Consider the following 57,671-nt stretch of genomic DNA (forward strand, 5'->3'; position numbering starts at 1 on the left):
GTGTTTTATTAGCAACTTTAAGCTTAGTGACTTTGTCATGTAACAGAGGTTCTGTGGAAGAGGATGATCTTCCTCAGGAAGAACTTTCCAATATTGTTTTGAATGTAACTGATGTTGCGGACAAAACAACTGCTGTTTACGATTATCAGGTGAACGGAACAGCTCTTCCAAATATCAAGTTACAGGATGGACATACTTATGATGTATCTGTTGTTTTCTTAAACGGGAATGAAGATGCTACTCAGGAAATCAAATCAGCTAAAGATGAACACTTCCTTGTTTATAATTTTCCAAAATCTGATATTACATTAACCAGAACAGACGATGCTTCTTCAACACGTAAGGATGGTGCAAAAGTAGGACTTAAAACACGTTGGGTAGTTAACAAAGCTCAGACTGCAGACGGCTCTCAGCTAATCTTAACATTGTATCATGAACCTAAAACAGTTGCAGAATCTAAAAACGGTACTGAATGGGGAAAACAAACCGGAGGAGAAACAGATGCTGTAGGACAATATAATATTGTAAAGTAGTTTAGTAGTAAATATATTTATGGTACAGGGTATGAAACATAGTTTCATGCCCTTACTTTTTACCAGATGTTTCAAATTCGTATCTTTGCAAACTGAAAATTGACAAATGCGGACAAAATCTTCTAACAAAAAGAAAATTAATATTGTAACACTCGGGTGTTCCAAGAATGTATATGACTCCGAAGTATTGATGGGGCAGCTTAAAGCCAATGGCAAAGAGGTGGTTCATGAAGACAAGGGAGATATTGTTGTAATTAATACCTGTGGATTTATTGATAATGCTAAAGAAGAGAGTATTAATACAATTCTGGAATATGTAGAACTTAAAAACCAGGGTGCTGTAGAAAAAGTTTTCGTTACAGGATGTCTTTCCGAAAGATATAAGCCGGATTTAGTAAGAGAAATTCCGGATGTGGATCAGTATTTTGGAACCCGCGATCTGCCAATTTTGCTAAAACATTTAGGAGCAGATTACCGTCATGAACTGGTAGGAGAGCGTCTTACCACAACGCCGAGACATTATGCTTACCTTAAAATTTCTGAAGGCTGCGACAGACCGTGTACTTTCTGTGCAATACCTTTAATGAGAGGTAATCACATTTCTACGCCGATAGAAAACTTGGTGAAAGAAGCTGAGAATTTGGCTAAGAATGGTGTAAAGGAATTAATTCTTATCGCTCAGGATCTTACCTTCTACGGATTAGATATTTATAAAAAACGTGCATTAGGTGATCTTCTGAAAGAGCTTGTAAAAGTAGAAGGAATTGAGTGGATTCGTCTGCACTATGCATTCCCTACAGGTTTCCCGGAGGATGTATTGGAAATTATAAAAGAAGAACCTAAAATCTGTAACTATATAGATATTCCGCTTCAGCATATTAATAATGATGTTCTAAAGCGTATGAAGCGTGGGACTACTTTCGAGAAGACCAATGCTTTATTGGATAAGTTCCGTGAGAAAGTTCCGGGAATGGCTATCAGAACAACTCTTATCGTAGGTTTCCCTGGTGAAACTGAAGAGCATTTTGAAGAATTGAAAAACTGGGTAAGAGATCAGCGTTTTGACAGATTAGGCTGTTTTACCTACTCTCACGAGGAAAATACTGGCGCATTTATTTATGAAGATGATGTTCCTGCAGAAGTTAAAGAACGTCGTGTAGAAGAAATTATGGAAGTTCAGCAGCAAATTTCATATGAGATAAATCAGGAAAAAGTTGGTAAGACCTTCAAATGTCTGTTCGATAGAAAAGAAGGAAACTACTTTATCGGAAGAACAGAATTCGATTCTCCGGATGTAGATAATACCGTTTTGGTACCTGCGGAAAATACGTATATCAGTGTAGGAGAGTTTGTTAATGTAAAAATTACTTCTGCCGACGATTTCGATTTATACGGAGAAGTTGTAGACTAATACATTAATTTGTATTTAAATAATAGAATCAAGGGATAACCCTTTACCATAGCCGGAAGATTAGTCTTCCGGCTTTTTTGTTTGTTGAAAATGGTGTGTTTTTTTTAATTAAAAATCTGATAATCAGTTTGTTTATATGTGGATAAGGTGCGTGAGAACCTGTCAAAATAAAAATGCTTATTTTTGGCTCCTGTATGAAATTGATAAAACGAATGAGTAGAGTTATATTTCTGTTAACCCTGCTGCCGGCAATTGCTTGTGGTACGGTTAGTAATATGAAGTCAGGCGAAGAAAAGTCAACAACAGTTTCTTATTACAGCGATACGTTTAACGGGCGCAAGACTTCCAGTGGTGAGGTTTTCGATAATGCTAAACTAACCGCTGCGCACGCAAATCTTCCTTTCGGTACCAAAGTATTGCTTACCAATGTTGCCACAGGAGACACAGTAACCGTAAAAGTAAACGACAGAGGATATCTTCATAAAGGAAGAGCCTTCGATATTACGAAGTCAGCTTTTAAGAAATTAGGAGATGTACGGAAGGGTGTACTGAAAGTCACTTATAGGGTATTAGAATAAAGAAAAGCCTCGTATACAGAGGTTTTTTATTTAATATATACTAAATCAGAACTACAAGAAAATTAAATTATATTTGCAGGAGAGACAATTTTATGAAAGGACAAAATAAACTTTTTATTTCTATTATCGCTGCCCTTGTATTGGGTGTAATTATAGGAGCCATTGTTCACTTTAACTATCCAAAGGAAACTATCGATACTTTTTCCAAAAACATTAAACTTTTAGGTAGCTTATTTATTCGTCTGGTACAGATGATTATTGCGCCATTAGTATTCTCTACATTGGTAGTAGGTATCGCTAAAATGGGGGACATGAAAATGGTTGGACGTGTTGGTGCTAAAGCAATGACATGGTTCATTACAGCATCTTTAACATCATTATTAATAGGTCTGGTACTGGTTAACATTATGAAACCGGGCGAAGGGACTGATATTGTAATGAATGTAAGCGATGCAGGAGACTTATTAAAAACACAAGGTGAATTTACATTGGAACACTTTGTTAACCATATGGTGCCAAAGAGTATTTTCGAAGCTTTTTCCACAAATGAGATTCTACAGATTGTAGTTTTCTCTGTAATTTTTGGAATTGCATTAGGTGCTTATGGTGAAAAAGGACAAATGGTAACAGACTTCCTGGACAAAATAGCTCACGTTGTATTAATCATGGTAAACTATGTTATGTGGTTTGCGCCTTTAGGAGTATTGGGAGCCGTTGCAGCAGCCGTTGCAAAATACGGTTTCGAAATATTTACCCTTTATGCCCATTACTTACTGGCATTCGTTCTGGGTATTGCAACACTATGGGCTGTACTACTTGGAGTTGGTTATCTGGTATTAGGAAAGAGACTAAAAGACTTATTAAGACATATAAAAACACCTTTATTAATTGCATTTACGACGACTAGTTCTGAAGCGGTTTTCCCAAAACTTGTAGAAGAATTAGAGAAATTCGGGGCACAGAATAAGATTATTTCATTTACACTTCCTTTGGGTTATTCCTTTAACCTGGATGGTAGTATGATGTATATGACTTTTGCATCTTTATTTATTGCTCAGGTATATGATATTCATATGCCTATTGAAAAGCAGTTACTAATGTTATTGGTATTAATGCTTACCAGTAAAGGTGTTGCTGGTGTACCAAGAGCATCGCTGATTGTAGTAGTGGCTACATGTTCAATGTTTGGTATTCCGCCAGAAGGTATTGCCTTAATTCTGCCAATCGATCACTTCTGTGATATGGCGCGTAGTATGACCAATGTATTAGGAAATGCATTAGCTACAACAGCTGTAGACAAGTGGGAAGGACACGTTGCAGTAGAGCAGGAAATTATACATTAATAAATTAAAAATAATCATGTTAACACCGAAGAAGTGGTTGCTGGGAGTTCTTGTAGTATCAGGAATGCTGGGAGCCCAAAAAACTAATGCAGTACCAAGACCTAAACTTGTGGTAGGACTGGTAGTTGATCAGATGAGATGGGATTATCTTTACCGTTATTATAGCAAGTATGGTGAAGGAGGTTTTAAAAGAATGCTGAATACTGGTTTTTCGTTAAATAATGTTCATATAGACTATGTACCTACAGTTACGGCAATCGGACATACCTCAATATTTACAGGTTCTGTTCCTTCTATCCACGGAATTGCAGGAAACGACTGGTATGATAAAGAATTAGGGAAAAGTGTTTACTGTACATCCGATGAGACAGTACAGCCGGTAGGAACTACTTCTAATGCTATGGGACAGCATTCGCCAAGAAATCTTTGGTCTACAACTGTGACAGATCAGTTGGGATTGGCAACAAACTTTACTTCTAAAGTTGTAGGTGTTTCATTGAAAGACAGAGCATCGATTCTGCCTGCAGGGCACAACCCGACAGGAGCATTTTGGTTCGATGATACTACGGGTAAATTTATTACCAGTACATACTATACTAAAGAATTACCTAAATGGGTAAATGATTTTAACAATAAAAATGTTCCGGCTCAGTTGGTAGCCAATGGCTGGAATACACTATTGCCAATTAATCAGTATACAGAAAGTTCAGAAGATAATGTAGAGTGGGAAGGTTTATTAGGAAGTAAGAAAACACCTACATTCCCTTATACAGATCTGGCTAAAGATTATGAAGCTAAAAAAGGATTAATCCGTACTACACCATTTGGAAATACTTTAACTCTTCAGATGGCAGATGCCGCTATTGATGGTAACCAAATGGGAGCTGATGACATTACTGACTTCCTTACAGTGAACCTGGCTTCAACGGATTATGTAGGACATAACTTTGGTCCAAACTCTATAGAAGTTGAGGATACTTATCTGAGATTAGACAGAGATTTGGCTGACTTCTTCAGTAACCTTGATAAAAAGGTTGGAAAAGGAAACTACCTTGTATTCCTTTCTGCCGATCACGGTGCAGCACATTCTGTAGGCTTTATGCAAGCGCATAAAATGCCGACAGGCTTCTTTGTAGAAGACATGAAAAAGGAAATGAATGTTAAGCTGAAACAAAAATTCGGCGCTGATAATCTAATTGCAGCTGCAATGAACTATCAGGTTTATTTCGATAGAAAGGTTTTAGCAGACAGCAAATTAAAGCTGGACGATGTAAGAGATTATGTAATGGAAGAGCTTAAGAAAGAGCCTTCTGTTCTGTATGTTCTTAGCACAGAAGAAATAGCAGAAGCTTCAATACCGGAACCAATAAAGTCCAGAGTAATCAACGGCTATAACTGGAAAAGAAGTGGAGATATTCAGATAATTTCTAAAGACGGATATCTTTCAGCATACTCCAAAAAAGGAACAACACACAGTGTATGGAACTCTTATGATTCACATATTCCTTTACTCTTTATGGGGTGGGGTATCAAACAGGGAGAGTCCAATCAGCCATACCATATGACGGATATTGCACCAACTGTTTCATCATTACTTAAAATTCAGTTCCCTAGTGGTGCTGTAGGTAAACCAATTACCGAAGTTATAGGAAGATAAACGACCAAAAATATTACTAAAATCCTGATGAGATATTTCTTGTCAGGATTTTTTTATATTTAAATAACCAAATAACAGATAACGATGAAATACTGGTATGTTATTACAATATTACTATTGGTCTCTTGGGCGCCGCAAGGCGAAATAAGTAATAATAAAGAGAAAGAGCAGCTGGACTGTTCCTGCTCAGAATATAATAATCGCTCAGTCATCGGAACCAATATACGCTTCGGCAAAAATGGAGTTTTATTTCAGTGTGCTACTGTTATCCGGGCTTATGTGGCAGATGAAAACGGAAAAAATGAACATGAAGAATCTCACATTAGCTGTATCGCTAAAAAAAGCAAAACCTATAAATTGGCAGACAGTATAACTTATTTTGGCAAGAACGATTGGGTGAAGGTACCCAAAGCCGTATTTCTGAAAAGGAAACAAACGATTATTGCTAAACCCGATGACGGTTTTTATCAGTTTGAATTGAATGAAAAACATCAAATAATTTCTTTAAATGAGTTTTATATCAATAAACGTTGATATATTTGGTTCTTAATTATTCCTATTTATTATCTAAAACTACACAAAAAATTATATGCAAATAAAAAGTTTATTAGCTTTTCTTATCATCACTATCATACTGGGATCATGCTCCAGTAAAGGAATTGAAGATATCGAAACAAAAGCTGATTATATCCAATCGCGCTCCGGAATGTCTCAGAGCCAGTTGAAAGAGCAGTTAGATAAAGACGCAAAGTTTATAAAAAGCGTGATAGATACGGCTAACAGTGTTGAACTTTCCGGTAGTTTCTCTATGAGTGGCAAAGTCTCCGGGTCAGGAACTGGAGCTGTCAGAGATACTGCGAAAGCTTTTGGTTTGGGCTCACCCGATTCTATCCGAAAAGATTTTAATGATATTAAAGAAGTTAATGCTATTCAGTCTTTCAGATTACCTGCTTCAGGATTTTCTTTTAATCCTTTGAAGAAAATGCAGAAAATAGATGCTTATGATATCAAATACAAAGTCAACAAAATTTTTGAAGGAAATAAAGAGATTAAACCTGAAAACCTGAAATTAAAACAACCGGACAGTATAGGGGTAACAGCCAGTTATTCTTTTCCTATAGCTTATGATACTTTGGTTATTAGCAAATCTAACCTCAAAGAGGCAACCTACAAAGGCACAAAAATTGAAATCGATAAGTTTGATGGACAGTCAGCTGAAATTAGCATTCCTATAGAAATAGGTTCTAAGATTATTGGGCAGCAAGGTGTAACATCAGATGGTGTATTGGTAGCAACCAGTAATTATTCGAGTTTCCCTTCCACAGGAATAAGCAATCAGGTGCTGGGAGAACTGCAGAAAATGCTGAATACCTTAAAGAAAGCGGGTGGAGAAGCTAACAAAGAAGCAACGGTTAAAGACCTGCAGGAGCTTTCCGAAAAAGCCTTTACTTATAAAAACAAACTTCAGCAACTTACAAAAGATATTGATGAATTTGCCAAAGCAGACGAAAAGAAGCTTTCTTTCGGAAAAATAATGCGTATTATAGAAGAATTTACAAAAAAGTATAAGGATCTGATCGCTCCAAAAACTTCCAAAATAGAATTAGGATTTCCGGCTGAAGTAGAAAAAATCTATTTTTATGTAGCTACAAAAGAAGAGATACTAAGCAAAGATTTAATGGCTTCTTCTTTGATAAAGCCTGAAGGAAATGAAGTGTTCTTTGATGAAAAATCCGATCGTTACGGAATCATAGACAAAAATTCCAATATTATAATTCCGGCAACTTACGAACAGTTAGAGCGAAAAGATAATCTGTATTTTACGAATCGTATAGATACAATAGAAACTTCTTATTTCCTGGATCTGAAAAATAAGAAACTGGAAAAACTGCCAGATGGTATGAGTTATAAAAGAACCCTGAATAATGATTTTTCGTTATTTAATAATAAAGAGGATTATACAGGAGTTCTGAAAAATAATAAAGATGAGATTATTCCTTTTAAATATGATGATATTACAATGGCCGGGAATGTTTTTATAGCAAAAGCTACAAAAAGAGGACGACCATACTACGATTTCTATTCTATAAAAGGAAAGAAACTGGAAACGCCATTTACAAAGGAAGTATCCACAACAGAAGGAAGCCCTAATATTGTAATTAAAGGGAAAGACAATAAGTATGGTGTAATAGATGAGAACGGAAAGCTGACAGTAGAAATGAAACCTAATGAATTGCGGAGTATCGGGCAAAATATGATTGCCTACAGAGAACTTCCTACCAAAGGAATGGAGTATATAGATCTCGAAAAATTAGGAATTATGACAGGTGACGGAAAAATAATTTCACAACCACAGTACTCCTATGTTGGTAACTTTTCTAGCGGGCTGGCTCCGGTAGCAATTTATGACTCAGGTAATTCTCCTTATTTCTACATTAATATCAAAGGACAGCCTGTTTTTAATTATAAATTTGATGAAGCCTATCCATTCTATAAAGGTTATGCGCTTATTTTATCTAGTGGCGAATATTATTTAATAGATACCAAAGGAAACAAGGTTTTAACCTTCCCGGGAGGAGCCGATTACAAAGCAGATATTATAAGTCATCCCACTGCACATTATAATATTAATGGTCAATACTACGATTACAAAGGCAACCCGGTTAAATTATAAAACATACTGAAAAATGAAAAAGATATTTATTATAACAGCAGCTTTATTTCTTCTTGGTTCGTGTAGTAAGGCACCAGAGTATGGGAAAAATGTTTTAGATCTTAATAATTTTGACTTTAAACTAAACCTTGATAAATTTTTCAAAGATGAAAACGTATTTCGAGGTAAAACCGATTACTCAATTTCATCGGAAGAGCAAAGTATTAAAAACAGCACCGTACAACAAGACTATATTCAGTACAGTACAGTATCCATGAGTAAAAAGCGTCCGCTAGCCTCATTTGCAGATGTAAAGTTTGAATCTTTAGGCCTATGTTCAGACGAAAATGATGAAAAGGTATTGTTAGTAAGTGCTCAAACCGATTATGCGACGTCAGCTGATATTATTAAAATTATTGACCAGTTGAACAAGGATTTTGGAGAAGCGGAGATTAAAGATATTGGTGGAAATGGTGATGAGCTGATCCTGAGATGGGCAAAAGGAGATAAAGTAAGTATTTTCTCCGTGCGTATTCCGTTTACTCTGGAAGGTGCTTCTAATGAAAATAGTACTAATGATTATTTCAGTCAGAGTAATGAAGATAAAAAGAAAGAAAAGTTCAATAATTCTTTATATCAGCAGCTAAAAGATAAAATAAAAGAAGAGAAAGAGATAAAATGTACACTTTTCTTTTCCAAGGCGGATTTTGATAAAGCTTTAGATCAGGCTTCAAGTTACTCAGGAGATTTAACTTCATACAGATAAAAAACGCCCCGGAAAACCGGGGCGTTTTTATACTCAAAAATTATGAATTATCTTTTGTTCTGCATTTGTTGCGGAGGATAATTTTTCAATACCTCAGCTACCATATTAGGAATTTGTTTAGCTTTGGTTTTAGGACTGTCTACATTCAATCCACTACCGATTCCCTGCCATACTAATTTGTTGGTACGGGAGTCAACAAAATCCATTACCAATGTACCTCTGTTATAGTAGTCTGTGTAGGTTCTGTTATATCCCCAACCCATTCCCCAGTAAGGACCTCCCCAGCCCATTCCCCAGCCGTAGCCCCAAGGTGAAGTGGTTTGGATATCCTGGATTTCTTTATGTGTAGCTTTCAGATTAATTACAAGGTCTGCAGGAGAAGCTTCTGTCATTCCTTTAGCGTTCATCTGTTGTCTGATGGAGCCAATAACACGCTCCCTGTCAATATCATTCAGTTTAAGATCGTTCTGACGGATTTCATAAGTCCGATATTGGTTGAAACTGGCACTCTGATCATAATCAGATCTTACATTGAAAGGACTACATGATCCTAAAGTAAGTATTGCTGCCAGAGCTATGATTACGTAATTTTTCATAATAGAGTCAATTATTTTTTCTTTTTGTTGAACGTATCTGTTTTTTTATCATACCCATACGGGCAGTGTTTACAACCATTCTTACAGCAATAACCACGCCTTAAATGGAATTTTTCAGTAAAAACTTTATAACCTTGTTCGTTATAATAAAAGTCTTCATTTTCTTTGATTGTATTCTCCTGCATAAGTTAAAATCTTAAATGATTTTTATCTTTGTCAAATGATTTTGGTATGTAAATCTTTACTCAAAAATACAAAAATTACGGCGATAACGTTGTTCCCTTTCATTCTGTTGAAAAAAAAAGAATTAAAGGAAGATTTTGTATTGCTCAACCATGAGAAAATTCATCTGCGGCAACAGTTAGAATTGCTGATATTGCCGTTTTATATTTTGTATATGATAGAATACGGAATCAAGTATTTTAAACTGAAAAATGCACACAAAGCTTATCTCGCTATTTCCTTCGAGCGGGAAGCTTATGCAAAAGAAGATGATTTTGATTATCTGAAAAAAAGAAAATTCTGGAATTTTATAAAATATTGGTAGCATGCTGACTCTCCCAAAAACTGAAATACCCATTCAGAAAATTAAATCCGGGGATGTGGAAATTTTTCTGAAAAGAGAAGATCTTATTCATCCTGATATTTCCGGAAATAAATACTGGAAACTATTTTATAATGTCAATCATTATTTAAATCAAAAAATAGAAAAGCTCTTTATCATTACATTTGGAGGTGCTTTCTCAAATCATATTGCTACAGTTGCAGCGTTTGGCAGGATTTTTAGTATTCCTACTATGGGGATTATCCGGGGGGAAGAACTGGAAGCCAGATTTTTAGAAAATGTTACACTGAGAAAAGCGCATGAAAATGGGATGGACTTTAGGTTTGTAAACCGAACAGACTATCGGGATAAAGATGCAATAACAGAAAAACTTCGGAAAGAGTTCCCGGAAGCACTAATTGTGCCGGAGGGAGGAAGCAATCCGCAAGCTGTTGAGGGTGTGAAGTTTATGCTGACAGAACATACAAAAGATTTTGATTACCTTTGCACGGCTGTTGGGACAGGTGGAAGTATTGCGGGGATTTCTAAGTATGCAAAAGAAAACCAGAAAGTTATCGGATTTACAGTTGTTAGAGATACTACTCTCGAGCAAAAGATCAGAGAACTGAGTACTAAGAATAACTTTAATCTGATTGAAGCAGATTACGGAGGCTATGGTAAAATATCCGACGAAATTGTACGTTTCATAAACGATTTTTGGAAGCAATACAATATCCCACTGGATCCTGTGTATACAGGTAAGATGATGATGAGACTCTTTCAGTTAGTCGAGGAAGGATTTTTTCCTGCCGGCAGCAGAATATTGGCCTTCCATACAGGAGGTTTGCAGGGAATTGAAGGAGCCAACCAATTATTAAGAAATAAAAACAGAAATACGATAGAGATTAGGTTATGAAGAAACTTTTAAGTATATGTCTTGTTGTTTCGGCATTTGCAGTAAAAGCCCAAACGTGGAATACAGAAGAGCAATATATCCAGAGATTTGCTCCTTATGCTGTAGAAGAAATGGAATTGTATAAAGTACCTGCAAGTATTACTCTTGCTCAGGGGCTTATTGAAACAGCTGGAGGGCAAAGCCGCCTGGCTCAGGAAGGGAAAAACCACTTTGGTATCAAATGTAAAGAAACCTGGACAGGAAAAACAATGTCCCATACGGATGATGCTCCAAACGAATGCTTCAGAGTTTATGAATCTCCCAAAGATTCTTACAGAGACCACTCTCTGTTTTTAACAACCAGAAAGCATTACAGTCCACTTTTCCTTTTAGATGTTAAAGATTACAAAGCTTGGGCTTACGGACTTAAAAGATCCGGATATGCAACCAACCCTAGCTATGCTCCGGCACTAATCAGAAAAATTGAACAATACAGACTTTATGAGTTCGACAATATCTCGAGTGATAAAGTTTATGCAACATTACTAAACAGATATCCTGACCTTAAAAACGATGCTGTATTCATGGCTCAGGTATCTCAGAATAAGAAAAATAAAGATATTCCTGTTCAGACAGTGGTTTATCAGGAACCTAAAAAGAAAGCTGAAGAAACAAGACTTGTTACACCTCAGGCTATTTTAGACAATATTCTGGTGAAAAATCACCCTAATGGAGATTTGAAATTCATCGTAATTCCTGAGAAAATAGATCTTTCTTTTATTTCTCAGAAATACGGAGTTTCTGTATCCAGATTAATGAAGTACAACGAATTGGATGGAACTCAGTTACAGAAAAACCAGATCGTATTTTTAGAATCTAAAAACTCTTCCGGAAATCAGAAAACTTACAATGCAAAAACAGGAGAAACGATGTATGATATCTCCCAGAAGTTTGCAATAAAACTGGCAAAACTTTATAAAAAGAACAGAATGTCTTTTGGAGAGCAGCCAGTAGCCGGTCAGTTAGTATATTTAGATTCTAAAAAACCAAGAAATTAATGTTATACCAAAGAAGTAGTGCTCTTTTCGATGAAGCACAACGTTATATTCCGGGAGGAGTTAACTCTCCCGTTAGAGCTTTCAGATCAGTAGGAGGAGTTCCGGTATTTATGAAGTCAGCAAAAGGAGCTTATCTTACGGATGCAGATAACAGACAATATGTGGATTATATCAACTCGTGGGGACCTGCAATTGTAGGACACACTCATCCTGTGGTATTAGAGGCAATTCAGAAACAAGCGGAAAGCGGTTTTTCTTTTGGAGCACCAACTGAGTTGGAAACCGAAATTGCAAAACTTATTACAAGTGTTGTTCCGAATATAGATAAAATCAGAATGGTATCTTCCGGTACAGAAGCATGTATGAGTGCTATTCGTTTAGCACGTGGCTATACCGGAAAAGATAAGTTTATAAAATTTGAAGGATGTTACCATGGTCACTCAGATTCATTCCTGATTAAAGCAGGAAGTGGAGCTGCAACCTTTGGAGATCCAAACAGTCCCGGAGTTACAAAAGGAACAGCTCAGGATACTTTACTGGCAAGATATAATGATATCGAGCAGGTAAAAGAATTATTCAGCCAGAACGAAGGCCAGATTGCTGCAGTTATTGTAGAACCTGTTGCCGGGAATATGGGTTGTGTACTTCCTGAAAATGATTTCCTGCAAAAACTAAGACAGATTTGTGATGAGCATAAGGCCCTACTTATTTTTGATGAAGTAATGACAGGATTCCGTCTAAGTATGGGGGGAGCACAAGAAGCTTTAGGTGTCAATGCAGATATCGTAACTTTTGGTAAAGTTATCGGAGGCGGGATGCCGGTAGGCGCATTTGCAGCCCGTAATGAAATTATGGATAATCTTTCTCCTTTAGGAAGTGTATATCAGGCAGGAACTTTAAGTGGTAATCCATTGGCAATGCGTGCAGGTTTAACAACATTACAATTGATTAAAGAAGACAAAGACTTCTTCAGCAGGATTAACAAAACAACAGAAACTCTGGATCAGGAGATTACCAAAATTCTTACTGAAAAAGGAATCGCACATCATATTAACCGTTTTGGAAGTATGATGTCGGTATTCTTCAATACCGATAAGGTTTCTGATTTTGATGAAGCTGCACAGGCAGATCATACTACATTTAATAAATTCTTCCACCATTTATTAGCGGAAGGTATTTACCTGCCACCAAGTGGATACGAAACATGGTTTATTTCCGATGCAATTAAAGATGTAGAAGTGGATAAAACATTGGAAGCGATCAGAAAGTTTTAAGATTAATACTTTTATAGATAATAAAAATGAGCCTCAAAAGGGCTCGTTTTATTTTTTGTTAGAATATACTCATTGCTTTTTCACATTGGATTTGCAGGGTGTCTATAAGATTCACCGGGCTATCCATTTGCTTATACAAAAGAGGGATTTCTGTACAGCCTAATATAAAGGCATCCAGATGGCTGTATTTTTCATTAAGTTTTTCAAAATAAGCTATATATTCTGGTGTTACAGGTTTTCCGGAAGAAAGCTGAATTTGTATTTTCTGGATTTCCGTTCTCTCTTCTTCGTCCGGAATTACAACATTAATACCGGCCTGAATAAGAGGTTCCTTAAAGAAATCGCTTTCCATTGTATACTTGGTACCAAGAAGTAAAACATTTTTATAGTTATTATTTAGAATATATTCTTTGGTAAGTTCTATAATATGGAATACCGGAACATTGATTTCTAATTCATGTTTTATAAGATCAAAAGCTTTATGCAAGGTATTGTTGGCAATCATTACACAAGATGGATTGCTATCCAGTAGAACATGGAGTTCTTTTTTTAATAGTTGTGGAATTACATCCCAGCCATCATTATAATTGCTTTTGATTTCATTGTAGTCAATGCTGTAGAGTAAAATCGGACACGAATGAAAAGCACCAAACTTTTGGTGGTAAAGCTTGTTGAGGGTTTCATAGTATAATATTGTAGAAGGATAACTGGTACCTCCTAATATTCCTATTTTTTTCATTACTGAAGGGTAATTTAATTTTAGGGTTAAGGTATAAAAACTTTTATAATCCGTTACTTTTCCCGAAATTCGGGCAGCAAATATAAGATTTGGAATTATCAACTCCTATAGAATACCTTAAAGGCATTGGGCCAGAGCGGGCGAAGCTCATTAAAAACGTTTTGGATCTCCATAAGGTAGAGGACTTTCTGACCTTTTATCCCATTCGTTATATCGACAAAAGTAAACTTTACAAAGTTGGTGAATTAAGAGAAATAAACAATGAAATTCCGCTGAAAGGCAGGATTACCGATATTCAGGAAGTAGCATATGCCAAGGGGAGGCGTATGGTAGCCAAATTCAGAGATGAAACCGGAACAATGGAATTGGTATGGTTTAAATATTCTAAATGGCTGAAAGAACAGATTCCACTTAATACAGAAGTTATAATCTTCGGAAGAGTGCAGATTTTTAACAATGTATTCTCTATGCCACATCCGGAAATTGAGAAAAATGAGAATAAAGAAAACTCCCCGACACTTTTGCCTGTTTATTCAAGTAGTGAAAAACTAACAAAACGTGGGATAAATAATCGATTTTTTCAACAGATTTTATTAGACATTGTACTGAATGTTCCTACGTTTATTGATGAAAATCTTCCTTCTGGTTTAATGAAAGGTCTCAAGCTGATTTCCAGAGTAGATGCCTATCAGAATATTCATTTTCCTAAAAATAATCAGTGGCAGAAAGCTGCAGACAGGAGACTAAAATTTGAGGAAGCATTCTTTTTTCAATTGGGTTATGGCTTGAAAAAGAAACATAACAAAACTTCGTCCTTGGGAAATCCTTTTCCGCTAGTTGGAGATTATTTTACCGGATTTTATGAAAATAACCTTCCGTTTGAACTCACAAATGCTCAGAAAAGAGTTCTGAAAGAAATAAGGAATGATATGAAGCTTCCGGTGCAGATGAATAGATTACTGCAGGGAGACGTTGGATCCGGAAAAACAATGGTCGCTCTTTTGTCCATGCTCATAGCATTGGATAATGGATTTCAGAGTTGTTTGATGGCTCCGACTGAGATTTTGGCTCAGCAGCATTTCAATGGTATCTCCGATCTTTTATATGGAACCGGCATCGAAGTAAAACTATTAACGGGATCTACTAAGGCATCAGAGAGAAAAGTTATCCACGAAATGCTGGAAAACGGAACCTTGCCTATTATTGTAGGTACACATGCTTTATTGGAAGATAAGGTAAAATTCAAAAAACTTGGGCTGGCTATTATCGACGAACAACACCGTTTTGGAGTAGCGCAGCGGGCGAAGCTATGGGCTAAAAATGTAATACCACCACATATTCTGGTGATGACGGCAACTCCTATTCCGAGAACCCTGGCGATGAGTTTCTATTCGGATCTTGACGTTTCGGTAATCGATGAAATGCCCGTTGGAAGGAAGCCTATTGTTACAGCACACCGCAAAGAAAAAGACCGTTTGTTTGTTTTCAATTTTGCGAAGGAAGAAATTGCTAAGGGTCGCCAAATCTATTTTGTGTATCCGCTAATTGAAGAAAGTGAAACACTGGATTATAAAAATCTGAATGAAGGGTTCGATACTGTAAAAGAATTTTTCCCTGTACCCGATTACGATGTGGTTATGCTTCATGGTAAAATGAAGCCCGATGAAAAAGATGCTGCGATGCAGTATTTTGCCAGCGGTAAAGCGCAGATTATGGTTGCCACTACTGTAATAGAGGTAGGGGTGAATGTGCCGAATGCCTCGGTAATGATTATAGAAAGTGCTGAAAGATTTGGTTTGTCTCAGTTGCATCAGCTGCGTGGCCGTGTGGGGCGTGGTGCAGAACAAAGTTATTGTATTCTGATGACGTCTGATAAAATGACACAGGAAAGCCGGAAGCGTATCAAAACGATGGTAGAAACTAATGATGGATTCAGAATTTCTGAGGTCGATATGGAACTTCGTGGACCGGGAGATATTCTGGGAACACAGCAGAGTGGGGTTATAGACTTTAAAAAACTGGACCTGATGCAAGATTCCAATATTATTAAAGCAGCAAAAGAATGTGTGGAAAAGTTATTGGAAACAGATCCTTTATTGGCTTTTCAGGAACATCAGGGAATGAAGAGTTATTATGTCCGACAGTATAAAGGAAAAAATAAATGGGCTAAGATTAGCTAATAAAATTTTAATCTATTTTACATTCTGCAGACTTTGTCTTGATTAAATAACTCTTTCAAAAGCCTTAGACAGGTTCAGTATGATATGCGGAACAGTATTTGTTATATTATATTGTCAGGCTAAACCTGTTGAACTAAACTACTAGCAAAGTATTATAAATTGAAATAAGCTCTAAAAATATGACGTTTTTGATCTTTCATCTGAATTATATTTGCTTTACCTGATCAAGATAACGTTCCTCTGGAACGCTCTGAATTTTTATAATTATAATCTATTGAGATTAAGCTCCTAAAGGAGCTCCTCAGTCATTATTTCGAACTACATTTTCTTTACTATCATAATATGAGAAATCAGCAAGATGCTCCGAAGGAGCCTTATCTGTGTAAAAAGGTATGTAAAAGAGTCAAGTACTCCAGGGGAGTACTATCTCATAATAGGAATATTTTATCTATATCTCTCCCAGAATTTGTACCTGATGTGCTTTAACTAAATTGATAAATTCATTTAAAAAAACTCAAAATGACATGCGTAATAATATTTGTTGTATTAAATTGTCAGGCTGAACTTGTCGATGCCCTGTTTATTAAAAGGGCAAAAAATATTTATTCAACTTCAAAAACAGCCTGTATTTCTACGGAAGAGTTAACTGGAAGGGAAGAAGCTCCAAGTGTGCCTCTTGCATGTTTACCTTTCTCGCCGAATACCTCAACAGTAAGATCAGATGCGATGTTCATAAGATCAGCATGTTTGGTATAATCATTTGGCGTATTAAAAATACCGGTTAGCTGTACACATTGTTTAACCTTGTTCAGATCACCGCCTGTAGCTTCTTTCAGAACTGCCAATACATTCAGCATCGTTACTTTTGTTGCCTCTTTTACCTGTTGTTCGTTTACTTCTTTTCCAAGCTTTCCGGGATTAATAATTTTTCCGTCTTTCAGAGCAACCTGATTAATGAATATTAGATTTCCTGACCGTACGTAGGGCTTATAATTTCCTGCAGGTTTTGGAACCAGTGGCAAAACAATTTGTTTTTGCTGTAATACTTTATTAACATCAGCTCTTTCCTGTGTTGGAATTATCTCTTTTTGCACAAATGTTCCTTTAAGTGCTAAAGATACTTTTGCAATTGTTTTTCCTTGTAATTCCGCTAGGTAACGTTCACCTTGACTTGGTCGTTCTGTATTTTTTACTGAATTAAGACTTGTAGTTCCTAATACAGTATTTCCCTGTGGAATGTTTTTGTCAATATTTTCATTTCCTCTTATCCCTGTAGGTACAAGGATCATTCCGTGTACAGCCAGACTATTCCAGAAAGATTGTATAGCCAGCTCCTTACCAGCTCCGCTACCTGCGGACATAAATACTGTAGCAGGGATTCCTTCCAAAGCATGGTTCGTCCAAAGGTTAACTGTTTTTGAAAGAAATTCACTCATTCCGGTGCTGATATTGCCAAAGTAAACAGGAGAGCCAAATGCAATCCCGTCATAAGATTTTAATTCATCTACTGAAGCAACAGGGATGTTTTTTAGTTTAGAGTTTGAAGATGTTTTTACCTGCTTGATTATGGCTTCTGCATTTTTTTCGCTCTCAATTCCCTTAGCAACTTCTTTTGCCAGTTCATAAGTGCCACCGTTATCAGAGTAGAATAACACAAGTATTTTGGCTTTTTTTTCCTGTGCAACAGATATATTTACGGCGAGTATTGTTAAGATACCGGCTAAAATAATATGTAGTTTTTTCATTTTTGTCTATTAAAATTACGTTGCAAAAATACTAACGTTACTTTTATTAAGTTTGACAAAAAATATATTTAAAACGACAATTTTAAAATCTGTGTAGTTTTAGAGTTTGCCTAATAAATTGAATGTTTTTATTAAATGCTCTTCGACAGGCTCAGAGTAATATTATCTGTCCTAAGTATCTTTTTAGAATTGTCAGGCTGAGCTTGTCGAAGCCACATATTTTCTTGAAATAAAACCTAAATTAATTCTATTTTACTATTAAGCATTGATTTTACATGGTTATACCATTCATCTTTAAGGATGCTTAGAACGATTACATCAATCCTTTGGCCTTCGGAGTCAAGACTAAAGTTTCTTAAAATACCCTCTTCAGTACAACCTATACTTTTCATAGCACTAATACTCTTTTTATTCGCATTATTTGCTTTAAAGCCTATACGTTCGAAACCGAGATTTTCGAATGCGAATTCCAATAATAAGTATTTGCAGTTTTTGTTTACGTGGGTTCCCTGATAATTTTTACCATACCAAGTGTAGCCTAGTTCTAGAGTTTTATTAATTGAGTTGATCGCATAGAACCGAGTACTTCCAATTAATTTCCCGAGCTGTTTATCATAAACAACAAAAGGATATTCAGTTTCTTTATATTTGTTTGAAAGGGCGGTAGAGATATATTTTTTGAGATTTTCAGGACTATCAGCACCAAATGCATTAAACTTCCATATTTCGGGTTCATCCAACGAAAATTGAAGTAACTGATCATAGTCTTCCTCTACTAATGGTCTTAATATTAGTTTGCTATTCTCTAAGATATAATCGGTTTTAAAATCCATTTATTAAACAAAAAATTCCATTAGGTAATCGTCCATTACATAACCATTTCCGATGTCGAATACTCCTTCTTCATAAACTTTGAATCCCTGAGATTCGTAAAAGTCTTTAGCGTTGTTGTATTTGTTTACATTTAGGATAATACGCTCATTGCCATTTTCAGAAACATGATTTTTTAGATAATTTAAAGCGAATTTTCCTAAACCCTTGCCTTTGGATTCCGGTACCATATATATGCGGTGAAGTTTGGTAGTTTTGGGTTCATAATTGAATTGGTATCCTATAAACCCTCCAAAGTTTCCCTCATCATCTTTTATCAGAAAGTACCGCCAGTCAGGATTTTCCATTTGGGATGAAATTTCTTTTTCAGAATACATTTCGGCCATCATATAGCTGATTTGCCCTGGGCTGAGAATTTTGGAATAAGCCATTTCCCATGATCTTTTAGCTAAATCCTGAATCAAGGGAATATCCTTTGGTGTAGCTTCTAATATTTTCATTTTGTTGTTGTTTTCTTGCGATGCGTTTTTCCCATAGAATAACAGGAATCGAAGCATAAAGATAAAAAAAAGAAAGCATCCGGTGGATGCTTTCAGATAAATGTTTTTATGACATCAGATGACTAGATTTTAGTCATTTCTGCTTTAATTTTTTGTTCTAAACTTTCAGATGCAGCTACCAGCGGTAATCTTAGGTAGTTTTTAACAATCCCCAGCTCTGCAAGTACATATTTAACTCCGGTAGGATTTCCTTCTGAAAAAATCAAACGTGTAATTTCCACAAGCTTGTTATGGATTTTATATGCTTCCTTAGCATTGCCCTCGATACCCAATTGGATCATCTGTGCAAACTCTTTTGGATAAGCCTGTCCAATTACAGAGATCACACCATCTGCACCAGCTAAAGTTACAGGTAGAGCAAACTCATCGTCTCCGGAAACAAGACTGAAGTTCTCAGGTTTTTGACGAAGGATGTCAAAATACTGGTTGATATTTGGAGCAGCTTCTTTAATCATGACAAGATTAGGGAACTCATTCGCTAAACGAAGAGTAGTTGATGCTTCAATATTTTGTCCGGTTCTTCCCGGTACATTATAAACAATAATATTTTTTCCCGTAGAAGCTAATGCTTTATAATGCTGATAAAGTCCTTCCTGATTAGGCTTGTTATAATATGGAGAAACTGAAAGGATAGCATCAAAAGCAGAAGTATCAGTTTCATTAATTTGTTTCACAACCTCTGCCGTATTGTTTCCTCCGATTCCTAAAACCAATGGTATACGACCATTGTTAACCTTTATAACGTGTTTGACTACCTTATCCTTCTCTTCATCATTAAGTGTAGCAGCTTCAGCTGTTGTTCCTAAAACTACTAAATAACTGGTTCCGTTTTCGATATTGAATTCTACTAATCTCGTTAGTGAGTCAAAATCTACGGACAAATCTTCATTGAAGGGTGTGACTAGTGCAACACCTACTCCGGATAATTTATTCATAGTACGTTAAAAATTAAGTATTCAAATGTAGGGATTTTTTCTGTGTTTTCAGGTTATGCGTGTATAAAAATCTATTATTAACTCCTATATTTGTAATCGATTACTTGATTGTAAAGTAAAGAATAATGGTACAGGAGAAGGGTTTTCTTATTTCATATCTTAAATACGGAGAAAATGATGCTGTCCTTCATATTTATACACATAATGAAGGCTACAAAAGTTATTTTCTGAAAGGAATTTATTCCAAAAGAAATAAAAAGAAAGCACTACTTCAGTTCTTGTTCGAAATACAGTTTACTACAAATCCTAAAGCATCCGGATTACCATTGATTTCGGATTTACAGGCTTACGGACAACTTCCCGAATGGAATATTAAAACGAATACTCTTCAGTTTTTTATTGCCGATATACTGAGCAATATCCTCCGGAACGAAGCTCAGAATGAGAGCATCTATTCCAAAATTTCTGGTTTTATAGATCAGTTGAAAGAGGAGAATATATCCGCACATGTTCATTTTTTAATTATTCTGACAGAAGATTTCGGAATAAAGCCACTGCTAAATGATGCAATCTATCTAAATCCTGAAAAAGGAATCTATGAGCATTTTTCTTCACATCATTGTTTTGACGATAGTACTTCCGGATTGTGGAAAAGTATTTTAGAAGAGGGATACTCTGTAAAGCTTATAAATACAGAACGAAGAAGACTTTTGGAAAGTATTCTGGTATACTATAGCATTCATATACCGGAATTTAAAAATCCGGCCTCACTGGAAGTTCTTCAGCAAATATGGGCATAAAAAAACCTGCTATATGAGCAGGTTGTATTTTAAATTTCTGATATTCATTTATTCTTCAGAAGGAGTTCTTTCTCTGGATCCATATAGCTGGAAGTTGAAGAAGAAGCTGTAATCATTAAGAGATGCTCCTACATAGTTGTAATGAGGGTCTTTTGCAAATGCTGCTCTGGAAGGTACAATAATTAACCCCTGAAGGTTATAATTAGCTGTAACATCATTTGTAAAAGATTTGAATAATTTAATAGCTTCCTGGAAACCTTCAATCTCGAAATAGCTGTTTGTGACTTTTACCGTATTATTAGTAGTGGCAGCGTCCAGTCTCTTTTGTTCAGAAGCGATTAATGCCTTTTTAGCATAGAACCATAATGGATCATCCTTTGCAACCCCGCCCTGATCTACAGTATTGAAAAAAGGAAGAGAACCTGTAAAGACAATTTTATCATCTGTACCTTTAATTGCACGGGTGGCGAAAGCAACCTGCATAATCTGCAATACATTTTTATCTTTTACATCAGTTCCATTTGTAGGTTGTGCATTTGGACGTACTACATAGATTACACCAGATGGTAATGTTTTAGCCAGTGTGGATAACTTTACATTTTTGTCATCCGGCTTATTGGTATCATCAAATGTTTTAATCTTTCCTCTGTCATCGAAGTAGTGAGTATCTAAGTAATCTTTTATCGCAGTATCATCATAGGAATTTTGCGTAGCCTGATCTACATTCGGGATAAGATTTTGATTGTAGTAATCATCTTTTCTACATGAATTTAGTACAGTAGAAGCTACCAACAAACCTAATAATAATTTTTTCATTGTATCTTTATAAAATTATTGACTATTCTTAAACGTATATAACTACGCAAAAGTATAAAAAAATATGAGAATTGATAAATTTTTATGGAGTGTAAGATTCTATAAGACCAGAAGTATTGCAACAGAGGAAATTAAAAAGAACAGAGTTAGTATTGGCGGGCAGGTTGTAAAGTCTTCTAAAGAGGTAACAGAGGGAGACGTAATCACGATCCGTAAAAACCAGATTGACTATAAAATAAAAGTAATACAGGTTCCTAAAAGTAGGATTGGGGCGAAACTAGTAACCCTGCACATCAAAGATATGACGGATTCCGAGCAATATGCACTTCTGGAATCCCGTAGACTGACTCAGGATTATTACCGTCAGAGAGGAGAGGGGAGACCTACCAAAAAAGACCGTCGGGAGATGGACGGCTTTCTTGACGTAGATGATGACGATGAAGAAGAAACAGAACCGTCAGATAAAGATTGGGACGACTTTTTTAATGATGAAGCTGAAGGTGATGAATAATCTCATTTGAGATTTCCTCATCAGTTTTATTATCTGTGTCTATAATAAACTCGGCTTCGTTATAGAAAGTATTCCTTTCAAATAAATGCTTTGCGATAAACTCCGGAAGATCTTCTTCACTTATTCTGGCAATAAGAGGACGTTTATCTTTTTGTTTCGATAGCCTTTCTGCTAGAGTACCCACTTTAGCTCTCAAATAAAAACTTTTAGAATGTCTGGTGATGGTATCCATGTTATTATAATAAACAGGGGTACCTCCGCCAAGACTTAATATGATGTTTTCTTCCGAAGAAAGGAGTTCTTCCAGCATGTGTTTCTCTGCTTTTCTAAAACCCAGTTCCCCCATTTCCTTGAAAATTGTGGGAATGTCCTTTCCCAGGTGCAAAGAAATTTCTTTATCGAGGTCAAATAATTTAAAATTTATTTTCTGGGCGAGGGTTCTGGATATGTGAGACTTACCACTGCCCATGTAGCCTAATAGCGAAATGATCATGATTTTTTTTTAAACAAATGTCCAAAAAAATTTTGAGATATGAAAAAAAGTAGTATCTTTGCACCACTTTAGAAACAGAGATAAACACTGATTAATAAAGTGACCGACCTGGTAGCTCAGCTGGTAGAGCAATACACTTTTAATGTATGGGTCCTGGGTTCGAATCCCAGCCAGGTCACTACTCAAAAAAATGTCTCACTAGAGAAATTTTTTTGCCTGTGTGGTGAAATTGGTAGACACGCCATCTTGAGGGGGTGGTATCCAAAGGATGTGCTGGTTCGAATCCAGTCGCAGGCACACAGAGAAAAATAATTTTGAATATTAAGTCTTTAGACTTTACATTCAAGACCTGGTAGCTCAGCTGGTAGAGCAATACACTTTTAATGTATGGGTCCTGGGTTCGAATCCCAGCCAGGTCACAATTTAATTTGAATTTTTTTCATATTAATATTTTGTGATTTGGTGTTTTAAAAGCCTTTCAGTAACCTGAAGGGCTTTTAATTTTTTTATGAAGTTCTCCTTTTTATCCCTATATTTACGCTAAAGTACTCCCTATGAAAAATGTATTGAAGATTGTATTTGGTATGCTGCTCTTTGTTGCTTTTGTTGCATGCAGAGGAAATGAAGATAGTTTGCCGCCAAGTAATAAAATACAGGGAGAATGGATATTGCAGAATACAGTAGCCGGTAGGACGGTTACCTATAACTTCAGAGCGAGTGATGTAGTTATTACGGAATCGGGCATTGTAACAAGTTCAAATACCTATTCGTATTCTGTAGTCTATGAAAACTATAAAGACCCTAAAAGCCAGGATCAGAAACAAGATGTTGTCTATATTGGAGGAAACAAATTTGTATTAACCTTTGAAGGGTCCGGCCGGATGGTATTAACTAATCCTAATTCAACGCCGGCAGTGAAGCTGGAGTTTGAAAGACGAAGATAACCTGATTATAACAATAGAAAATAAAAAAAGACAAATTACACAGTAATTTGTCTTTTTGCTTTTAGAGATCTAATTCTACCATTACAGGGCAGTGATCGGAATGCATAGCCTCTGGTAGTATAATAGCTCTTTGGATTTTATCTTTCAGGGTATTGCTTACCATGTTGTAATCTAATCGCCAGCCTTTGTTATTGGCTCTTGCATTAGCACGATAGCTCCACCAGCTGTATTGTCGTGTTTCCGGATTTTTATAGCGGAAAGCATCGGTAAATTCTCCTTCGTCTAAGAACTTAGACAGATACTCTCTTTCCATAGGTAAAAAGCCAGATACACTAGCTAAACGAATCGGATCGTGAATATCGATAGCTTCGTGACATATATTGAAGTCTCCACAAACAATAAGATTAGGGATAGTTTTGCGGAGCTCCTTTAGATAGTTTAAGAAGTCATAGCAAAACTGCATTTTAAGATCCAGTCGCGAAATGTTAGTTGCCGAAGGCACGTAAACAGAGATTACTGAGAAATTATCGAAATCCAGTCTTATGACGCGGCCTTCAAAATCTATATAATCTATTCCTGTTCCGTATTCTATATGATTAGGTTTGTGCTTTGTAGCGATACCTACGCCGCTGTAACCTTTTTTCTGTGCGGAATACCAGTAACTTTCATATTGAAGATCACTGAATGCTCCTATATTGATTTGTTCCGGTTGTGCCTTGCTTTCCTGGAAGCAAATAATATCAGGATTTGCAAAAGATAACCATGTAGTAAAGTCCTTTGCAAAAGCCGCACGGATCCCGTTAACGTTATAGCTGATAATTTTCATAAATTTAATTGGAGATTTGAGGTCAGAAACAAATGTCTAACACATTTACCCTTCACAGATAAATGAATTGTTATGTCTCTGAATTAATATTTTGTGCTTTGTATCAGATTTCAATATTTTCAAACTGATTCTTAGCCTCATTAATAAGTTCATTTAGTTCAATCAGTGTCAAAGCCTGAAGGAATTTGGATTTTAATTCTTTGAAATGAGGTATTCCTTTGAAGTAGTTATTATAATGCTGGCGCATCTCTACTAATCCGGGTCTTTCCCCTTTCCATTCTACAGACCATTCTGCATGTTGCTGTACTGCAAGAAGCCTGTCTTTTACAGTTGGTTTAGGTAAGTTCTCCCCGGTTTGGAAGAAATGTTTAATCTCATTAAAGATCCAAGGATACCCGATAGCACCACGGCCTATCATAATACCGTCGCAATCGTATTTCTGCTTATATTCTAAAGCTTTTTCCGGTGAATCGATATCTCCGTTCCCGAAAATTGGAATCTCAATATTTGGATTGTTTTTTATACGGGAAATATGATTCCAGTCAGCTTCACCTTTATACATCTGTGCACGTGTTCTTGCATGGATGGTCAGTGCTTTAATTCCGGTTTCCTGTAGCCTTTCAGCTACCTCATCAATATTAATAGATTCCGTGTCCCAGCCTAGTCTTGTTTTTACGGTTACAGGTAGGTGAGTAGAATTTACAACAGCCTTGGTAAGACGTACCATCAGATCAATATCTTTCAATACTCCTGCGCCAGCACCTTTACACACCACTTTTTTTACCGGACAACCAAAGTTAATGTCTACAAGATCCGGTTCTACAGTTTCTACAATTCTGGCAGACATTGCCATTGCCTCTTCATCTCCTCCAAATATCTGGATACCTACAGGCCTTTCGTAATCGAAAATATCTAATTTTTTTCGACTCTTTATTGCATCTCTGATCAATCCTTCGGAGGAAATAAATTCAGAATACATAAGATCCGCACCATGCATTTTGCAAAGTCTGCGGAAAGGAGGATCCGAAACATCTTCCATCGGAGCTAAAAGCAGCGGGAAGTCAGGAAGCTCTATGTTACCAATTTTTACCATAAGTTGTGCAAAATTACGATTTTTAGATGAAATCAATAAATGAAACAGGTATAGTCGAAGACATAAATTTTTGAGATGTAGAGAGTAATTTCTATATTTGTTGACAGTAATTTTTACGCTACCCGACATGCAAAACTACCTTCATTTACTTCAGGATATTTTAGATAACGGATCAGATAAAACAGACAGAACAGGCACAGGAACCAGAAGTTTATTCGGGTATCAGCTGCGTTATGACCTGTCTAAAGGTTTTCCATTAGTAACTACTAAAAAGGTTCACCTTAAATCTATTGTCTATGAACTGCTTTGGTTTCTGAAGGGAGATACAAACATTAAATACCTTAAGGATAATGGTGTTTCCATATGGGATGAATGGGCAGATGAGAATGGTGATCTGGGACCTGTATACGGTGCTCAGTGGAGAAGTTGGAGAGGAGCGGATAATAAAGTTGTAGATCAGATCTCTGAAGTAATCGATCAGATTAAAAAGAATCCTGATTCCAGAAGACTTATTGTTTCTGCATGGAACGTTGCTGAAATCCCAAATATGGCATTGGCACCTTGTCATGCAATGTTTCAGTTTTATGTAGCGGATGGAAAGCTGTCTTTGCAGCTATACCAGAGAAGTGCCGATGTTTTCCTGGGAGTTCCTTTTAATATTGCAAGTTATGCTTTGCTATTAATGATGGTAGCACAAGTTACAGGACTTCAGGTTGGCGATTATGTACATAGCTTCGGAGATGTACACATTTATAATAACCACTTCGAACAGGTAAACAGACAACTGGCACGTGATCCGAAACCTTTACCGGTAATGAAGATAAATCCTGATGTAAAAGATATCTTCGATTTTAAATTTGAGGATTTCGAATTACTGAATTATGATCCGCTCCCAGGTATTAAAGCACCTGTTGCTATTTAAAATAAATAAAAAAAGTGAGACTTGTTCTCACTTTTTTTGTAACTTTTCCCTTTGTTTAAAGACAAATCCGCTAAAGTATACCCTTTGTAAATTCAATGTAAAATGAAAAAGATCTTTATTGCAGCCCTGTTTTTAGGAACGCTTTTAAATGCAAATATGGCATTTGGCCAGACAGAAACATCCGGAAGAGATGGTGTTTATAGAGCTGCCCATACAAAAATGACAGAGCTGAAACACACTAAACTAAAAGTAAATTTCGACTATCAGAAAGAGCAAATGAATGGTGAAGAATGGCTTACAGCCTCACCTTATTTTTATGCAACAGACTCTTTGGTTCTGAATGCTAAAGCTATGCTTATTCATGAAGTGGCTTTGGATAAAGGTGGTAGTAAGACTCCTCTGAAATTTGATTATAAAAATGATATCCTGAAAATTAATCTGGATAAAACTTATAACAAAAATCAGGATTATACAGTATACATTAAATATACAGCCCGTCCTGGTGAAGTAAAGCAAAAAGGAAGTTCAGCGATTAGTGACGCTAAAGGCTTGTACTTTATCAACGCTCAGGGAAAAGAAGCGGATAAACCAACGCAAATATGGACACAGGGAGAAACGGAATCTTCTTCCGCTTGGTTCCCAACAATAGATAAGACCAACCAGAAAACAACTCAGGAGATCTATATGACAGTTCCGGATAAGTATGTTACATTATCCAATGGAATCCTGAAAGAATCCAAAAAAGAAGGAAACAACCTACGTACCGATCATTGGGTGATGGAGAAAAGACATTCACCTTATTTATTCTTTATGGGGGTCGGCGATTATGCGGTTGTAAAAGATAAGTGGAGAAATATTCCGGTAGACTATTATATCGAGAAAGAATATGAGCCATATGCTAAGCAAATTTATGGTAATACTCCGGAGATGATAGAGTTTTATTCTAAATATCTTAATTATGATTATCCATGGGCTAAATATGCTCAGATATCCGGACGCGACTATGTAAGTGGTGCTATGGAAAATACAACGGCTACTTTACATGGAGATGCTGTACAGCAAAAACCGGGTCAATTAGCTGATGAAAATAGCTGGGAATCTACAATTGCTCACGAATTATTCCACCACTGGTTTGGGGATTTGGTAACCGCTGAAAGCTGGAGTAATCTTACTGTAAACGAATCTTTTGCCAACTATTCTGAGTATCTGTGGTTCGAACATAAGTATGGTAAAGATTTGGCAGACTATCATCTGATGAAGGATGTGGGTAATTACCTGCATAATCCAAATGATTATTCGAAGGATTTGGTACGCTTTAATTACGCTGATAAAGAAGATGTTTTCGATCTGGTAACTTATCAGAAAGGTGGCGGAATTCTTCATATGCTTCGCAATTATCTTGGTGAAGATGCTTTCAGACAGGGTCTTACGGATTATCTGAAAACAAATGAGTACGGAAATGGTGAAGCTCACCAATTGCGTCTTTCATTGGAAAAAGTGAGTGGAAAAGACCTTAACTGGTTCTTTAATCAGTGGTATTTCTCAAACGGTCATCCAAAATTATCTTACAACTACAATTATGAGCCTGTTAAAAAGCAGGTAACCGTTACGATTAATCAGTCACAGTCTCCTTTATTCCAATTCCCATTGGCTATAGATGTGTATGATAATGGTAAGCCAGTACGTCAGAATGTATGGGTAGATGCCAAAGCAAATAACTCATTTACATTCCCTTCATCCAAAAGTCCTGATTTAGTAAATATAAACGCAGATGGTATTTTGTTATCTGCAATTACAGAAACTAAAACACCAGAACAATATTTATTACAGTACCAGGGTTCTAAAGAATTTTATAGCCGTTACAAAGCTGTTCAGGAAGCTGCTAAAAGTGCAGATAAGAATGACGCTGCTCTGAAAACATTATTGGCTGCACTAAAAGATCCTTTCTTCAGAGTAAGAATGAAAGCCTTAAACGGATTAGACTTGTCTAAACCTAATCAGGCAAAATTGGCACTGGCTGAAGTAGAGAAATTAGCTTCGAATGATCCTAAAACATTGGTACAAGGAGAAGCAATTGCTGCATTGGCTAAAACAAAGGATAAAAAATATCAGTCCTTATATGAAAAAGGAATTACTGTAGTTTCTAATGCCGTTAGCGGAAATTCATTAGCAGCATTGGCAACTGTAGCGCCAGAGAAAATAGTCACTTATGCAGATAAAATTGACCTGAATAATGCGAGTGAAGGTTTAATCTCTACACTGTTACCAATTATTGTTAAAAATAAAATAACAAAACAAATGCCTGCAATAGCAGAAACAGCAGCATTTTATCCTTTTATAAAAATGCAGGATCCTGAAGAAGGTAAGGCTGCGGAAGATGCTTATAACTGGATTATGGGATCGGATAATTCAGAAGCGACAAAACGCCTTACAAAAGTTTTAGGTTTAGCGAAAAGTCAGGTAGGAGAAAATCCACAGGCAAAAATGATGATTGTGAATATGCTGAAAGCAGGACTTAATACAAAAATGGGAGTATTGAAAGCGGATCCGAAAAATGCGGAACTGCATAAGCAAATCGAAATGATTAATAATGCTATAGAAGTTTACAGCAAATAATTGCTGTTTGCTTATCATAAAGAAGCTGCATCAGATTTTGATGCAGCTTTTTTTATTTCTTCTATCCAGATATTAACCTCGACCAGATTTGTTATTCTTTTTTGGTATTGATTATGTTCCAAAAGGTTTTTGATTGCTACAGGTAATATTTTCGCCAGGTTTTACACCAAAATATTTACAGAAATATTGGTAATATTCATACCTGTATTGGGTTTTGGGCAATGTTTTTCCCTGTCCGCATTCGATTCCACCGTTAATGATATTAACTGTTGTTCCAAATCCGGAAACTCTTCCACTTTCAATATCTTTTTCTGTAGGTTTCCATTTGCCGGTCATTACATCGTGACAAGATGGCTTCGGGGCCTGAGCTGTCATCCAAAACCAGATTGCAGAAGCAAAAGACAGTACATTATCCTGTGCTAAAAGTCCCGGATTTTTTAAGAGTACGTTTTTATCGCCAAACCATGCTTCACTAAATTGTCCGTAATTATAATTCCAGCTAAGCTGTTTCGGACCACGGCCATAATAGGCTTGTCCGTCAGTTGGCGGATAAGCTGTTTTGGAAGGATCAGTATAATTATTTCCGTTTCCCTTATTGTTTTCTTCTATAAAATAAAGTCCCCATGCGAAATATCCGCCGGGAGCATCATTCCACCCACCACTGGTTTCCTGCGCAATGTTAGCCAGAAAAGCAGCTAATTCTCTTTTTTGGTTTTCAGCAGAACCTTCATTTAGGAAAGTAGGGAAATGTGTTGCGGCTTTTATAAAAGCCTGATAGGAATAAAAATCCTGATGTTTGCTGTCTTTTCCCTGAATGTTATTCCTGTTGGGAAATAATTTATTCCATGTTTTGGCATCTATAAGCAGGGCAATACGCTGAGAAGAATTGTTATCCACAATATGTTGTATGTTTTTACTTTGGGTTTTCTGGGCACAAGACTGTCCGGATAATAAAAAAACTAAAGAAATGCTTGTAATAAATGAGAGTTTCATATTAATTGTATTCTGTACTTTCCTTTACAAACTGGTTGAAAGGCAAAGCGATTTGGAACAGTTTACCAATTTCCTGTACAAATTTTGGCGAAGTAATTTCGGTATCTTCAAAAGAGTGAATAAGGATCATTTCTTTGTGCTTAAGATATTCAGCCATAGGATCGTCCTTTTCAAATCCCTGTGGAATTTTTTTTAGTTTTTCACCTTCAATTTTAAAACTTTTTTTGAATATTGGTTTTTCTATAATACTCAGAAATTCTTCTTTGTTATAACTGATTTCTTTTCGGAATTTTTTCAAAACATCAGAATTGGGCTGGTAGAGTCCGGCAGCAATAAAAGATTTACCAGGCTCAAAATGCATATAGTATCCCGCTTCACCAATTCCTTTGCTCTGCCCCATAAAAAATGAAGCTCCGAAATTTGTTTTATAAGGCGTTTTATCTTTTGAAAACCGGGTATCTCTGTAGATGCGGAAAACACATTTTTTTGGATCCAGTCTTTCCATTTCCGGCTCTGTTTTTGCCAGTTCAGAGATTACCTGTTCAACAAGATGTACAAAATATTCGTGTGCTTGCTGATACTGTGGTTTGTTTTCTGTAAACCATTCGCGGTTATTATTCTGAGAAAGCTGGTTTAGGAAATTTAATATGTAAGCTGTGTTTTCCATATTTGAGTGATTGTTTGTATCAAAATTAACTAAAAGTTAGTTGTAAATAGTCTTTGATCTGTACTAATTTTGTGTTAAATCTGATAGATAAAGATTATAAATATTAGCTATAGATGAAATGATCTCTATCATCTGAGATTCTGTAAATAAATGCGTAAATTTGTAATTTATTTAGAATAATTATGATTAAAAAGGAAGCTGTTCAGGATTTCTTAAAAGAAGTTGAGGTAGACGATCTTGTGAAGAATATCCAGATAATGGGTGACAGTGTTTTTATAGATATGGTAGCTCATTCTCCGGCAATGCATGAAAAGAAAAAACTGGAGGTTGCAATGAAGCAGGCTTTTACAAGCCACTTTGGAGAGAATATAGTTTTAAAACTGAAAATTGAATCTCCGGAGGCTAGTGAAGTACAACAAAATCAGATAAAAGGAAAACAAATTCCGGGAATTAAAAATATTATTGCTATTGCATCTGGTAAAGGTGGAGTAGGAAAATCTACAGTAGCTGCAAATATGGCAGTAACTTTAGCCAAAATGGGATTTTCGGTAGGTTTATTAGATGCTGATATTTACGGACCATCTGTACCAACCATGTTTGATACTGTAGGTGCAAAACCTGTTTCTGTTGAGGAAAATGGTAGAAATCTGATGAAGCCAATTGAAAGCTATGGTGTAAAACTTTTATCAATAGGATATTTCTCAGGCGCTAATCAGGCTGTAGTTTGGAGAGGTCCAATGGCTTCAAAAGCTCTAAACCAAATGTTGCGTGATGCTGCATGGGGAGAGTTGGACTTCTTGTTGTTAGACCTTCCTCCGGGAACAGGAGATATCCACCTTTCAATTATTCAGGAAGTGCCGGTAACAGGAGCTGTAATAGTAAGTACACCTCAGCATGTTGCACTTGCAGATGTTAGAAAAGGAATCGGAATGTTCCAAATGGACAGTATTAATATTCCGGTGCTTGGATTAATAGAAAATATGGCGTATTTTACACCCGAAGAATTACCTGAGAATAAATACTATATTTTCGGAAAAGAAGGTGCTAAAAACTTAGCCGAAGATCTTGGAATTCCAGTATTAGGAGAAATTCCATTGATCCAGAGTATCCGTGAAGCTGGTGATGTAGGCCGCCCGGTGGCATTACAGGAAAATACCGGAATAGCTGATATTTATACAAAAACGGCTCAGAATATGATTGAGAGCCTTGTAGAAAGAAATGAAAATCTTCCACCAACGGAAGCAGTAAAAATAACAACAATGGCGGGTTGTTCGCCAAAAAAATAAGTTGAAATATGAGTGAGACTAAACACATCGAGACGGTAACAAAAGTAATGGAAGCCTTAGAAGAAATTCGCCCGTTTTTAAATAAAGATGGTGGTGATATTGAATTGATTGATGTAAAGGAGACTACTGTAATAGTGCGTCTGCTAGGTAATTGCTCATCATGTCATATCAATACTTCAACACTGAAACTGGGTGTAGAGAATACAATTAAACAGCACGTTCCTGAAATTGTTGAAGTTATTAATATAGATTAATATATTATCAGAATAAAATTTTTTAGAACCTCCCAAGCGGGAGGTTTTTTTTATGAGTCTTATCATGTTGTTAATTAGAATAATTAAAAATAACTTTGCAGCAAATTAACACTATATGAATAAATACATTACTACTTCATTTTTTGTTCTTGGCGGATTGATGGTTAATGCGCAGACTAAAAAGACAGATACGCTGTCTTCTAACAAGCATAAGGAGATTGAGCAGGTGGAACTTTTCGGTGAAAGAAAGAAGCAGCCTGAAGGTCTGGAAGTAATTACAAGATTACCTCTAAAGACCAGAGATCAGATTCAGAGTATTTCAGTAATTTCATATAAAGCTATTGAAACTTTAGGAGGTTTATCTTTAATCGATGTTGCCAAAAATGTCCCGGGAGTTACTTTATTCTCAAGCTATGGAGGTGGAAATGAAAGCATGTCTATTCGTGGATACAGAGGTGTACCGGTACTAAAGAATGGTGTTTTATTAGACTCTGATTTCCGTACTGCTGGTATGATGACTGATATGCAGGGTGTAGAAAGTATTCAGGTAATTAAAGGTTCTGCAGCTGTAACACAAGGTATCGGAGACGGACTTGGAGCAGCAGGTGGTGTTATTAATGTAGTGACAAAAAGACCTCAGTTTGTTAACAGAACCAATGTAGGTTTCCGTTATGGCAGCTGGGATTTCTACCGTCCTACTCTAGATTTTCAGAGAGTTTTAGACAGCGAAGGTAAAGTTGCAATAAGGTTTAACGGAGCATATCAGAATAATAATTCTTTCAGATCTCATGTAAAAGGTGAAAGAATATATGTAAATCCATCTATTACTTTCCGTCCGGATAAGATGACCAATATTACGGTTGAGATGGATTATATGAATGACAGAAGAACTCCGGACAGAGGTACTATTAATCTGGCAGATGGAAGCACTGAAGCTTTATATACTATGCCAAAGGGCAAATTCTTAGGATATGATGCTGATCGTGCAAAAACTGAGTCTTACAACTTTATGACAAGCGTTGACAGAAAGATCAATGATAAATTTAAAGTAAGAGCAGCTTTCATTAATTCAGTTAGTAATACTGATAGTCAGGCAATGTCTATTGCACCAAATGGTACGAAATGGAATGAAAGAAAGCGTTACTATGGTAAGAGTATGGGGGAAGATGTGAATAAAGTATTTCAGTTTGACTTCATCGGACAAGATGTACGGACTGGCTTTATTAAGCATACCTTCCAGGTAGGTTTTGACTGGAAAGAAACAACAGTTACAACTAAGTCTTTTGAAGCATACAAAAATTCTATTGCATCGGACAATTTTATAGGTACACGTCGTGATCCAAAAACAAATAAAGTTATCTATGATAATCCATTAGATGTCATTAATGTACTAGGAGATATTTCTAATGAACTTCCTGTAAATGTTGTTTACAAACACCTCAGAACTGCTGAAGTCAAAACGCCTACAATGGGATTGATGGCTCAGGATGTAATGTCGTTTGGTAAATATGTGAAAGCACATTTAGGAATCAGATATAGTAGATTAAACGGTTCTACAAAGAATGATGTTGCTACATGGAATCCATCTTTCGGATTAATTGTTTCTCCATTGGAAAATGTTAATGTTTTCGGGTCGTATACCACAACAACTTCATTAAGATCTGCTAACAATGTATTACAAACTGGTGGTACTGTAGGCCCGTCTAAAACAGCACAATGGGAAGCAGGAATTAAATCGGACTGGTTTAATGAGAAGCTAAGGTTCAATGTTACTTTGTTTGATATTAAAACAGATAATTTAGCTTATCAGATTCTTGACCAGAATTATAACCCGGTTATTGATGCTAATAAAAATACATTATATGGTCTTGCCGGAAACCTTAGAAGAAAAGGACTTGAAGTAGAATTAATTGGTAGAATCTTACCAAACTTACAGATTATGTCTGGTTGGGCTTACTTAGATGCTCAGTATGAAGATAGCCCTGCTTATGTAAACGGCTCTGCTCCGATGAACTCTCCAAAACATACAGCAAATGCATGGTTAAATTATAAGTTTAATCAAGGGATCTTAGATGGGCTTGATGTTGGTGCTGGTATCTATTATGTAGGAAAAAGACCAGTTGATGAATGGACTCAGAAAACCTTTACTGCTGGGCATGTAAATAGTGTTCAGCCTGGCGCTAGACCATTCGATATGCCAGAATATACTACTGTAGATGCTCAGGTAGGTTATGCATTGAAAAATGGTGTAGGAGTAAGAGTATTCTTTAATAATATCTTCGATTCTGTTGGATACAGCTCTTATTTCAGAGGTGGTTACATCGATCAGATTCAGCCAAGAAACTTTGGAGTACAATTAAATTATAAGTTTTAATAACCCCAACAATATTGATATTTTACAAAAAAGAAGCGCTGATATTATCAGCGCTTCTTTTTTATTTTATTGTAAAGAGAATGGATTAAACCATCTGCAACCGAAATCTTCGGTACATAGATCTGTTTAATTTCTCCCCAGAGCATAATTTTGTTGAATATTTCCAATGCCGGAACCATTACATCGGCACGGTCTTCACGGACGTTGTATTTAATCATCCTTTCCTGTACACTAAGCGGTGCAGCTTCTTTATAATAAGTCTTCAGTAGGTTTGCAGACATCGGTTTGCCATCCTTGGTTTTACTCATCGAAAATATTTTGTTGATATTTCCTCCGGAGCCAATAGCTACAATAGGTTTTTTACCAAAAATTTCATTTTTGATCTCGGATCTCATTTCTTCCCAGCTTTCCTCTTTTACAAGGTTGTTCAGGATACGGATAGTTCCGATATTAAAAGATTTTTTATACTTAAGCTTTTTGTTCTCGTAATAGGTAAGCTCGGTACTACCACCACCGACATCGATATACAGATAACCAAAATTATGATCCATATTTTCAGCAACATGGTTTTCATAGATCAGTGTAGCTTCCTCATCTCCGGAAATTATTTCGATATTAATATTGGCTTCTTTTTTTACCGTATCTATAATATGCTTGCCATTTTTAGCATCACGCATAGCACTTGTAGCACAAGCTCTGTAGTGTTCTACACTATAAATTTCCATCAGGTCATGAAATACTTTCATAGAGCGGATGACCATTTTTTCTCTTTCAGGGCCAATTTCTCCTATCTTAAAAACATCCATACCAAGCCTCAACGGAACCCTTAGGAGGTTTAGTTTTGTAAATTCTGCCTGGCCATTTTCATTTTCTACCACTTCATTAATCAGAAGTCTTGCTGCATTACTTCCGATATCAATTGCTGCTAGCCTCATTTTCTGCTTTATGTTTTAAATAGTTATAAATTTCTATTTGGGAGCGGAAAGGTTTTCTATCGTTTTCATAATACTGGTTTTTCAGATTTTTACCAATATCACGGGCTTTTACATTATCATGCAACTGTATGTTCAGAATTTCTTTAAGTTCTTTTTTTAGATCTTTATTGTTAATTCTTACCGCGGCTTCAATTCTGTAATCCAGGTTACGCGTCATCCAGTCGGCAGAAGAAATGTACATAAGTTCTTTTCCGCCGTGGTAAAAATACATAATTCTGGAATGTTCGAGGTACTCATCGACAATACTTATAGCATGAATTTTCTTTTTGAAGGTTTTCTGATTCACGGCACAGTATATTCCACGGACAATTAATTTAATTATAACACCCGCCTCTGCAGCTTCATATAGTTTTTTAATAAGCTCTTTATCACTTAGTGAATTTACTTTAACAATGATTTCGGCTTTCCTTCCTGCAATAGCTTCTTCTATCTCTTTATCGATATAAAAAACTATTTTATTCCGCATATGTTGCGGACATACCATTAGTGTTTTGCACTTCTCTAATGCAAGAACAGGGTCTTGTTTTGGTTTCTTCAGTAAGCTGAAAACTCTGTTGATATCCGCCATTATAGTGCTATTGCTGGTCATCAGCATATTGTCACCATATACTCTGGCAGTTTTCTCATTAAAGTTTCCGGTACTTATAAAGCCATATTGTGTCATTTTGTTATGAACACGCTTTTTTATAATGCACAATTTGGCATGAACTTTCTTATTCGGGATTCCTACCAATACTTTTACGCCTTCCTCTTCCAGCCTTTCTTTCCAGAAGATATTAGCTTCCTCGTCGAAACGCGCGCGCAACTCCAGCATCACAGTTACTTCTTTTCCGTTTCTTACAGCATTGATAAGCGCATTGGCAATTTTAGAATTAGATGCCAGGCGATAGGCTGTGATATGAATTGTAGTAACATCCGGATCCATGGCGGCTTCCCGTAAAAGATCGATAACGGAGACAAAAGAGTGATAAGGGAAGTTAAGTAAAACATCTTTCTTTAAAATAACATCCGTTACCCTGCTTTTGTTATCAAAGTCAGGATGAATAAAGGATGTCCTTTCTATGGGTTTTACATAATTTTTAAAAACATCCGGAAAATCCATAAAATGTTTAAAATTGTGGATTTTCTCACCCGGAATCATACTGTCCTTCTTAGTTAAATTTAATTTTTTAGTTAAAAATTCCAGTAATTGCGGGTCTATATTTTTATCGTACACAAAACGCGTAGGTTTTCCTTTTCTTCTGTTTTTTAGCCCCTTTTCTATTTTTTCTACAAAGCTGGTTCTTACATCGTTGTCCAAATCAAATTCTGCATCTTTGGTTACTTTGAAGCAATGAGCGCTGAATTCATCATAACCAAAATAGGAGAAGATATAGGGAAGGTTTTCTATAATAACATCTTCCAGCAGGATAACATTTGTTTCACCATTAGTAGAAGGCAAAATAGTGAATCTACCAATTGTACGTGAAGGAACCTCAATAATGGCAAAATGCTTTTGCTTTTTGTCATTTTTATTCCACATGGCAATACCTATGTATAAACTTTTGTCACGTAGGAAAGGCATAGGTTTCTTCTCATCCAGCAGGATCGGGATGACATTAGATTCAACATCCTCGTCAAAGTAATTTCGAACAAAAGCCCTTTGCTGGAAGTTAAGATCAGAATTGGTACGGATAAAGACATTTTGTTCTGCCATTTCCTTCTGGATCTTTTCCCAGATAATATTAAAATCGTCCTGTTGCTGTATAACCAGTTTGTTAATCTTGTCCAGAATCTTTTGTGGTTCTTCAAAAAAAGACTCTGCAGTGATTTTGGATTTCATTTCCATAGCCCGTTTTAGTCCGGCAACACGAACCCGGAAAAATTCGTCCAGATTGTTAGAGAAAATTCCCAGAAATTTAATTCTTAATGGTAAAGGAACCTGTGGATCTGCGGCTTCCTGTAGTACTCTGGCATTAAAGGATAACCATGATATGTCTCTGGCATTAAACTGTGGCATATTTAATATTTGTGCTTCAAAAGTAGTTAAAGATAAGCCTTTTTAATGTCACTTTAATGAAAATTAATATAAAAATTTCTGTGTGTTTAAGGTTGTTTGAAGAAGTATTGTGTCAATTTGTCATAAAAATTTCATTGGTACAGATATTGAGAAATAGCACTCAAATATCAATATTAAATTTCAAGAAATAAAAAATACTAATTATGAGCAAAATAATCGGAATTGACTTAGGAACAACCAACTCTTGTGTTGCCGTAATGGAGGGGAAAGACCCTGTTGTTATTCCTAATGCAGAAGGTAAAAGAACGACTCCTTCGATCGTAGCTTTCACTGAAGATGGTGAAAGAAAAGTAGGTGATCCTGCAAAAAGACAAGCTGTAACCAACCCGGTAAATACAGTTTATTCTATCAAAAGATTCATCGGAACTCACTTTAAAGATGATAGTTCTGAAATATCAAGAGTTCCTTACAAAGTAGTAAGCGGACCAAACGATACTGTAAAAGTAAAAATTGACGACAGAGAATATACACCACAGGAGATTTCAGCAATGATCCTTCAGAAAATGAAGAAAACGGCTGAAGATTACCTTGGTCAGGAAGTAACAAGAGCTGTAATTACTGTTCCTGCTTACTTTAACGATGCACAAAGACAGGCTACTAAAGAAGCTGGAGAAATCGCAGGTCTTAAAGTGGAAAGAATTATCAACGAGCCTACAGCTGCTGCTTTGGCTTATGGATTAGATAAGAGCCACAAAGATCAGAAGATTGCTGTATATGACCTTGGTGGTGGTACTTTCGATATCTCTATTCTTGATTTAGGTGATGGTGTATTCGAAGTATTATCTACAAATGGTGATACTCACCTTGGTGGTGATGACTTCGATGATGTAATCATCAACTGGATGGCAGACGAATTCAAAGCTGAAGAAGGTGTAGATCTTAAAGCAGATGCTATCGCTCTTCAACGTTTAAAAGAAGCTGCTGAAAAAGCTAAAATCGAGTTGTCTTCTTCTTCTCAGACAGAGATCAACTTACCATATATTACTGCAACGGCTACAGGTCCTAAGCACTTGGTTAAAACTTTAACTAAAGCTAAATTCGAGCAATTATCTGCTGACCTTGTAAGACGTTCTATGGAGCCTTGTAAAAAAGCTCTTCAGGATGCAGGACTTTCAACTTCTGATATCGACGAAGTAATCTTAGTAGGTGGTTCTACACGTATCCCTATTATCCAGGAAGAAGTAGAAAAATTCTTCGGTAAAAAACCTTCTAAAGGTGTAAACCCAGATGAAGTAGTAGCTATTGGTGCTGCAATCCAGGGTGGTGTATTGACAGGTGATGTAAAAGATGTATTGCTTCTTGATGTAACTCCACTTTCTTTAGGTATCGAGACTATGGGTTCTGTATTCACTAAATTAATTGAAGCGAATACAACTATCCCGACTAAGAAATCTGAAGTATTCTCTACGGCATCTGATAATCAGCCGGCAGTAACCATCAGAGTAGGACAGGGAGAAAGACCAATGTTTAATGATAACAAAGAAATCGGTAGATTCGAATTAACAGATATTCCACCGGCTCCAAGAGGTGTTCCTCAGATCGAAGTAACTTTCGATATCGATGCTAATGGTATCTTAAGTGTATCTGCAAAAGACAAAGGAACTGGTAAAGAGCAGTCTATCAAAATTCAGGCGTCTTCTGGTCTTTCTGATGAAGAAATCGAAAGAATGAAGAAAGAAGCTCAGGAAAACGCTTCTGCTGATGCTAAGAAAAAAGAAGAAGTTGAAGTATTCAACAAAGCTGACGGATTAATCTTCCAGACTGAAAAACAATTGAAAGAGTTTGGGGATAAGCTTTCTGCTGACAAAAAATCTGCAATTGAAGCTGCAGCAGCTGAACTTAAAACTGCTTTTGATGCTAAAGACACCGAAGCTGTTAAAGCTAAAACTGAAGCACTAGACGCAGCATGGATGGCAGCATCTGAAGAAATGTATGCACAACAACAAGCTAACCCGCAAGCTGGTGCTCAGCAAAACGCAGGTGGTGGTGCAGAAGATGTACAGGACGCTGACTTCGAAGAAGTAAAGTAATTAGATATCAATAACGATTACTAAATATTAATAAATCGCGGTAAACTAGATGTTTATCGCGATTTCTCTTTTTATACGAAAAAATTATTTTATCCTTTTTTAATCATTTTATATCATATATTTGTACCATATTTGTAACGCGTCTTAAATGGTGACAATGTGCGCCTTATTATACCTTATTTTGTCTTAAATTTGTTCAAGTGATTGATTATAAGTATTTTATTTATTATGGGATTTAGTAAACTGAAAATACCTAGAATTTGTGAGCATTGTGGTAATGCTTTTGAAGCAAAAACAGTAACTACTAGTTTTTGTAGTAAGGCATGTGCAAATAAATCTGGGAAAGAACGCAGAAAGCGTGCAAAGGAAGAAGAATATAGGCTAACTATATTGCAAGAGTCCGTTGCAAAAATAGCAGATATTCAAACACGACCATATATAACAGTTAGTGAGGCGGTGGTTCTTTATGGAATATCAAGAGATACCATTCATCGTCTTATAAAAGATAAAAAGCTTCCCGCAACTAATATGGGGCAAAGGCTTACTCGAGTAAGTCGAGTTCATATAGAAGCAATGTTTTCACTTGTTCCTCTACCAGAAAAAGAGTCCATAGAACCTGTGAAAATGAATTATGAACTTAATGAATGTTATACATTAAATGAAGTTAGTGAAAAATATAATGCAAATGCATCAACTGTAAGTAAAGTAATTCGCCGATATAGTATTCCTAAACGTCAAGTTGGAAATTTTGTATATGTCCCTAAAGAACTAATTGATAAAGTATTTGCAAAAATATGAAACAGCTATCAAAAACTAAGGTTACGGTAAGGCTTCGTAAGGCGGAGAATAGGAAAGAGTGGTATGTATATTTGGAAAGTTACCCAGTATTAATTCCCGGTAGACCAATACGTGATAGAGAACCCTTAAATCGCATTGTTACAACAGTAGAATGGGATAAGAAACGTTCTGCTCGCACCGACATTAAAAGTGGGAAGCAAACTTATAAACCTAAAAGGGATGACAATGGAATTATCATTTGTAAGGGTGAAATTGATATAGAAACGATGCTATATGCTGATGGGATTCGCAAGCTTCGTCAGAGAGAATTTGATAATGCTGATTTGTATAATGATATTGAAAGTAAAGAAGTTGCAAAGAGGGAAAAGGAAGCAACAAATTTCATTAAATATTTTAGGGATCTTCAAAAAGCACGTCATTCTAATAGTTCAAAATCAATTAATACAACGTGGAATTCAACATTAGCATTTTTGCTTGAATTTGCTGGTAATGACTTAATATTTAGAGATGTGAATGTTTCCTTTGCAGAGCGTTTTCAAAGTTTCCTATTAACAGCAAAATGTAGAGGTTCTAAGTCAGGAATTATTAGCGTTAATACTGCTGGAACTTATTTTTCAGTTTTTAAAGCTGTACTTGCTCAAGCATTTATTGATGACTTTTATCAAAGTGATATATCAGATAAAATAAAAGGTATTGGTGTGGTAGAAACCCATCGTGAGCATTTGAGTATTGAGGAACTAAATAAGTTAGCTGTAACACCATGCCATGATGAAGAGCTTAAACGTGCCGCTCTTTTTTCAGCTCTTACAGGTTTAAGACATTGTGATATAAAAAAGCTGCGTTGGAAGGAGTTAGACGTACAAACTAACAGAATAAAAATACAGTTTCGACAAAGCAAGACTAAAGGAGCAGAGTATACTCCTATTTCTAAGCAGGCAATGGAATTGTGTGGAACGCCTCGACTTCCTGAACAGTTGGTTTTCGAGGATTTGATTGATACTTCCTGGATAACCCGTCCTCTTAAAAAATGGATTACTGATGCGGGTATTCAGAAACATATTACTTTTCACTGCTTCCGACATACATTTGCAACGTTGCAATTATCAAGTGGAACAGATCTTTATACCGTAAGTAAAATGTTAGGACATAAGAAAGTGACAACCACACAGATCTATGCCAAAGTAGTTGATGAATTAAAGGACAAGGCAGCTAATGCAATTCAGTTGAAATCGGTAGATTTGGAGCCACAAGATTAGTAAGTTTTATATATCGAAATTAGATGAAAGAAAAAAGCTACTTAAAGTATTTTAACAATATTGCAATGTATTTGCCCATCGTTATTTTTTCTATGATACTCGGAGTATTTGGTAGACTTGTAGTTATAAAAAAAGGAATTGACGAATATACTGGTAATGTTGTATTTTGGGTGATTTTTGGTTTATGCATAGCTGTTTACGCTAGTATTATTATTTTTTTTCATAGCATTGTTGAAATTTTCTGTAGAATTTTTAAAAAGAATAGTGGCAAAAAACTAGACAAAATCCTTGTTCCGGCTATAAGTATTGAGGAAATAAGAGAGGTAGAGAAAATCTCAACATTGGAAAAAGAACAAAATAAAAGGAATATAGCAATAAACTATACACGATTGCAGTTTGCTCCCTACACCACAGATGAAGATTTGCATTTACTTTGTAGATATATTGAACTTTACTCTGAGAGAAAATCTTTAAAGGATATTAGACCTATAAAGATAGAGAGGTTAACCTCTCTTGATCTCTATCATTTTGGATGGAATATATGGAAACATTTTGGAGTTGGAGATCAAATAGAAATTTCTTGTTTTCTTAAGAATGTGTTTGCAGATTGTTTGAGAGATGTTGAACCGGATAGTATTAAAAGTCATTTAAAAGATAATGAGACTAAGGGCTTAATAGTAATAAAAAAGGACTTAGCTATCTAATAATTACTAAATATTATTATTAATCTGTGATTTCAAAGTGTTTTCGTAGTGTACTGGTACACAGTGAAAACACTTGTTTTATTTGCAACATAACAACAATAATTGATAGTTATGGATGTAACAGAACTTTCGTTTGAAAATTTACCAAAGGCTATAGCATTTCTAATAAGTGAAGTAGCTGAGATCAAATCTTTGGTTCAATATGAACAGCCAATCTCAATTCCTGTCAAGCGTATTCCGATTGGAGTTGATGCGGTATGTGCAATCATTAATAAAGCAAAACCAACAGTTTATGCTTTGGTTCGAAAAAGAATGATCCCTTGTTATAAAAGTGGAAGGACACTCTATTTTTTTGAAGATGAAATAGTTGATTGGATTTCCAAAGGTAAACAGAAAACTTTGCAAGAGATAGCATCCGATGCAGAAACTCATTTTAAAAGAATTCCTCTGAAAAAGTAGTAATGAATCTTATCAAGACCTCACTTAGTGTTACATGTAGACATCTGATTGATGAGGAGTATATAGAATTTACTTATAGTTTTCTATAAATCCAGGATATGGATGAAGGCAAAAATTAAAGATCCGAATAATAATTCATATTATCCGGATCTTTAATTTTTTATAGTTGTTAATTAAACAAATTTATTAAATAGTGGTTTTGTTTACTACATATTGAATAAACCAGTTCGGAATTTGTTCTTGCTCAACATTAATGGTAAGTTCTCCACTATCTATTTCTGCAACCATCAACATTTCGTCGGAATTGTCAAATAAATATGCCCTATCAACAATTTTTAGAGCAGGATATAGGTTTTCGAGAGTATTGACATATCTTTTTTTTATTCTTTCAGGATCTACATTATGCCCACCTTTTTTTACCCGGTCATTAACTCTGGATATGTTAAGACTTGCTTCATCCAAACAAATAAAATATAAATAAACTCTGTATCCTTTTTTTTGGGCTTCTATAATTTCATCAAGTTTTGAGGGGTGGCTCATTACTGTTTCAAAAGCATAAGAAATTCCTTTATTTAGAAGATTCTCTCTTATAAAAGTAGTAATTAATGCAGCTTCATAGCTATGCGTATCACGAGATTTATCTACAATGATATTTTCTCTTATTTCTATATCTATTTTATGCCCTTCCTCCTCGGATTTTCGCAAAAGTGTTTTTGCATTAGGAGTTTCATAAAAGTTTAGAAGATCATCCTGCGTGAGTTCAAGACCGTACGGTAATAAATCAAGAAATCCTTTTTCAAGGATTTCTTTTTCTACAACATCGGAATTGATAAAGATTCCGGGTTTATAATTTTTTTGTTGAAAGGTCTCAAATAGAGTAGATTTGCCGGAACCATTTGGTCCCGCGAAAATTCTCAGTCTTTTTACTTCAGACATATTTTGCTTCCTTTAGTAAGACCACTTCTGTCAGATTCTATTTTTTTTAAAGAAGCTGTTTTGATCATTTCTCCGTGTTGGAATCGATAAATTGCGCCATTCTTAATGATTTCGAATGGAATATCTAAAGCAATGGATGATCTTTTAGCATTTCGTGATGCAGTAAGAGCAAAGTTTGCAAGTTGTTCCCTTCTTGCACCATTTTTGCGAGCTGTTCTCATCCTGCCTCTTAAGTTACTTCTACTTCTGCTCATTTTTATAAATTTACTTCGCTAAAATACAAAATTTATTCCTCCTTCTATTAATTTGACGAATTAAAAATCTTATCAATAAAATATAGTATTTCAATAAACATTTTATTAATTAACATTTGGTAAGTTATATTTATTTTTGTTTGATTAGCTCCTTTTATCTCCAGTAAAGATATGTATAGAAATAGTTACATGTAATTGATAATTTATTTTTATATAAAATTCAAACAGCCTATAAACTTTTTTCTTACATTGAATTACGGAAAACCGTAATGAACATAAATTGTCGTAGTTCTACGACAATTTTTCAAAAAAATACTATTTCATTTGTGGGTGAATTTTAATGATCTTATATTGGTAAAATAAAACCACAAATCATTAATGAAAAATAGTTATCCATTAAAACTCAAGACTTACTAGTTATTCAGTACTAATAGATTGAGACACGCCAATCCAAGGTAGAATAAATGAATCCTGAATCAATATTCTACACTGTTTAGATATAGAGAAGTGGCCTTCCCATTTCAAAAATATTGCAACTGTAATAAAACTCAAATTTTAGGAATTACCTGGCAATTGAGTATTTATAATAATTAATCAAGGAGGCTTATCAACATAAAGTCTCTTTAAATAAGCCAAATAAAAGCCTTTTTGTTTGGTTAAAAAATAGAAAACTTATTGAATATGAAACTGACGTATGATCGTTGGGGTAGAAATACCTACAATACGAGAGCCATTATGATCAAAAAATTTCATGAGATCGAGAGTTATATCATACGCCTGGATCAAATGGAATTCGCAGAAGTGCTTTTAGAAGATGATAAAACATCCCTGTATATTAATGGTAATGGTGAAGAATACATAATATCATTCAATACCGGTGAGGATAAATTTGACTTGGAAAATGATGAAGTTCTACATAGCTCTACCGAGAAGATTGAATTAACGATTAAAAGAGAGCTTAAAACATATCTTGCCAGAAAGGTCTTAACCATGGATCATGCCTTGAAAGCAGCACGATATTATTTTGAATTTAAGGATAAAGATGACTCTCTAAATTGGAAAGAGATTAAAAATGAAAATTAGGATGAAAATTTAATTAATATTTTTCTATACCGTATCAATAATGAAAACACTGAAAATACACAATCAATATGAAAAAGAAAAATACTCCAGAATCAGCCTTCTTTAAACCTGATGGGTACAAGGCTCCAGATAATTCCAATGCAATTAAGGAAAATAATATCATTGGAATAAACCGCATTGTTAAATTGGAAGTCGTTATAGATGGTAAAATAATTTCACATTTTAAGCATTTTAAGCTTAAACAGAGTACTAAAAGACATCATAAATTTGAACTTACACTGGCGCATGACAGCCTTGAAAACAGGCAGAGTCATACGTTGGAAAATGCCAATAAATTTCTAGGTAATCGGTTGACTGTTAAAATTTTGTATAAAGATGTTGAACAAAGCCCGGAAAGGGTTTTTGTTGGAGTGATTACCAAAGTAGGATTCAGCCAGGAACACCACAGCCTTGGAAATATTATTCTGAAAGGATTTAGCCCGACAATATTACTGGATGCCGCTCCTCATACCCAAAGCTTTGGAGGAGATCAGCCTGTGAATATGGGAATTATTGCCAATGAGGTTATCAAGCAGGGGATTGATAAAGGGAAGTTTGATTATCGTATAGATGCCAAGGCTTCTTCACAAATTCTTTATAGTACACAATATGATGAGACTCATTATAATTATCTGTGTAGAATGGCAGAAGCTTATGGTGAACAGTTCTTTTATGATGGTGAAGTACTGCATTTTGGAAATTTGCCGCCACAGAATAAAACGGTGGAACTTGTATATGGCAGTAATATCACCGGAATTAATGTGGAATTAAAAGCCGTTCATATCAATCCCAGCTATTACGGATATAATAGCAGTAGTAATGCAAAGCTTACTTCAGGAGAAACTCCGGTTGCTCATAAAGGGGACCTAGCTCAAACAGCATATAGAAATAATAAAGGAATTTTTAAAACACCATCACTTCGTATTGCCCCTCTCAAAGCGAGAACGGATATGGATGTCACCAATTCGCAAACGAGTACAGCAGGAAGTCAGGCGGTAGAGGTATTTACGGTTTCGGGAGAAACTACAGTTCCATTCCTGTATCCCGGATGTGTAGCGGATCTTAAAATGAGAAAAGAAGATAGTAATGAGACCAGCTATTTTACCAAAGTAATGGTTACTGAAGCAATCCATGAAATAGATACTTTAGGACACTATAAAGGAAGTTTTGAAGCTATTGCAGCAGATACTGGCTTTTTGCCCAAGCCTGAATTTACAGTGCCAGTAGCACAGCCACAGATTGCCACAGTGCTTTCCAATGCAGATCCTGAAGGGCAGGGTAGAGTTCAGGTAAGATTTGACTGGCAGATGAATGATACTACGAATTTTATCAGAGTGATGAGTCCGGATGCAGGTGGTACCGATCAGATCACTCAAAACCGCGGATATGTTGCCATTCCGGAAATAGGAGATCAGGTGATGGTTAATTTTGTTCACAGCCATCCTGACAGACCTTTTGTAATGGGCGGGATGTTTCATGGTGGAGTTGGTTTAGGAGGTGGGGCGAGTAACCGTGTTAAGTCTATCCAGACAAGAAGTGGCCATAGAGTAGTTTTTACAGAAGATGAAAGTATTATAATCACTGATAAAAGTGGTAACGAAATCCATCTGGATACCACAGGAAGTAATATTAATATTTCTGCACCGGAAACAATGACCTTAAATTGCAAGAATATGAATATTATTGTAAAGGAGAATATGAATACTTCTGTGGGAATGAATATTTCTGAAACAGCAGGTATGAATAAAAATACAAATATAGGTTTACTCAATACTCTTAGTGTAGGTACAAACTTTGTTACCAATGTGATGGGCAAAATGATAGAGTATATATCCGGAAATAAGGAAAGCAAAGTTGAAAAAGATACCCAAACTGTAGTGAATGGCAAAGGACAAGTTCAGACGCAAAATAATCATGAATTTCATTCCATGGAAGAAATCCAGCATAATTCAGGCGAAAAATCTAAAAGTCATTAGCTATGAGTAAAATTACAATTATAGGAGGTGATTTAATAGAGGAAGTCGGTGGAAGTTACAAGATTTATGCAAAAGGAGGTTATGAGATTACTTCCGGGAAAGAAATTATTTTTAATGCTAAAGGAGGAATTAAATATGGAACCGCTTTATCACCTCCTCCTCCAGAGGTAGAGGCTAAATGTATTGTGCACTTCCGTCCAAAAAATTGGAAAGGAGAATATGGGTTTTGTTGGTTTAGGGAGAAAAACAAAGAAATATCTGATTCTGAAGAGTATGATAAAATGGTGGGTAAATATTATCAGTTTAAGGATAGTGAACTCCTCGAAGAAAAACCGGAGAAATTTCAGAAAATACTGGAAACATATTATACATCAGATGATAGAGCTGATTTTCCTGATAAAGATACGACTGATACCTATCTTAGGTTTTACATTGGTGATGATAATAAATGGTATAAGTATAGACAAAAGGTAATAAAAAGTAAAGATAATACTGAAGAGTACGAGAAGACTGCATCTGAGACCATTCATAATTTCAAAAAAGACCCCCAATATAGAGATACTAATAACTCCCTGCAAAGGTTAAAAGATGAGTATTCATCCTTTCAGTATCCTAGAAAAGGTAAAAAAGATAGTGTTGAAACGGTTGTATATCACGGTTCCTATATTGCTTTATTTCCCCAAACAGCTAACTATGGAAAAAGTGAAGCAGATATAGATATGAAGATTAGTTTTCTGGAGGAAAAGAAACCTGATTATTTAGTTTTTAAAGTAGATGGCCAACCATTGAAAACAGACAATTCATTTATAGGAATACAGCAAGTTAAAAATGAAAAGTCCAAAAATCAAGAAGCTGCTGCACAAGGTGGTATCATAAAAATAGAGAATCCCAAGGAAAAAGAAACCATAAAAATTTCATGTAAGACAGCTGAAAATTTCACTACCGACAAAAAGATAGAAGTATATTCAGTCCAAATAAAAGAAGATAAAACGGAAATAGAAACTTTAGCAGGTTGTATAACTATGATTGCTCCTGTAATTAGAAATATTAATATAGCTATTGTAGGAGTTAAAAGTAAGATTACTGACGATGTCTCTTCTAAACAAGTCTTTGGAAGGCCAGTAGATAATTGGTTAATTTTTTTTAGAAAGGCATTGGGGCAGGCTTTAATAAAAGTAAATATAATTGATAAGCAAAACAGTAAGTTTATAGAACTAGATATTTCTAATACTCCGAAATTTTCAGCTACATTTGGAGTTACAGATGGAATAATTACTAAAACAGGAGGGTTAAAAAGATTACTTGATAAGAAATTTACAGAAGATTATTCATCAATTTCTGATACTCATTTTAAATTGTATTTTTTAGATGTTGGTTGTGGAGAGCCAGGTGAAGAAGGGGGGAGGACTTTGGGGTTCTCAAATTATGGAGCGACATCTGGTGTAATGTTTGATGGGCATAATGAAGCTACTATTGCTCATGAATGCCTTCATGCAATGGGACTGCCACATAGCTTTTTTCACCGAAATACTAGTTATGTATTTAAAGCTATGGAAACAAATAATATTATGGATTATTCTCACATGAAAGTAGATCCAGCAACTAAATCTGAGCATACTTCTAAAGCGCGATATTATATATGGAAATGGCAATGGGAAATTGTGCGTGGATATAGTTTACTTATCTAAATTTACTACTATGAAAAATATATTTTTAATTCTTGGTATATTAACATTGTTTGAGTGTTGTGCTCAACAGAAAATAATCCATAAATCTACCACCAATTCTATTAATGATTCTATTATGTTTGAAAAATTTGACTTTGATTTAGACGCAAATAATTATGCTGGTTATGAATATGCAGATGATTCATATAATAATTATGGAGCGAACGGATTTTATAAATTAGAGAACGGTGCTGTATTTAGCCCATATAATGGAAAGACAAGTATATCTTGTACTTTTATTCCGGCAGCTCCTGCATTCTATAGTATCGATTATATATACTATGAGAAAGGAAATATGAGAGCTACGGGTAAAATTGCAGGCTTTAGCAGTGGAATTAAAATTGGAAAATGGAAACTTTACGATGAAACAGGAAAGTTGACTGAGGTAGATGAGGATAAAAAATTCGGATTATGGGATTTTGATAAAGTACTTAGTGTATTAGATAAAGATGGAGTTATAAATCTAAAAACCGGGAAAAACAGAGAGTTTGAAAAATTGCAGTTTTTCTATGAAAAGGATAAAAAAGAATGGAAAGTAAAGGTCTTTAAAAAGAATATAAGTGTGCTTGTTGAAGAATATTGGGAATATCTTTTTGATGGAAATACCGGAAAATATACCCGTGATTGGTATGAGCGCTATAATAAGAATGCAGAAAAAGACATGAACCTTCCTCCTTTGAAAAACAGTAAAGCAAACAAGAAGAAGCAATAGCATGCAAAAGATAAATTATATTGTCATTCTTCTGTTAATGTGTTTGTCAAGCTGTAAAAGCAGATATTCAAAAAATTTCGTAACTGATAATAATTCTATTTTTTTTTGAAAAATTTGATTTCGATTTAGATGCAAGTAATTATGTTGGTTATGAGCATTCGTCTGATTCATATAATAATTATGGAGCAAATGGATTTTATAAATTAGAGAATGGTGGTGCCTTTTTTCCTAGCGAAGGTAAAGACTATTACAGCTATTATGTGATACCTCCTGTACCGTATTATTTTTCTTATTATTACAGATACTTTGAAAACGGTAATCTACAATTTAGTGGTAAAATAGGAGGATTCAAAAGTGGCATAGCAATAGGGAAGTGGAAATATTTTGATGAAACAGGAAAGTTGACTGAGGTAGATGAGGATAAAAAATTCGGATTATGGGATTTTGATAAAGTCCTTAGTGTATTAGATAAGGATGGAGTTATCAATCTAAAAACAGGAAAAAACCGGGAGTTCGAGAAGTTGCAGTTCTTTTTTGATAAGGATAAAAAAGAATGGAAAATAAAGATCTTTAAAAAGAATATAAGTGTGCTTGTTGAAGAATATTGGGAATATCTTTTTGATGGAAATACCGGAAAATATACCCGTGATTGGTATGAGCGCTATAATAAGAATGCAGAAAAAGATATGAATCTTCCTCCTCTGAAAAACAGTAGAGCAAACAAGAATAAGCAATAGCATGCAAAAGATAAATTATATTGTCATTCTTCTGTTAATGTGTTTGTCAAGCTGTAAAAGCAGATATTTAAAAAATTATGTAAGTGATAATAATTCTAATTTTTTTGAAAAATTTGACTTTGATTTAGATGCAAATAATTATGCTGGTTATGAATATGCAGATGATTCATATTATTATTATGGTGCAAATGGCTATTATAAATTAAAAAATAACGGAGCTTTTAATCCTGGTAACTATAAAGAGGGGCCTGGATATTATGTAATACCTCCTTCCCCTGCATTTAATAGCATATCTTATACTTATTATAAAAATGGAAAGATGAAAACTACAGGTAAGATCGCAGGATTTAATAGTGGAATTAAAATAGGTATATGGAGGTTTTATGATGAAACAGGAAAGGTTACGGAGGTTGACGAGGATAAAAAATTCGGATTTTGGGATTTTGATAAAGTCCTTAGCGTTTTAGAGAAAGATGGGGTTATCAACTTAAAAACCGGGAAAAACAGAGAGTTCGAGAAATTGCAGTTTTTCTATGATAAGGATAAAAAAGAATGGAAAGTAAAGGTCTTTAAAAAGGATATTAATGTGCTTGTTGAAGAATATTGGGAATATCTTTTTGATGGAAATACCGGAAAATATACCCGAGATTGGTATGAGCGCTATAATAGGAATGCAGAAAAAGACATGAACCTTCCTCCTTTGAAAAACAGTAAAGCAAACAAGAAGAAGCAATAGCATGCAAAAGTGCAATATGTAATAAATAACAATATATGAGGCTGTCCGAAAAATTTGGACAGCCTCATTTTTGCTGATTTTATTTCTTTTCTTTATCTCGAATGTCCTCTCAATTATGTTACTCAAAAAAAATAGGTGTGTTTTTATATTCTAAGATAATCGTTTTACCCATTTTAGGGAACTTTCGAGTTGCTTATGAAGATGAAAGTATTTAGATGCAAGTAGTGCTTTTTCAAAGGTTATTATCAAATTAGGAGGAAAACTTACAGGTTGACCTTTAATCATAAGTGTAATTTGTTCGTGAAGATCAATTTGGGTATTATTAGTCAAGTCAAATGTTTCACCATCGATTGTTATAGAAACAATGAAATTATATCTACCTCCACAGATTTTCAATTCATTATTATTATCTTTAAGAATAACTTCAGAAAATTCACTCTGATCAAGGCGAATAATATAATTTTCGAAATCTCCAAAGTTTTTAAAGGGAATTGTTTCTATTTTATTGGTGTTATTTTGATAGCGGTCAAATATAATTTTCATTGGGTATAATTGTTATTTATCTATCTACTGTTTTGTTAAAATTTTTATACTAAAATACTAATTATTCACTGTATTATGAAATAAAAACAAGGTTGTCAATAGATAAACGGAGAAGGAGACTGCATTAGTCTCCTTTTTTCCATGTTTTCAGGTAAGTGAACTATTGGTAGGAAGTCCGTGAAATACTATTTTTTCATTAAGTTCATTAGAAAAATTTCCGTTACATTTTCAAAATTAATAGTACCAAAGTCTTTTGAGTTTTTTACAATAGACGGTATATCCTTGTTAGGATTATTTCTGTCTGTATATTCTTCTCCATATTTATTTAGTAGTATTTTTCCTTTACTCCATTTGGAAACTCACTACTTTAAGTATTTCCTATAGAACCTGATTGAGCAACCTTTTGCTTTTTGACTGCTCTGGAGCAGAACAATCCATAATTGTGACATGTTTGGCCAAGATTTGAATGGTAAACTTTAAATAGAAAGTTATCTATTCTATTTTATTAAATCTATATCCTTTGTTTTGCATTTTTTCTTCCGCAGCTTTCAAGAAATTATTATACTTAAAATAGAGGGTTCCATTTACATTATATACTTTTCCAATACTATTTCCCTGTTTATCATAAATTTGATATGAATCGCTATTTATTTTTTCAGAAAATAATTTCATTTCTTTTTCTATATTTTGCCCATCAACATTCAATATATTATAATCTTTTTGAATGGTAAACGTATATAATTCGCATATTGCGAAGCCGTAATCGTTAGTAGGTGTACATAAATCTCTTTCATATTTTCCCTTCATTGCTTTGTACAAATCATTTTTAGATTTGTCGTGAGTATGTGATTTCTGTCCTGAAATAAATATTATCAAGGTACAGAATACTAATGAGTATATTTTTTTTAACATTTTATTTTAGATATTCTTTACAATTTATTGTTTTGTTTGTTGTAGAAGTTACACCTTCTTCATCTATCTCAAAAGTTTTCATAAACAATGTTCCTAATTCATCTAAATAGCCGATTTTTTTTTCAACAATGGATGGATAATTTTTGCTAGAATATACATTTAATCGTTTTACTAAATTATTTTGATCATATATTAAAACATCAATATTTTTTTCAGAAGGAGGAAAATCATAATTTGAATCATTAATAGTTTTATAATATTTTAAATAAACAATCTGTTTGTTTTCAATTGAATACGAATCGATTAGAAATAAAGAATCTATCTTTTCCTTTTTATCACTATCTAAGAGTGCTTTTTTATATGTATTATCATTAATGCTTTTTCCCTTTATATCATCAAAGAAATCCAGTTGGTCCATATTTTTTTGATAAAGAGAGTCCTCTTTTGTCATAGGCTCTCCTTCATCAAATACTTGAACAGTCCAATGTTTGGGAAAATTAAATAATGATAAATTTTTATTTCCTAATGCTCGAAATTTTAATTGTTGTTTTGTTTCATTTATCGTGTTGGAAGTGTCATTAACTTTTACATTAGTTTTGGTACATGATAAAAAAACTAATACTGTTATAAGTGCAATATAATTTCGCATAAATTTATTTTTCTTTAATTATTTTAATCTTTGTTTCATCAAAATTTCCACTATGCAAATGGTCATCATGTAAATCTCCTCCATCAGACGTATTTTTTAATTTTTTGAAATATGCGTCATTACCCACTTTTCGCTCTCCAAAATGAAAGAACATCATTGTATCAATAAATTTTTGGTCCTCTTCCAATTTCCATAAATATTTAGTATCAATACTCTCTCCATTAACGTGAAATTGACTTGGAAAACAAGACCCATATTTAAAACAAGACCCTGTTGTAAGAATTGAATATCCAGTTTTTGCTAATGCTCCTATAAATCCTGCAAAATAATTTGGTCCAGTATATTGGCGTTTTGTGCCTGAGAAGCTATATTTTACATAATTTACCTTTTCAGGCATTTTTACAAGTTCAATTTTTTCAGAAGTTGAGACATATAGTCTCCAAAAGGTATCTCCTTTATTTGAACCATACTCGGCTACATCTCCATTTTCATATATTACCCTTCTTTTTGTTTGTCCTTCATTCACAATATCATCACTTAGAACTTTTGAGTGAGTAGGTTTCGAATATAATTTTTTCTTGCTTCTAAGTTTTTTTGTTGTTATATGCCAATCTGTTATACATATGTCATGTTCTTTATTTTCTTTATCATGATAAACGTATTTGTATTTTTTTGCATATTCTGGTTTAATGATTTTAGGAATGTGTTTTTCGATTCTTCCACTATCGTAAATATGATACGTAACTATTCCTGTAGCATTAATTTTTTCATTGGAATTATTGTCTAATTGACATTCATACGTTTTAGCTTTATGTTCACTTCCTTTTTGATACCAACCTTCAATCGCTTTTTTTACTTCCCACATGTATGTTTTGGCTTCAACATTTTTATCATATCCTCTTTTATAAATCGTTCTGCCTTTTTTATCTTTTTTTCCTGTATCTACTTGATTTTCCCACTCTCCGTCTTCTTTATGAAAAGCTGGGTTATTATAATATGCTTCTCTGCTATTTGTCCATAAAACATAGTTGTCTTCATTACCTTTCCCTGTCAAATTCGGCAAAAGAATACATAAATATAAATCTGTTAAATTTTTAATTTTATCTTTTTTCAAAGCAATATGTTTCTCAACATAATCCAATTGCTGTATTGCTGTCATTTTGATAAGAGCAGATGTTGTTGTTTTTAGCGTCGATGCAGCAGAATCTCCGAACTGTATCAGTCCGTAGTAACCCATTCCGTTATCGTATTTATGGTTAAATGTGCCCATTGTTTCTAATGCCATCACTGCCATTAAACGATTTGCACCTTCATTTTTATCTTGTGGCAAACCTAGGTTTTTCGCTATTTGTACAACTTTTTTCCTAAATTCACAACTCACTTTTCCTCCCCAAATTAAGTCTTTATACTGTTCTTTACAAATACAACTATTTATAGGTTTTTTTGTTTTTTCCACAGCTGTTGCAGTATCTCCACTTGGTACTTCCGTTGGAATAGCATCTGCGCTCACAGGCATCACCGCAGATTTTACAGAAGTATCATGATGTATCACTTCTATAAAATAATCCTGTCTGCTGCTGTCAGTGCCGAAGCCTTTTGCTTTGTCAAACATCTGTTTTGTAAGCTGTACTCCTATAAAATTAGTATCACCTACTAGTACATAATCTTTTTCATAAATCAAATCATTAGTCCACTCGAAATTATCCTCTTCCCATATCTTGATCTTTACTTTTTTATTCTTCATATCTTTTGAGATAATCTTTACGACTACGATTGTTCCCACTTTGGAAGAATGAAGCCTGTTTCCTTTATCATCAACAAATTCAGCACTCAAAATCTTTCCTTGTGGATCGTCACTTTTTTTTCCTCCTGTGGTCACCGGAAACTTTGGAGAATCGGGCTTGGGTTTCGGCTTCTCTGGAGCAGGTGTCGTTTTAGGTTTTGCAGGTGAAGGTGCATTTCCTTTGGGAAGTTCTCTTTTTCTCGGGGGTGTGGGGTTATAAGCAGGATTAACTACATTTACGTTTGGACTCGCTTTTTGTATGCTTTTACTTACTACATCGGCTGTTACATAATATTCGTGGGTGGCTCCCTCACTTTTATCTCCTGGTGCTGTGCGTGCATTGGCAATCAGAACAGCCATCGTGTAAAAAGGTAACCTGAAAACAGCTTCCGCCATTCCTTTCTCATTCACTCTACTAAGTACAGGAACGGGGTTGATTTTATTCATTGCATTAACTACAGGATTGTGCCCTTCTCCCTGGGCATCATCTTCCCAAAGTGTAAAAGCAATACTCATCCCGAACATTTCCACACAATATGCCCTTGCAATAATGGTATCTTTGTAGCTGAGCTTTTTACCTTTCGGAATAGGTTTATAGTTGGCATCCAGAAGTTCTACTCTGGTTATTTTTGGTTCTTTAGCCCGTTGCGGGTGTACAACAAGTTCTCCAGAGTCTTCTCCCTGCCGTACAACGATCTTTATTCCCTTGTGCAACAAACTTTTCTGTCCGAAAATATAAGGAACTATTTGACCTTCTTTATCGCTTCCGCCTTTTCTCCAACCTGTCTTGGTTTGTACCATAACTTCCCAATGAGCTTTGGGTACTTGTAAAGGATTTTGAATAGATTTTAAAGGGCTCAACCAGTCACTAACTGAAGAAACAGAATACATTTCCTTTTTTCCTATCACTGGTTTATCGTTTCCGATAATTGTTAACTTTCCCATCTTTGTGTGCTTTTATTCGTAAATATTTAAATCATCTTCCTGCTCATCCTGAAATTCTTTATAGTCAATCAGTGGGTTTATATTTTGGTGCTCTTTTGAATCTGCATTTCTGACATTCTGCTTTGTAATCTCCGCAATTTGCCCATGTTCTTTTATTGTGATTTTCCCACCAGTTGTACACATCAATTCTGAAATTTCCGTAATACAACTTTTGTTCATGACTTTTGTTTTTTCATAAGGTTTCTGCCACTTTCCTGCGGGAGCAAATGCACAAGGCAAATACCCGCCTGAACTTGGTTTTAGCTTGCATTGTCCAAAGCTTGGACCAGGAGGGGTAAATTGTACATCATCTTCGGTAACTGCTAAATAATCAGCTTGACCTTCCTTATTATTCCAATAATGTTTCTGGTGTGAGGTTACTTTAAACTGGGGAAACTGGTTCCCCTGGTTGCACTGAGCTTTCCCTTTTTGGATCACGAAATATTTACCATCGTGTGGAGAAGTATTTTCTGACATCGTATTGTGATTTTGGTGTTTATGTATAATCAATTATTATCTTTCATTTTTTCAAGCAGGAATATTTCTTTCTCAATATTTTCTTGAACATAATTCCGGAATATTGCTTCTATTCTTTGTAATGAATTTTTTTTTCTGTTGAAAATATATTCAGCAAAATGCTCACAGTCTATAGACTTGTATGTTATTTCAGTATTACGGTATTGGGAGTCTTCAGAGTGCAGGGCTTCCTGGTTCCTGTTATCAGAAGAAGTACCTTTTTGCAGTATCTTTATCCATTCGTCATCCAATGATTCTTTAGGAAGAAGGGTATTTCGAAATTCAAACCTTACAGGCTGAGCATCAAAAAGCCAGGGATAGAAATCAGAATAAACATCCGAACTCGTCCAATTCCCTAATTTAGTTCTGTAGAATGCCCCAAACATAAAAGTGTTCAGTAAAGTATTTTTAAACTTTTCTAAAAAGGCTTTAGGATCTTTTACAATATTTTTCATTTTTTCTATATACGCTGAAGAATACTGATCCGGGAAGAAGTTCTTAACGGAGTCCAGTTCAGCAGAAATATCAGTATGGTCTTTTGTTGGTTCTATATTTTGAATTTTACCATTGGAACTTATCACTAGCCTGACAGGATAGATAATCTCCATGCACATTTTTGCTAATGTTGATACTTTATGATCTGAAATTTCATCGTTTTTCTTAAAATCAAATGCACTAAACCGGAAATAGAGGTCATTATCCTTTATGAATTCAAAAGTTAACTGAACTTTTTGTTCATAATTATTGAGTATTTCCTCATTGAAATACACAGTCCGCGTGATTTGATATTCGCCATCCCATAAATCAAAGGCAAAAGGAAATTGTCCATCAGCAGGAAAATCATAAAAGCTTTCATGATTTTCTTTTATTCTCAGGTTTATTTCTTTAAT

General features: G+C 35.1%; 55 protein-coding genes and 3 tRNA genes (2 of these 58 running past the window's edge). 35 read left to right on the plus strand and 23 right to left on the minus strand.

Annotated elements, in window-relative coordinates:
* The 8 genes from BAZ10_RS07175 to BAZ10_RS07210 all read left to right on the plus strand — a co-directional run.
* Positions 1 to 533: the 3' portion of a hypothetical protein gene (locus BAZ10_RS07175; protein WP_078771482.1), read on the plus strand. The gene continues 31 nt to the left of window position 1, outside the view; the window shows 533 of its 564 coding nt (coding positions 32-564); its start codon lies beyond the left edge, outside the window; the stop codon is at positions 531 to 533.
* 106 nt (positions 534 to 639) lie between these two features.
* Positions 640 to 1,944 (plus strand): 30S ribosomal protein S12 methylthiotransferase RimO, encoded by a 1,305-nt coding sequence (rimO, locus tag BAZ10_RS07180; RefSeq protein WP_078771483.1) that lies wholly within the window; start codon positions 640 to 642, stop codon positions 1,942 to 1,944.
* A 212-nt stretch (positions 1,945 to 2,156) separates the two neighbouring features.
* Positions 2,157 to 2,522, plus strand: coding sequence for a septal ring lytic transglycosylase RlpA family protein (locus BAZ10_RS07185; protein ID WP_245803770.1), 366 nt, complete (start codon positions 2,157 to 2,159; stop codon positions 2,520 to 2,522).
* 92 nt (positions 2,523 to 2,614) lie between these two features.
* Positions 2,615 to 3,865, plus strand: coding sequence for a dicarboxylate/amino acid:cation symporter (locus BAZ10_RS07190; protein WP_059324227.1), 1,251 nt, complete (start codon positions 2,615 to 2,617; stop codon positions 3,863 to 3,865).
* Between the two features lie 16 nt (positions 3,866 to 3,881).
* Positions 3,882 to 5,522 (plus strand): alkaline phosphatase PafA, encoded by a 1,641-nt coding sequence (pafA, locus tag BAZ10_RS07195; RefSeq protein ID WP_078771485.1) that lies wholly within the window; start codon positions 3,882 to 3,884, stop codon positions 5,520 to 5,522.
* 84 nt (positions 5,523 to 5,606) lie between these two features.
* Positions 5,607 to 6,056: a hypothetical protein gene (locus BAZ10_RS07200; RefSeq protein ID WP_078771486.1), complete on the plus strand. Its 450-nt coding sequence runs from the start codon at positions 5,607 to 5,609 to the stop codon at positions 6,054 to 6,056.
* 55 nt (positions 6,057 to 6,111) lie between these two features.
* Positions 6,112 to 8,196 (plus strand): WG repeat-containing protein, encoded by a 2,085-nt coding sequence (locus tag BAZ10_RS07205; protein WP_078771487.1) that lies wholly within the window; start codon positions 6,112 to 6,114, stop codon positions 8,194 to 8,196.
* A gap of 13 nt (positions 8,197 to 8,209) precedes the next feature.
* A complete protein-coding gene (locus BAZ10_RS07210; RefSeq protein WP_078771488.1) occupies positions 8,210 to 8,941 on the plus strand; it encodes a hypothetical protein in 732 nt (243 codons plus the stop codon).
* 47 nt (positions 8,942 to 8,988) lie between these two features.
* On the opposite strand, the gene BAZ10_RS07215 is transcribed toward BAZ10_RS07210, so the two are convergent.
* The gene (locus BAZ10_RS07215; protein ID WP_021348875.1) at positions 8,989 to 9,537 is read right to left on the minus strand and encodes a DUF4136 domain-containing protein; all 549 of its coding nucleotides are present in this window, start codon (positions 9,535 to 9,537) and stop codon (positions 8,989 to 8,991) included.
* 11 nt (positions 9,538 to 9,548) lie between these two features.
* Entirely contained in the window at positions 9,549 to 9,722 is a 174-nt protein-coding gene (locus BAZ10_RS19045; protein ID WP_021348876.1) for a DUF5522 domain-containing protein, read from the minus strand.
* 35 nt (positions 9,723 to 9,757) lie between these two features.
* On the opposite strand from BAZ10_RS19045, the gene BAZ10_RS07220 reads away from it, so the two are divergent.
* From BAZ10_RS07220 to hemL, 4 genes are read left to right on the plus strand one after another with little or no spacing between them, the layout of a single operon-like run.
* Positions 9,758 to 10,084, plus strand: coding sequence for a hypothetical protein (locus BAZ10_RS07220; protein ID WP_059324233.1), 327 nt, complete (start codon positions 9,758 to 9,760; stop codon positions 10,082 to 10,084).
* 1 nt (position 10,085) lies between these two features.
* A complete protein-coding gene (locus tag BAZ10_RS07225; RefSeq protein WP_078771489.1) occupies positions 10,086 to 10,997 on the plus strand; it encodes a 1-aminocyclopropane-1-carboxylate deaminase/D-cysteine desulfhydrase in 912 nt (303 codons plus the stop codon).
* Positions 10,994 to 12,034 (plus strand): glucosaminidase domain-containing protein, encoded by a 1,041-nt coding sequence (locus BAZ10_RS07230; RefSeq protein ID WP_078771490.1) that lies wholly within the window; start codon positions 10,994 to 10,996, stop codon positions 12,032 to 12,034. Before BAZ10_RS07225 ends, BAZ10_RS07230 begins: the two co-directional genes overlap by 4 nt.
* Complete coding sequence (gene hemL / locus BAZ10_RS07235) at positions 12,034 to 13,308, plus strand: glutamate-1-semialdehyde 2,1-aminomutase (RefSeq protein ID WP_078771491.1); 1,275 nt, start codon at positions 12,034 to 12,036, stop codon at positions 13,306 to 13,308. Before BAZ10_RS07230 ends, hemL begins: the two co-directional genes overlap by 1 nt.
* 58 nt (positions 13,309 to 13,366) lie before the next feature.
* Here the strand turns inward: hemL and BAZ10_RS07240 are convergent, their stop codons facing one another.
* Complete coding sequence (locus BAZ10_RS07240) at positions 13,367 to 14,047, minus strand: aspartate/glutamate racemase family protein (protein WP_078771837.1); 681 nt, start codon at positions 14,045 to 14,047, stop codon at positions 13,367 to 13,369.
* An 89-nt stretch (positions 14,048 to 14,136) separates the two neighbouring features.
* Here BAZ10_RS07240 and recG point away from each other — a divergent pair, with 89 nt between their 5' ends.
* Positions 14,137 to 16,227 carry an ATP-dependent DNA helicase RecG gene (recG, locus tag BAZ10_RS07245; protein WP_021348880.1) on the plus strand — a complete coding sequence of 697 codons (2,091 nt, stop codon included), beginning with the start codon at positions 14,137 to 14,139 and terminating at the stop codon, positions 16,225 to 16,227.
* Between the two features lie 602 nt (positions 16,228 to 16,829).
* Here the strand turns inward: recG and BAZ10_RS07250 are convergent.
* From BAZ10_RS07250 to dapA, 4 genes are all read right to left on the minus strand, one after another.
* Positions 16,830 to 17,972, minus strand: coding sequence for an Atu1372/SO_1960 family protein (locus tag BAZ10_RS07250; RefSeq protein ID WP_078771492.1), 1,143 nt, complete (start codon positions 17,970 to 17,972; stop codon positions 16,830 to 16,832).
* A gap of 236 nt (positions 17,973 to 18,208) precedes the next feature.
* Positions 18,209 to 18,805 (minus strand): GNAT family N-acetyltransferase, encoded by a 597-nt coding sequence (locus BAZ10_RS07255; protein ID WP_078771493.1) that lies wholly within the window; start codon positions 18,803 to 18,805, stop codon positions 18,209 to 18,211.
* Positions 18,806 to 18,808: 3 nt separating this feature from the next.
* On the minus strand, positions 18,809 to 19,303 hold the full coding sequence (locus BAZ10_RS07260) for a GNAT family N-acetyltransferase (RefSeq protein WP_078771838.1): 495 nt from the start codon (positions 19,301 to 19,303) through the stop codon (positions 18,809 to 18,811).
* A gap of 122 nt (positions 19,304 to 19,425) precedes the next feature.
* Entirely contained in the window at positions 19,426 to 20,298 is an 873-nt protein-coding gene (gene dapA, locus BAZ10_RS07265) for a 4-hydroxy-tetrahydrodipicolinate synthase (RefSeq protein WP_078771494.1), read from the minus strand.
* Positions 20,299 to 20,423: 125 nt separating this feature from the next.
* On the opposite strand from dapA, the gene recO reads away from it, so the two are divergent.
* Positions 20,424 to 21,098, plus strand: a complete 675-nt coding sequence (recO, locus tag BAZ10_RS07270) for a DNA repair protein RecO (protein ID WP_078771495.1) — start codon at positions 20,424 to 20,426, stop codon at positions 21,096 to 21,098.
* A 48-nt stretch (positions 21,099 to 21,146) separates the two neighbouring features.
* Here the strand turns inward: recO and BAZ10_RS07275 are convergent, their stop codons facing one another.
* The gene (locus tag BAZ10_RS07275) at positions 21,147 to 21,914 is read right to left on the minus strand and encodes a hypothetical protein (protein WP_078771496.1); all 768 of its coding nucleotides are present in this window, start codon (positions 21,912 to 21,914) and stop codon (positions 21,147 to 21,149) included.
* 64 nt (positions 21,915 to 21,978) lie between these two features.
* On the opposite strand from BAZ10_RS07275, the gene BAZ10_RS07280 reads away from it, so the two are divergent.
* Complete coding sequence (locus tag BAZ10_RS07280) at positions 21,979 to 22,425, plus strand: RNA-binding S4 domain-containing protein (RefSeq protein WP_078771497.1); 447 nt, start codon at positions 21,979 to 21,981, stop codon at positions 22,423 to 22,425.
* On the opposite strand, the gene BAZ10_RS07285 is transcribed toward BAZ10_RS07280, so the two are convergent.
* The gene (locus BAZ10_RS07285; RefSeq protein WP_059324243.1) at positions 22,397 to 22,918 is read right to left on the minus strand and encodes a shikimate kinase; all 522 of its coding nucleotides are present in this window, start codon (positions 22,916 to 22,918) and stop codon (positions 22,397 to 22,399) included. The two genes, BAZ10_RS07280 and BAZ10_RS07285, sit on opposite strands and share 29 nt — an antisense overlap.
* A gap of 105 nt (positions 22,919 to 23,023) precedes the next feature.
* On the opposite strand from BAZ10_RS07285, the gene BAZ10_RS07290 reads away from it, so the two are divergent.
* The 4 genes from BAZ10_RS07290 to BAZ10_RS07305 all read left to right on the plus strand — a co-directional run bounded on the left by BAZ10_RS07290 (position 23,024) and on the right by BAZ10_RS07305 (position 23,862).
* Positions 23,024 to 23,096, plus strand: a tRNA-Lys gene (locus BAZ10_RS07290).
* Between the two features lie 36 nt (positions 23,097 to 23,132).
* Positions 23,133 to 23,215 (plus strand) — tRNA-Leu (locus BAZ10_RS07295).
* Between the two features lie 49 nt (positions 23,216 to 23,264).
* Positions 23,265 to 23,337: transfer RNA gene (locus BAZ10_RS07300), tRNA-Lys, on the plus strand.
* Positions 23,338 to 23,472: 135 nt separating this feature from the next.
* The gene (locus BAZ10_RS07305) at positions 23,473 to 23,862 is read left to right on the plus strand and encodes a hypothetical protein (RefSeq protein ID WP_059324244.1); all 390 of its coding nucleotides are present in this window, start codon (positions 23,473 to 23,475) and stop codon (positions 23,860 to 23,862) included.
* Positions 23,863 to 23,923: 61 nt separating this feature from the next.
* On the opposite strand, the gene BAZ10_RS07310 is transcribed toward BAZ10_RS07305, so the two are convergent.
* Together BAZ10_RS07310 and dusB are read right to left on the minus strand one after the other, a co-directional pair.
* Positions 23,924 to 24,688: an exodeoxyribonuclease III gene (locus BAZ10_RS07310; RefSeq protein WP_059343694.1), complete on the minus strand. Its 765-nt coding sequence runs from the start codon at positions 24,686 to 24,688 to the stop codon at positions 23,924 to 23,926.
* Between the two features lie 103 nt (positions 24,689 to 24,791).
* The gene (gene dusB, locus BAZ10_RS07315; RefSeq protein ID WP_078771498.1) at positions 24,792 to 25,781 is read right to left on the minus strand and encodes a tRNA dihydrouridine synthase DusB; all 990 of its coding nucleotides are present in this window, start codon (positions 25,779 to 25,781) and stop codon (positions 24,792 to 24,794) included.
* Between the two features lie 127 nt (positions 25,782 to 25,908).
* Between dusB and BAZ10_RS07320 the strand changes: the two genes are divergently transcribed.
* Positions 25,909 to 26,703 carry a thymidylate synthase gene (locus tag BAZ10_RS07320; protein WP_078771499.1) on the plus strand — a complete coding sequence of 265 codons (795 nt, stop codon included), beginning with the start codon at positions 25,909 to 25,911 and terminating at the stop codon, positions 26,701 to 26,703.
* Between the two features lie 102 nt (positions 26,704 to 26,805).
* Entirely contained in the window at positions 26,806 to 29,319 is a 2,514-nt protein-coding gene (locus BAZ10_RS07325; RefSeq protein ID WP_078771500.1) for a M1 family aminopeptidase, read from the plus strand.
* 111 nt (positions 29,320 to 29,430) lie between these two features.
* On the opposite strand, the gene BAZ10_RS07330 is transcribed toward BAZ10_RS07325, so the two are convergent.
* Positions 29,431 to 30,312, minus strand: a complete 882-nt coding sequence (locus BAZ10_RS07330) for a chitinase (protein ID WP_078771501.1) — start codon at positions 30,310 to 30,312, stop codon at positions 29,431 to 29,433.
* A 1-nt stretch (position 30,313) separates the two neighbouring features.
* Positions 30,314 to 30,979, minus strand: a complete 666-nt coding sequence (locus tag BAZ10_RS07335) for a DUF2461 domain-containing protein (RefSeq protein WP_078771502.1) — start codon at positions 30,977 to 30,979, stop codon at positions 30,314 to 30,316.
* Positions 30,980 to 31,161: 182 nt separating this feature from the next.
* Here BAZ10_RS07335 and BAZ10_RS07340 point away from each other — a divergent pair, with 182 nt between their 5' ends.
* From BAZ10_RS07340 to BAZ10_RS07350, 3 genes are all read left to right on the plus strand, one after another.
* A complete protein-coding gene (locus BAZ10_RS07340; RefSeq protein WP_059324251.1) occupies positions 31,162 to 32,265 on the plus strand; it encodes an Mrp/NBP35 family ATP-binding protein in 1,104 nt (367 codons plus the stop codon).
* Between the two features lie 8 nt (positions 32,266 to 32,273).
* Entirely contained in the window at positions 32,274 to 32,519 is a 246-nt protein-coding gene (locus BAZ10_RS07345) for a NifU family protein (protein ID WP_078771503.1), read from the plus strand.
* A 115-nt stretch (positions 32,520 to 32,634) separates the two neighbouring features.
* Entirely contained in the window at positions 32,635 to 34,893 is a 2,259-nt protein-coding gene (locus tag BAZ10_RS07350; protein WP_078771504.1) for a TonB-dependent siderophore receptor, read from the plus strand.
* A 47-nt stretch (positions 34,894 to 34,940) separates the two neighbouring features.
* Here the strand turns inward: BAZ10_RS07350 and BAZ10_RS07355 are convergent, their stop codons facing one another.
* Together BAZ10_RS07355 and ppk1 are read right to left on the minus strand one after the other, a co-directional pair.
* On the minus strand, positions 34,941 to 35,828 hold the full coding sequence (locus BAZ10_RS07355) for a Ppx/GppA phosphatase family protein (RefSeq protein WP_078771505.1): 888 nt from the start codon (positions 35,826 to 35,828) through the stop codon (positions 34,941 to 34,943).
* On the minus strand, positions 35,809 to 37,887 hold the full coding sequence (ppk1, locus tag BAZ10_RS07360; protein ID WP_078771506.1) for a polyphosphate kinase 1: 2,079 nt from the start codon (positions 37,885 to 37,887) through the stop codon (positions 35,809 to 35,811). The genes BAZ10_RS07355 and ppk1 overlap by 20 nt, the downstream gene beginning before the upstream one ends.
* A 203-nt stretch (positions 37,888 to 38,090) precedes the next feature.
* Here ppk1 and dnaK point away from each other — a divergent pair, with 203 nt between their 5' ends.
* From dnaK to BAZ10_RS07385, 5 genes are all read left to right on the plus strand, one after another.
* Complete coding sequence (gene dnaK / locus BAZ10_RS07365; protein WP_078771507.1) at positions 38,091 to 39,977, plus strand: molecular chaperone DnaK; 1,887 nt, start codon at positions 38,091 to 38,093, stop codon at positions 39,975 to 39,977.
* A 228-nt stretch (positions 39,978 to 40,205) separates the two neighbouring features.
* Entirely contained in the window at positions 40,206 to 40,775 is a 570-nt protein-coding gene (locus tag BAZ10_RS07370; protein WP_078771508.1) for a helix-turn-helix domain-containing protein, read from the plus strand.
* Positions 40,772 to 42,031, plus strand: a complete 1,260-nt coding sequence (locus tag BAZ10_RS07375) for a site-specific integrase (protein ID WP_078771509.1) — start codon at positions 40,772 to 40,774, stop codon at positions 42,029 to 42,031. Before BAZ10_RS07370 ends, BAZ10_RS07375 begins: the two co-directional genes overlap by 4 nt.
* Positions 42,032 to 42,054: 23 nt before the next feature.
* Positions 42,055 to 42,735, plus strand: coding sequence for a hypothetical protein (locus BAZ10_RS07380; RefSeq protein WP_078771510.1), 681 nt, complete (start codon positions 42,055 to 42,057; stop codon positions 42,733 to 42,735).
* Between the two features lie 111 nt (positions 42,736 to 42,846).
* On the plus strand, positions 42,847 to 43,194 hold the full coding sequence (locus BAZ10_RS07385) for a helix-turn-helix domain-containing protein (protein ID WP_078771511.1): 348 nt from the start codon (positions 42,847 to 42,849) through the stop codon (positions 43,192 to 43,194).
* Positions 43,195 to 43,380: 186 nt separating this feature from the next.
* Here the strand turns inward: BAZ10_RS07385 and BAZ10_RS07390 are convergent, their stop codons facing one another.
* A complete protein-coding gene (locus BAZ10_RS07390) occupies positions 43,381 to 44,130 on the minus strand; it encodes a zeta toxin family protein (protein WP_078771512.1) in 750 nt (249 codons plus the stop codon).
* Positions 44,118 to 44,384 (minus strand): hypothetical protein, encoded by a 267-nt coding sequence (locus BAZ10_RS07395; RefSeq protein ID WP_078771513.1) that lies wholly within the window; start codon positions 44,382 to 44,384, stop codon positions 44,118 to 44,120. The genes BAZ10_RS07390 and BAZ10_RS07395 overlap by 13 nt, the downstream gene beginning before the upstream one ends.
* 681 nt (positions 44,385 to 45,065) lie before the next feature.
* Between BAZ10_RS07395 and BAZ10_RS07400 the strand changes: the two genes are divergently transcribed.
* The 6 genes from BAZ10_RS07400 to BAZ10_RS07425 all read left to right on the plus strand — a co-directional run bounded on the left by BAZ10_RS07400 (position 45,066) and on the right by BAZ10_RS07425 (position 51,394).
* Complete coding sequence (locus BAZ10_RS07400; RefSeq protein ID WP_078771514.1) at positions 45,066 to 45,467, plus strand: hypothetical protein; 402 nt, start codon at positions 45,066 to 45,068, stop codon at positions 45,465 to 45,467.
* Positions 45,468 to 45,535: 68 nt separating this feature from the next.
* Positions 45,536 to 47,482 (plus strand): type VI secretion system Vgr family protein, encoded by a 1,947-nt coding sequence (locus tag BAZ10_RS07405; protein ID WP_078771515.1) that lies wholly within the window; start codon positions 45,536 to 45,538, stop codon positions 47,480 to 47,482.
* A gap of 2 nt (positions 47,483 to 47,484) precedes the next feature.
* Entirely contained in the window at positions 47,485 to 49,170 is a 1,686-nt protein-coding gene (locus BAZ10_RS07410; protein ID WP_078771516.1) for a zinc metalloprotease, read from the plus strand.
* A 10-nt stretch (positions 49,171 to 49,180) separates the two neighbouring features.
* Positions 49,181 to 49,921 carry a hypothetical protein gene (locus tag BAZ10_RS07415; RefSeq protein ID WP_078771517.1) on the plus strand — a complete coding sequence of 247 codons (741 nt, stop codon included), beginning with the start codon at positions 49,181 to 49,183 and terminating at the stop codon, positions 49,919 to 49,921.
* 260 nt (positions 49,922 to 50,181) lie between these two features.
* Positions 50,182 to 50,658, plus strand: coding sequence for a hypothetical protein (locus BAZ10_RS07420; protein WP_078771518.1), 477 nt, complete (start codon positions 50,182 to 50,184; stop codon positions 50,656 to 50,658).
* 1 nt (position 50,659) lies between these two features.
* Positions 50,660 to 51,394: a hypothetical protein gene (locus tag BAZ10_RS07425; protein ID WP_078771519.1), complete on the plus strand. Its 735-nt coding sequence runs from the start codon at positions 50,660 to 50,662 to the stop codon at positions 51,392 to 51,394.
* 150 nt (positions 51,395 to 51,544) lie between these two features.
* Here the strand turns inward: BAZ10_RS07425 and BAZ10_RS07430 are convergent, their stop codons facing one another.
* The 6 genes from BAZ10_RS07430 to BAZ10_RS07455 all read right to left on the minus strand — a co-directional run.
* Entirely contained in the window at positions 51,545 to 51,937 is a 393-nt protein-coding gene (locus BAZ10_RS07430; RefSeq protein WP_078771520.1) for a hypothetical protein, read from the minus strand.
* A gap of 492 nt (positions 51,938 to 52,429) precedes the next feature.
* Positions 52,430 to 52,849, minus strand: coding sequence for a hypothetical protein (locus BAZ10_RS07435; protein WP_078771521.1), 420 nt, complete (start codon positions 52,847 to 52,849; stop codon positions 52,430 to 52,432).
* Position 52,850: 1 nt separating this feature from the next.
* Complete coding sequence (locus BAZ10_RS07440) at positions 52,851 to 53,498, minus strand: hypothetical protein (RefSeq protein WP_078771522.1); 648 nt, start codon at positions 53,496 to 53,498, stop codon at positions 52,851 to 52,853.
* 4 nt (positions 53,499 to 53,502) lie between these two features.
* Positions 53,503 to 56,226 carry a hypothetical protein gene (locus tag BAZ10_RS07445; RefSeq protein WP_078771523.1) on the minus strand — a complete coding sequence of 908 codons (2,724 nt, stop codon included), beginning with the start codon at positions 56,224 to 56,226 and terminating at the stop codon, positions 53,503 to 53,505.
* 12 nt (positions 56,227 to 56,238) lie between these two features.
* On the minus strand, positions 56,239 to 56,742 hold the full coding sequence (locus BAZ10_RS07450) for a DUF4280 domain-containing protein (RefSeq protein WP_078771524.1): 504 nt from the start codon (positions 56,740 to 56,742) through the stop codon (positions 56,239 to 56,241).
* Between the two features lie 29 nt (positions 56,743 to 56,771).
* Positions 56,772 to 57,671: the 3' portion of a hypothetical protein gene (locus BAZ10_RS07455; RefSeq protein ID WP_078771525.1), read on the minus strand. It continues 174 nt past the right edge of the window; the window shows 900 of its 1,074 coding nt (coding positions 175-1,074); its start codon lies off the right edge, out of view; the stop codon is at positions 56,772 to 56,774.

It is taken from the genome of Elizabethkingia occulta (assembly GCF_002023715.1).
GTDB classification, from domain to species: Bacteria; Bacteroidota; Bacteroidia; order Flavobacteriales; family Weeksellaceae; genus Elizabethkingia; species Elizabethkingia occulta.

Bases quoted from the DNA above. Each gene is read 5' to 3' on its own strand.
- rimO (WP_078771483.1), top strand. From the start codon at position 640: ATGCGGACAAAATCTTCTAACAAAAAGAAAATTAATATTGTAACACTC.
- BAZ10_RS07410 (WP_078771516.1), top strand. From the start codon at position 47,485: ATGAGTAAAATTACAATTATAGGAGGTGATTTAATAGAGGAAGTCGGT.
- BAZ10_RS07200 (WP_078771486.1), top strand. From the start codon at position 5,607: ATGAAATACTGGTATGTTATTACAATATTACTATTGGTCTCTTGGGCG.
- BAZ10_RS07310 (WP_059343694.1), bottom strand. From the start codon at position 24,688: ATGAAAATTATCAGCTATAACGTTAACGGGATCCGTGCGGCTTTTGCA.
- BAZ10_RS07185 (WP_245803770.1), top strand. From the start codon at position 2,157: ATGAGTAGAGTTATATTTCTGTTAACCCTGCTGCCGGCAATTGCTTGT.
- BAZ10_RS07205 (WP_078771487.1), top strand. From the start codon at position 6,112: ATGCAAATAAAAAGTTTATTAGCTTTTCTTATCATCACTATCATACTG.
- BAZ10_RS07390 (WP_078771512.1), bottom strand. From the start codon at position 44,130: ATGTCTGAAGTAAAAAGACTGAGAATTTTCGCGGGACCAAATGGTTCC.
- BAZ10_RS07280 (WP_078771497.1), top strand. From the start codon at position 21,979: ATGAGAATTGATAAATTTTTATGGAGTGTAAGATTCTATAAGACCAGA.
- BAZ10_RS07430 (WP_078771520.1), bottom strand. From the start codon at position 51,937: ATGAAAATTATATTTGACCGCTATCAAAATAACACCAATAAAATAGAA.
- BAZ10_RS07220 (WP_059324233.1), top strand. From the start codon at position 9,758: ATGATTTTGGTATGTAAATCTTTACTCAAAAATACAAAAATTACGGCG.
- BAZ10_RS07210 (WP_078771488.1), top strand. From the start codon at position 8,210: ATGAAAAAGATATTTATTATAACAGCAGCTTTATTTCTTCTTGGTTCG.
- BAZ10_RS19045 (WP_021348876.1), bottom strand. From the start codon at position 9,722: ATGCAGGAGAATACAATCAAAGAAAATGAAGACTTTTATTATAACGAA.
- BAZ10_RS07330 (WP_078771501.1), bottom strand. From the start codon at position 30,312: ATGAAACTCTCATTTATTACAAGCATTTCTTTAGTTTTTTTATTATCC.
- dnaK (WP_078771507.1), top strand. From the start codon at position 38,091: ATGAGCAAAATAATCGGAATTGACTTAGGAACAACCAACTCTTGTGTT.
- BAZ10_RS07395 (WP_078771513.1), bottom strand. From the start codon at position 44,384: ATGAGCAGAAGTAGAAGTAACTTAAGAGGCAGGATGAGAACAGCTCGC.
- BAZ10_RS07230 (WP_078771490.1), top strand. From the start codon at position 10,994: ATGAAGAAACTTTTAAGTATATGTCTTGTTGTTTCGGCATTTGCAGTA.
- BAZ10_RS07350 (WP_078771504.1), top strand. From the start codon at position 32,635: ATGAATAAATACATTACTACTTCATTTTTTGTTCTTGGCGGATTGATG.
- dusB (WP_078771498.1), bottom strand. From the start codon at position 25,781: ATGGTAAAAATTGGTAACATAGAGCTTCCTGACTTCCCGCTGCTTTTA.
- recO (WP_078771495.1), top strand. From the start codon at position 20,424: ATGGTACAGGAGAAGGGTTTTCTTATTTCATATCTTAAATACGGAGAA.
- BAZ10_RS07305 (WP_059324244.1), top strand. From the start codon at position 23,473: ATGAAAAATGTATTGAAGATTGTATTTGGTATGCTGCTCTTTGTTGCT.
- BAZ10_RS07380 (WP_078771510.1), top strand. From the start codon at position 42,055: ATGAAAGAAAAAAGCTACTTAAAGTATTTTAACAATATTGCAATGTAT.
- BAZ10_RS07405 (WP_078771515.1), top strand. From the start codon at position 45,536: ATGAAAAAGAAAAATACTCCAGAATCAGCCTTCTTTAAACCTGATGGG.
- ppk1 (WP_078771506.1), bottom strand. From the start codon at position 37,887: ATGCCACAGTTTAATGCCAGAGACATATCATGGTTATCCTTTAATGCC.
- BAZ10_RS07340 (WP_059324251.1), top strand. From the start codon at position 31,162: ATGATTAAAAAGGAAGCTGTTCAGGATTTCTTAAAAGAAGTTGAGGTA.
- BAZ10_RS07370 (WP_078771508.1), top strand. From the start codon at position 40,206: ATGGGATTTAGTAAACTGAAAATACCTAGAATTTGTGAGCATTGTGGT.
- BAZ10_RS07240 (WP_078771837.1), bottom strand. From the start codon at position 14,047: ATGAAAAAAATAGGAATATTAGGAGGTACCAGTTATCCTTCTACAATA.
- BAZ10_RS07320 (WP_078771499.1), top strand. From the start codon at position 25,909: ATGCAAAACTACCTTCATTTACTTCAGGATATTTTAGATAACGGATCA.
- BAZ10_RS07425 (WP_078771519.1), top strand. From the start codon at position 50,660: ATGCAAAAGATAAATTATATTGTCATTCTTCTGTTAATGTGTTTGTCA.
- BAZ10_RS07255 (WP_078771493.1), bottom strand. From the start codon at position 18,805: ATGGATTTTAAAACCGATTATATCTTAGAGAATAGCAAACTAATATTA.
- pafA (WP_078771485.1), top strand. From the start codon at position 3,882: ATGTTAACACCGAAGAAGTGGTTGCTGGGAGTTCTTGTAGTATCAGGA.
- BAZ10_RS07225 (WP_078771489.1), top strand. From the start codon at position 10,086: ATGCTGACTCTCCCAAAAACTGAAATACCCATTCAGAAAATTAAATCC.
- BAZ10_RS07285 (WP_059324243.1), bottom strand. From the start codon at position 22,918: ATGATCATTTCGCTATTAGGCTACATGGGCAGTGGTAAGTCTCACATA.
- BAZ10_RS07400 (WP_078771514.1), top strand. From the start codon at position 45,066: ATGAAACTGACGTATGATCGTTGGGGTAGAAATACCTACAATACGAGA.
- BAZ10_RS07355 (WP_078771505.1), bottom strand. From the start codon at position 35,828: ATGAGGCTAGCAGCAATTGATATCGGAAGTAATGCAGCAAGACTTCTG.
- dapA (WP_078771494.1), bottom strand. From the start codon at position 20,298: ATGAATAAATTATCCGGAGTAGGTGTTGCACTAGTCACACCCTTCAAT.
- BAZ10_RS07325 (WP_078771500.1), top strand. From the start codon at position 26,806: ATGAAAAAGATCTTTATTGCAGCCCTGTTTTTAGGAACGCTTTTAAAT.
- BAZ10_RS07450 (WP_078771524.1), bottom strand. From the start codon at position 56,742: ATGTCAGAAAATACTTCTCCACACGATGGTAAATATTTCGTGATCCAA.
- BAZ10_RS07250 (WP_078771492.1), bottom strand. From the start codon at position 17,972: ATGAAAAAACTACATATTATTTTAGCCGGTATCTTAACAATACTCGCC.
- BAZ10_RS07415 (WP_078771517.1), top strand. From the start codon at position 49,181: ATGAAAAATATATTTTTAATTCTTGGTATATTAACATTGTTTGAGTGT.
- BAZ10_RS07440 (WP_078771522.1), bottom strand. From the start codon at position 53,498: ATGCGAAATTATATTGCACTTATAACAGTATTAGTTTTTTTATCATGT.
- BAZ10_RS07335 (WP_078771502.1), bottom strand. From the start codon at position 30,979: ATGGAAAACACAGCTTACATATTAAATTTCCTAAACCAGCTTTCTCAG.
- BAZ10_RS07260 (WP_078771838.1), bottom strand. From the start codon at position 19,303: ATGAAAATATTAGAAGCTACACCAAAGGATATTCCCTTGATTCAGGAT.
- BAZ10_RS07345 (WP_078771503.1), top strand. From the start codon at position 32,274: ATGAGTGAGACTAAACACATCGAGACGGTAACAAAAGTAATGGAAGCC.
- BAZ10_RS07275 (WP_078771496.1), bottom strand. From the start codon at position 21,914: ATGAAAAAATTATTATTAGGTTTGTTGGTAGCTTCTACTGTACTAAAT.
- BAZ10_RS07435 (WP_078771521.1), bottom strand. From the start codon at position 52,849: ATGTTAAAAAAAATATACTCATTAGTATTCTGTACCTTGATAATATTT.
- BAZ10_RS07385 (WP_078771511.1), top strand. From the start codon at position 42,847: ATGGATGTAACAGAACTTTCGTTTGAAAATTTACCAAAGGCTATAGCA.
- BAZ10_RS07445 (WP_078771523.1), bottom strand. From the start codon at position 56,226: ATGGGAAAGTTAACAATTATCGGAAACGATAAACCAGTGATAGGAAAA.
- hemL (WP_078771491.1), top strand. From the start codon at position 12,034: ATGTTATACCAAAGAAGTAGTGCTCTTTTCGATGAAGCACAACGTTAT.
- BAZ10_RS07215 (WP_021348875.1), bottom strand. From the start codon at position 9,537: ATGAAAAATTACGTAATCATAGCTCTGGCAGCAATACTTACTTTAGGA.
- BAZ10_RS07190 (WP_059324227.1), top strand. From the start codon at position 2,615: ATGAAAGGACAAAATAAACTTTTTATTTCTATTATCGCTGCCCTTGTA.
- BAZ10_RS07375 (WP_078771509.1), top strand. From the start codon at position 40,772: ATGAAACAGCTATCAAAAACTAAGGTTACGGTAAGGCTTCGTAAGGCG.